We start from the raw sequence: 52,889 nt of genomic DNA, 5'->3' as shown, positions 1-52,889 counted from the left end.
CTTCGGCGAAGGGGTGCGTGGCGTCGACGAGGGCGTCCACGTGCTGTTCGCGCAGCCAGTCGGCCAGGCCCTGCGGCCCGCCGAAGCCGCCGACGCGTACGTCCCCGGCCAGCGCGCCCGGCCGGGTCACGCGCCCCGCGAGCGAGGTGGTGACGCGCACACCGGGACGTGCCGTGAGCGCGGCGGCCAACTCGCGCGCCTCGGTGGTGCCGCCGAGGATCAGGACGTGGGGGGACATGGGGTGAGCGTACGAGGTCGGGAGCGGGACGGTGCGCGGGGGACGACTCCCGCATCGCTCAGATCACCATCCGCCCCCGAACACTATGAACAGAACGATCAGAGCGTGGTTCTGGGCCGCCCCCCTCCCTAGCATCGCCGCCGGAGGCGCGACGCGGCGCCGACGAGGACGAGGAGCAGCGTCTTGGAGACGACGAGAACGCGCGCACCGATCCGCAGAGCGAGCCGGCGCCGGCGTACGGGAGTGCTCGCCTCCCTGGCCGCGGCCGCGGCCGCGCTGGCCGGTGCGCCTCCCGCCCAGGCGGGCACGGCACCGCCGGCAGCCGTGGCGTGTCCGGCCGAACTCGGCACGAAGGCCACGTGCTACACCGGCCAGGACGCCGACGGCGCGGCCTACGCGATCGCCGTCCCGAAGGACTGGAACGGCTCCCTGGTGGTGCACGCCCACGGCGGCCCCGACCTCGGCGCCGGCTCGGACCCGCAGCGCAGCGTCGACGACCTGGCCCGCTGGTCGGTGATGGTCGACCAGGGGTACGCGTGGGCCGGTTCGTCGTACCGCCGGGGCGGCTACGGCACCCGGATGGCCGTGGAGGACACCGAGAACGTGCGCCGGCTGTTCGTCGAGCGGTTCGGCAAGCCGAGGCGGACGTATGTGCACGGCCAGTCCTGGGGCGGGGACGTGGCCGCCAAGGTCGTCGAGACGTACGGGCGCGAGAACGGCCCCTACGACGGCGCGCTGCTCACCAGCGGTGTGCTGGGCGGCGGCTCCCGGGGCTACGACTACCGGGTGGACCTGCGCGTCGTCTACCAGTACTACTGCCACAACCACCCCCGCCCGGCCGAGCCCCGGTACCCGCTCTGGCAGGGGCTGCGCGCCGACTCGACCATGACGACGACGGGGCTGCGCGCCCGGCTGCAGGAGTGCACGGGCTACGCCTCGCCTCCCGAGGAGCGCACCGCGCTGCAGCAGCGCAACCTCGACGACATCCTGGCCGTAACCCGTATCCCCGAGCGCACGCTGGAGTCGCATCTGCGGTTCGCGACCTTCACCTTCCGGGACATCGTGCGCGACCGGCTCGGCGGCCGTAATCCGTTCTCCGACAAGGGCGTGCGGTACTCCGGTTCGCACGACGACAAGGCCCTCAACGCCGGTGTCGAGCGGTTCTCCGCAGATCCCACCGCCGTACGCGATCTGTCCTACGACAGCGATCTCACCGGCAGGGTGTCGATCCCGGTGCTCACGCTGCACGCGATCGACGATCCGACGGCGTTCGTGGAGCACGAGGCGGCCTACCGGGCCACGCTCCAGGGCGCGCACCGGGACCGCTACCTGGTGCAGACGTTCACCGACGAGCACGAGCACAGCGAGCTGAGCAACTCGGAGTACGCCAACTCCATCACCGCGCTGGACAGTTGGGTACGCACCGGCCGGAAGCCGACGCCCCGGTCGCTCGCGGACTCGTGCGGCGCCTTCGACCGGACGTACGGGACGGGCTGTTTCTACGAACCCGGCTTCCACCCCTCCGCCTACGCCACGCGCGTGCGGCCGCGGCCGGGCGGGCTGCACTGGCCCGCGATGACGGCGGCGCAGGAGAAGGCGTGGAGCACGATCGACGGGGTCGGCATCGCGCCCTGACGGACCGGACATGCCGAAGGGCGGCCCCCTGCCGGGAGGCCGCCCTTCCGCGGCTCGTCAGCCCTGGCGGGCCTTGAAGCGCGGATCCTTCTTGTTGATGACGAAGACCACGCCGCGGCGGCGGACCACCTGGGCCCCGGGCTTGGACTTCAGCGAGCGCAGGGAATTGCGCACCTTCATGGTTCTGCTCTCCTAGTGACGCGTCGCGGTGCGGCCGTAGCGGCGCTCGAAGAGCTCCACACGGCCGGCGGTGTCCAGAACCCGCGACCTGCCGGTGTAGAAGGGGTGGCTCGCCGACGAGATCTCCACGTCGATGAGCGGGTAGGTGTTCCCGTCCTCCCACTCGATCGTCTTGGCCGAGTCGGCGGTGGAGCGGGTCAGGAACGCGGCGTCCGCGGCGCGGTCGCGGAAGACCACGAGCCGGGAGTCGGGATGGATGCGGGGCTTCATGGGGTTACCTCCTCGGTACCAGGTGTGTCGAGCTGCGCGGGTCGGTTCAGCGCTCTTCGCGGAACGCGACGTGCTCGCCGACCACCGGGTCGAACTTGCGCAGAACCAGTCGGTCGGGGTTGTTCCGGCGGTTCTTGCGGGTCACGTAGGTGACTCCGGTGCCGGCCGTCGACTTCAGCCTGATGACGGGACGCGCGGTGCTGCGTGCCATGAGGTCCTCCCTTCGCCCACGCCCTGGATCACTGATCCGAGCATGTCAATCACAGTGGCTGTAACGCAGCCATCCCCCGCCGCATTCCCGCCCCCTCGGCGCCTTGCCGCGGACCTCAGCGCAGCAGGAGCTGGAGGCCGCCGACGATGGTCGCCGCGATCACGAGCTGCTCGAAAAGCCGCTGGTTGATGCGGTTCACGGCCCACTTGCCGAGCAAGGCGCCGGGCACGACGAACACGGCGAGAGCGGCGTCCAGGAGCAGCGAGGAGCCGTCGATGAGTCCGAGGCCGGCGCTGAAGGGGACCTTGGACACGTTCACGATGAGGAAGAAGAACGCTGACGTGCCGAGGAAGCCGAGCTTCCGGAAGCCCGCCGACAGCAGGTACATCGACATCACGGGACCGCCCGCGTTGGCGACCATCGTGGTGAAGCCGCCGAGGACGCCGTAGGAGCGGGCCTTGGCGCGGCCGGAGCGCGTGGCCACCGAGTCCGGCTCCTCCTCGGCCTCCGCCTTGCGGCGGCGCCAGATCGTCACGCCCGCCATCAGCAGCAGGATCGCGCCGATCGACGTGCGCACGACCGCGTCGTCGGCCCACACCAGGAACAGCGTGCCGACGACCACGCCCGCCGCGACCGCCGGGAACAGCCGCCACAGGGTGGGCCAGTGGGCGTGCCGGCGATAGGTGAGGACGGCGAGGACGTCGCCGACGATCAGGATCGGCAGGAGCACGCCTGTGGAGGCGCGCGCGGGCAGCACTGCCGCGAAGATGGCGAGGCTGACCGTGTTGGCCCCGCTCACGGCGGTCTTGGAGAAGCCGACGAGGAGTGCGGCGAAGGCGAGGGCGGCGAACTCCCAGCCGGATATGTGCCAGAGCGTCATCGTGTCCATGCGGTGACCGATGGTATGTGCAGACATACGGTCCTGTAAGTACCGTCTCGCCAGTTGGCCCCTTCCGCCGTCGGAGGATCCGGATCATGCTGAGGGCCTTGCACCACAGCGGCATCACCGTTCACCGACGCAGCCGGAGGAGAGACATGGCCGACGTCCGCGAGCACGTCCTGACCGGAACCCGGGGCACGATCACCGTCCGCGAATGGCCCCAGGAGCGGCCGCGGTACCTCGCCCTCGTGGTCCACGGCTACGGCGAGCACGTCGGCCGGTACGGGGAGCTGGCCGGGGTCCTGCGCGAGCACGGCGCGGCCGTCTTCGGGCCCGACCACATGGGTCACGGCAGGTCGGCGGGCGAGCGGGTGATGATCGACGACTTCGAGGACGTGGTCACCGACGTCCACACCGTGGCCGAGCTGGCCCGCTCGGCACACCCGGACGTGCCGCTCGTCGTGATCGGGCACTCCATGGGCGGCCTGATCGCCGCCCGTTACGCCCAGCGCCACGGCGACGAGCTCGCCGCGCTCGTGCTGTCCGGGCCGGTGATCGGGGCGTGGGAGCTGCTGGGGCGGCTGCTGGCGTTCGACGAGATCCCCGAGACGCCCATCAGCCCGGCCGCGCTCTCCCGGGACCCGGCGGTCGGGTCGGCGTACGCCGACGATCCGCTGGTCTGGCACGGGCCGATGAAGCGGCCGACGCTCGAGGCGTTCGACCGGACGCTGGAGACCGTCGCCAAGGGCGGCGGCATCGGCCGGCTCCCGCTGCTGTGGGTGCACGGCGACGACGACCGGCTGGTCCCCCTCGCCGGCAGCCGCGTCGGCGTGGAACAGCTCCGCGGTGACCTTCTCACCGAGCGGGTCTATCCCGGCGCCCGGCACGAGGTCTTCAACGAGACGAACAAGACGGAGGTCTTCGCGGACGTCATCCACTTCCTGGACGACGTGCTCACCCGCTGAGACGGCGCCAGGCCTCACCGAGACACTCCGGCGCCGTGTTTGCACCACTTCGGACCCGGGCACTCGCGGCCACATGGACGCACTGGTCCACAACGGCAGGCACTACGCCAGGAGGAGAAGCACCCAATGACCGTGGTGAAGAGCACGCTTCCGGAGCCGGCCCGCAAGATCGCCGGCGAGGCTCTGCAGGACACCCTCGTGGATCTTCTCGGGCTCTCACTGATCGGGAAGCAGGCGCACTGGAACATCGTGGGCCCGCGGTTCCGCTCGATCCATCTCCAGCTCGACGAGGTGGTGGACACGGCACGCACGTACGCCGACACGGTGGCGGAGCGCGCCGCCGCGCTGGGCGTGGCGCCCGACGGGCGGCCCGAGACGATCGCGACGGGCTACACGCTGCCCGGCCCGAAGGAGGGCTGGCTGCGCGACACGGAGGTCGTCCAGGTGATCGTGGACGCCCTGGAGGCGGCGATCGGGCGGCTGCGCGAGCGCATCGCCGCGACCGACGAGCCGGATCCGGTCACCCAGGACCTGCTGATCTCGATCACCGCCGAGCTGGAGAAGCAGCGGTGGATGTTCGACGCCGAGAACTGGCCGCGCGAGAACTGACCCGCGACCGGCCGGAGTGCACGGCGAAGGACCGGAGTACGTACCGATGGAAAGGGGGGCCGATGACCGACGCCCTCGAACTCGACGCGCTGTGGGAGGACTTCCACCGCGCGGTGAACATGACCTCGCAGGAGCTGGCCGCCTGGCTGCGGGTCAGCGACGCCGACGAGACCACCGAGCCGCTGCCCGACCAGGCGGGACCGCCGACCGGGCAGCACGTCCTCGCGATCCTGCAGAAGCGGCGCACCGACCTCACCGACGCCGACGTCCGGGTGATGTACGAGGTGGTGGACACGGTGGCGGAGCAGACGGATCCGGAGAACGAGCCCGCGGCCGAGGACTCCGACCGCAGGCACCGGCTGATGACGATCGGCCACGACCCGCTCAAGCCGTGACCAGCCAGAAGAACGTGGTGCGGGAGCTCGTCGGGGCGCACGGGCGGACCTACGCCGAAGAGGCCGGCATCAAGCTCAAGGACACGCCCCAGCCGCTGTACCGGCTGCTCGTCCTCGCGCTGCTGCTCAGCGCCCGCATCCGCGGGTCCATCGCCGTCGACTCGGCCCGCGAGCTGTACGACTCGGGACTGCGCGACCCGCGCCGGATGGCCGGGGCCGACTGGCAGCAGCGCGTGGACGCGCTGGGCCGCGGCGGCTACCGGCGCTACGACGAGCGCACCGCCACCCAACTCGGCGACGGTGCCGAGCTGTTGAGCAAGCGGTGGGGCGGGGACCTGCGCCGGATGCGCAAGGAGGCGGACGGCGACGTCGGCGAACTGCGCGCCCTGCTCCAGGAGGTCCCGGGCCTGGGCCCGGCCGGCGCCGACATCTTCCTGCGCGAGGCCCAGCGGGTCTGGCCGGAGGTCGCGCCCTACCTGGACGCCAAGGCGCTCGACGGAGCGGAGCGGCTGGGCCTGCCGAAGGACCCCGACCGGATCGTGGAGCTCGCGGGCAGGACCGAACCGGCCGTGCTCGCGGCCGCGTTGGTGCGTGCGGCGCTCGACAAGGACGTGGCGGACGACATCCGGCGGCGCGCCTCGTGACCGTGCGCGGGCTCAGGTGAGCCCGCCCCGGAGGAACTCGGCGAGCGCGCTCAAGTCCCGCTCGCCGAAGCCCTTCTCGACGGCCTCCCCGACCGACTGCCGGTTGGCGGAGGCCTGTCGCACGGGCGCGCCCACCCGCTCCGCGAGCGCCAGCGCCAGATCCAGGTCCTTGGCGACGAGTTCGAGCGTGAAGGCGACCGGGACCCGGTCCGGGTGCAGATACGCATCCTTCTTGTACCGCACGAACGGCGCCGCCGCGGCTCCCGAGGCGAACACCTCGTACGCGGACTCCCGAGGCACCCCGGCCCGCTCGGCGAGCACGAGGGCTTCCGCGAGGGCCTGGTTGAGGCCCATCAGAAGGGAGTTGACCGCGAGCTTCATCGCGGCGCCCGTGCCGAGGGGGCCGAGCGGCACGACGTGGGCCGCGAGGACGTCCAGCACGGGCCGGACCCGATCCAGGGCGGCGGCGTCTCCGCCCGCCATGACCGTGAGCGCGCCCTGTTCCACCACGCTGACGCTGCCGGAGACAGGGGCGTCCAGCAGGACCGCGCCCGCCTTCTCGACGCCCCGGCTCAGCGCGATCACCGTCTCGGGGCCGACGGTGCTTGTCTCCAGGACCACCGTGCCGCCGCTCAGCCCGGCGACGATGCCGTCCTGCCCGCCGTAGACCCGCCGCACGGCCGCGTCGTCGGCGAGGGAGACCAGGACGACGTCCGCCGCCGTGGCGGCCTCGCGGGGTGTGCCGGCGACGGTCGCCCCGGTCGCTTCGGCCTTCGCCGGCGTGCGGTTGTACGCCGTCACCGGGAAGCCCGCCGCGCGCAGCCGTACCGTCATGGCCGCGCCCATCCGGCCCGTGCCGATCACCGCCACGCGCGGTTTCGTGTCGCCGGCCCCGGTGGCGCTCACCCCAGCAGCCACCCCCCGTCCACGCTCAACTCCACCGCGTTGACGGACCTGTTGCTCAGCAGGAAGTCCACGGCGTCCACGACGTCGGCCATGGTGGCGAGGCGTCCGGTCGGGGTCCGCGCCCGCAGTCCGGCCAGCACCTCCTCCGGCTTGTCCCGCCAGTAGGGGCTGTCGCCGACGACGCCCGGGTGGACGGCGTTGACGCGCACCGGGGCGAGTTCGACCGCGAGGGTGTTCACCAGGCCCCGTACACCCGCGTTGACGGTCGCGACCGTGGTGGCGCCGGGGTAGGGGCGTTCCTTGGCCTGGCCGCCGAACAGGACGATCGCGCTGTCGTCGTGCATCTGGGGCCGCAGGCGGTGGACGACCTCGGTGTAACCGACGAGTTTGAGGGTCACCAGACGCAGGGCGGCGGTGATGTCGTACTCCGTGGCCCGGTTCTCGTCGCGGGAGATGCCCGCGAGGACGAGGTGGTCGACGCGTCCGACGTCCGTGAGCGCCCCGGCGAGTTCGCGCGGCCGGGACAGGTCCAGCGCGAGGCCGCTGGCGCCGATCTCCTTGGCGACGGCGTCGGCGCGGTCTGCGTCGCGGCCGGTGAGGACGACCTCGTCGCCCCGTTCCGCGCGCACGCGCGCCAACTCGCGGCCGATGCCCGACGTGCCGCCGACGACCACCAGGCTGCTCATGACTCCAGCGCCTCCCTCAGATACTCCCAGTCCCGTGTGAACCGGTACGAGTGGCGCGGTGGCGGCTGCGGCGCCTGTGTCTCCAGCCAGCGCAGCGGTCCCTGACCGGCGTTGGCGAAGCCGTGCACGCAACCGGCCCCCGCCCAGGCGCAGTCGCCGGGCCCGAGCCGGTGGTGCTCGCCGTCGAAGACCGCGTCCGCCTCGCCTTCGAGGAAGTAGTACGTCTCCTCGAAGGGGTGGTCGTGCGTGCCCGCGACTCCGTCGGGCGTGTACTGGACCATGAACATCGTCGAGGCGACCGCGCCGAGGTCGCCGTCGACCATCATCTTGACCGTGATGCCGCTGTAGACGAGCAGCGCGGTGCGCATGCTCGCGGAGACGGCCAGCAGGTCCTGGGACTGTTTGCCCGGGTCCATCTGGGCGGGCTCGAAGTGGCCGAAGGAGCGGGTGCGCGGGTCGCGGACGTCGATGCGCACGGGGTGCCGCGCGGGCAGGTCGCGGACCGCCTGCGTGTCGTGCCCGTAGCGGGCCCGTGGCACGGGGGCGAGCATGTCCGCCCAGCGCGCGACGGTCTCGCCTGCGCCGCGCCAGGCGTGCGGGACGCCGGTCGGGAGGATGCCGTAGTCGCCCTCTTCCAGGAGGTAGGAGCCCTCCGGCACGTCGAGGACGACCGTGCCGTCGAGGATGTGGGAGCTCTCCTCGTAGGAGTGCACATGCGCCGGCACCCGGCCGTCCGGGCGCAGTTCGCACAGGCCGAAGCCGGTGTGCACGCTGCCGTCGTCCTCGCCGACCAACTCACGCCGCAGATAACCGAGTTGGTCGTAGGGCGGCGCGGGCACGTCCGCGGCCCGTCGCACCAGATGCCGGGTCATGCCGTCTGCTTCGCCTCCTTCGCCGCCAGCAGACGGTCGCGGGACTCGTCGACGAGCCGGCGGGCCCGCGCGACGTCGGCCAGCAGCTTCCCGTCGCGCTTGCAGATCTCGCCGTCGACGATGACCGTCTCGACGTTGGAGACGTCCGCGCACAGCGTGACCGCGGCGGCCGCGTCGTGCACCGGTGCCATGTTCAGTGCGGTGGCGTCGAGGGCGACGACGTCGGCGCGCTTGCCGGGGGTCAGGGAACCGGTGCGGTGCTCCAGTCCCGCGACATGCGCGCCGTTGGCCGTCGCCGCCTCCAGCATCCGACGTGCCGTCAGCATCGTTTCGGGGACGGGCACATCGGCCTGCCAGCACTCGGCGTTGACCCGGGCGCGCTCGGCGCCGAAGGCCGCGCGGATCTGGGTGAACATGTCGCCGGGCACGGTGGTGACGACGTCGATGCTCAGGCTGGGCCGAAGACCGTACTCGACGGCCTTCATCACGGGCGGCCAGCCGTGTCCCATCTGGGTCTCCACCTGGGGCGCGATCGAGACCGTGCCGCCGCTGTCGGCGACCATCCGCCATTCGTCCTCACTGAGGTAGCAGCAGTGGATATAGGTGGTGTCGGGGCCGAGGAGGCCCATCTCGTGCAGCTGCTTGACCATGCCGAAGCGGCCGGCGAGCCGTCCCATGGCCACGTGCACGGTGATGGGGATGTCCAGATCGCGGGCGAGGGCCCATTCGGAGGTGACGACGTCGGCCAGGCAGAAGCCGGGGCCACGGGTGGCCAGGGCCATGGTCAGCAGGCCGTCGTCGGAGGCGAAGTACTTGGTGCGGATACGGTGGACGTCGTCCCCGGGTATCGCGATCTTGCTCTCGAACCAGTAGTCGGCCAGGGAGGTGTTGGCGCTGCCGTAGGCGTACTGGGCGCGGATGCCGCTGGCGCCGAGCGCCTGGATCGCGGCGTCCGGGTGGTCGGGGGTGTTGTTGATGTGGGACCAGTCGACGAGCGTGGTGATGCCGGCGTTGATGCACTCCAGGGCGCCCGCGAGGTTGGCCGCGTAGACGTCCTCGGGGGTGTAGAGCGGCGCGAAGGTGTCGAGGATGTCGACGAAGTAGTCGTCGAGGGTGGCGTCGGGGGCGACGCCGCGGATCGAGGCCTCCCAGGTGTGGCGGTGGGTGTCGACGAAGCCGGGGATCACGATGCGCCCGGCCATGTCGAGGACCTCGGCGTCCGCGCTGATCTCCGGCTGCACGGCCACGATCCGGCCGTCCTCGATGAGGACGTCACCCTTCGGCAGGTCACCGACGGAGGCGTCCATGGAGATCACGTGTCCGGCGCGAAGGAGTTTCCGATCGGTCATCGCGCTTCCTCCTCAAGGGTGTTCAGTACGCGGCGAGGCTCCGGACGGCCGCCACGACCTTGTCTACGGTGGGGATGACCCGCTCCTCGAGCGCGTCGGCGAACGGCAGCGGGACGCACTCCCCCGCCACCCGGCGCACGGGCGCGTCCAGCAGGGAGAACCCCTCGTCGGCGACGACCGACACGAGGGTGGCGCCCCAGCCACCCTGGTAGGGGTTCTCCTCGACGGTCACGAGCCGCGACGTCCCGGCGAGGGAGGCGAGGACGGTGGCGGTGTCCAGGGGGACGAGGCTGCGCAGATCGACGACCTCCACCTCGATGCCCTCCTCGGCGAGCTGCGCGGCGGCCCTGAGCCCCACCGGCACCATCGAGGCGAGCGCCACCAGTGTCACGTCGGCGCCTTCCCGGACGACGGCCGCGCGGCCCAGCTCGACCACGTGACCGGGCGGCGGCGGGGCGCCCTTGCTCGCCAGTAGCCCCTTGTGCTCGAAGAAGACGACGGGGTCGTCGCTGCGGATCGCCGCCGCCATCATGCCGATGACGTCGGCGGGCGTGGCAGGGGCGGCGATCTTCAGCCCCGGTACGGTCAGCGCCCAGTTCTCCGTGGCCTGCGAGTGCTGGGCGCCGAAGCCGAGACCGCCGCCGTTGGCGGTGCGCACGACGAGGGGCACGGTGACCTGACCACCCGTCATGTACCGCACCTTGGGGATCTCGTTGGCGAGGTAGTCCCAGCAACAGGCCAGGAAGTCCGAGAACATGATCTCGGCGACCGGTCGCATCCCGGTCATCGCGGCGCCCATCGCCGCGCCCACGATGGCCTGTTCGGAGATCGGCGTGTCCCACACCCGCTCGGGGCCGAACTCCTTCAGCAGCCCGGCGGTCGTCTTGAACACCCCGCCCGCCTCGCCGATGTCCTCCCCCAGGCATACGACGGCCGCATCGCGCCGCATCTCCCGCGCGATGCCCTCGGCGACCGCCTCCCGGTAGGTGATGACGCCACGGTCCGTCTTCACGTCCGCCATGCCGCACCTCCGTCCGCCCACACGTCGGTCATGGCCTGGTCCGGGTCGGGCGGCGGCGCGCTCTTGGCCGCCTCGACGGCCTTGTGCACGAGGTCACGGGCGCGCTCGTCGGCCGCCGTGAGCGTCTCCTCGGGGACGCCCAGCTCGGCGAGCCGTCCGCGGGCGACGTCCAACGGGTCGTGCTTGAGCCAAGGTTCGACCTCCTCGGCCGGGCGGTAGGTGGCCGGGTCGGCACGGCTGTGCCCGAAGTGGCGGTAGGTCTCGGCCTCCAGCAGGGCGGGCCCGTCTCCTGCCCGGGCCCGCCGGGCGAGGCCGGCCACCGCGTCCTGGACCGCGACGACGTCGTTGCCGTCGACGACCTCGCCCGGGATGCCGTAGGAGGGGGCCCGGTCGGCGGCGGGCCGGGCCACGGCCGTGACGTCGGCGATGGGCGTGTACTCCATGTACAGGTTGTTCTCGCAGACGAACAGCACGGGCAGCTTCCATACGGCGGCCAGGTTGAGCGCCTCGTGGAAGGCGCCGATGTTGGTCGCGCCGTCGCCGAAGAAGGCGACCGCGATCTGCCCCGTGCCGCGCAGCCGGGCCGACCAGGCGGCGCCGACCGCCATCGGGAGGTGGGCGCCGACGATGGCGTAGGAGCCGAGCATGTTCGCGGAGGCCTTGGTCAAGTGCATGGAGCCGCCCTTGGCCCGGCACAACCCCGTGGCACGGCTCATGAGTTCGGCGAGGCACTCCTCGGGTGTGGCGCCGCGGGCCATGGCGTGGTGGTGGCCGCGGTAGGTGGCGAAGACGTAGTCGTCGGGGCGCAGCGCGGCACTCGCGCCGACCGCGATCGCCTCATGGCCCGCGGCGAGATGGGTGGTGCCCTTGACCAGGCCGGACAGGAACAGGTCGTGCGCGGCCTTCTCCGTACGGCGGATGACGGCCATCTGCTCGTACAGGGCGAGGAGTTCGTCCCGGCCGGCCATCAAGCGCCCCCGTTGCGGCGGGTGTTGAGGTGGGACTGGGACTCACGGCGGGTGTTGAGCTCGCCGCCGACGGTCCAGTACTTGCGGCCCGCGACCAGCAGCTCCTCGGCCGGGAACTTGGTGATGACCTCGCAGCCGTCTGCGGTGACGACCAGCTCCTCCTCGATACGGGCCGCCGACCAGCCGTCGGCGGCCGGCCAGTAGGTCTCCAGGGCGAACACCATGCCCTCTTCGAGGACTTCGGGGTGGTCGAGGGAGACCAGCCGGCTGAAGATGGGCTTCTCCCAGATGGACAGTCCGACGCCGTGGCCGTACTGGAGGGCGAAGGCGGCGGTCTCGTCGGCGAAGCCGAACTCCTCGGCGCGCGGCCACACTTGCACGATGTCGGCGGTGGTGGCGCCGGGGCGGACGAGGGCGATGGCCTCGTCCATGTACTCGCGGCAGCGGACGTAGGCGTCGCGCTGGGCGCGGGAGGCGCTGCCCACGGCGAAGGTGCGGTAGTAGCAGGTGCGGTAGCCGAGGTGGCTGTGCAGGATGTCGAAGAAGGCGGGGTCGCCGGGGCGGATCAGACGGTCGCTGTAGACGTGCGGATGGGGTGAACAGCGTTCGCCGGAGATGGCGTTGACGCCTTCGACGTATTCGCTGCCGAGGTCGTAGAGGACCTTGCTGACGAGGCCGACGCACTCGTTCTCGCGCACCCCGGGGCGCAGGTGTCCGTACAGCTCCTCGTACGCGGCGTCGACCATGGCGCAGGCCTGGGTGAGCAGGGAGATCTCGTCGCGGGTCTTGGTGCGGCGGGCCTCCAGGAAGACCTGCTGGCCGTCGACGACGTCGATGCCCTCCGCGCGCAGGGCGGTCAGGACGGGCATCTCGGCGACGTCGACGCCGAGGGGTTCGCCGGCGAGGCCGTGTTCGCGCAGTTCGGCGGCGATCTTGCGGGCCACGTCCTCGGCGATGCCGGCGTCCGGGTGGAAGGCGCCGCGCAGGGTGGAGATCCCGGCCCGGGCACCGGTGGGCTCGCCGCCCTTGCCGTCGCTGTAGTCCAGCCACGGGTTGTAGAGCTGGTGGTGGCGGGCGGCGGAGCCGAAGTCCCAGACGACGGGTTCGCCGCCGCGCACCAGCAGGGCGAAGCGGATCAGCTTGTCGATCGCCCAGGTGCCGATGTGCGTGGCGCTCATGTAGCGGATGTTGGCGAAGTCGAAGCTCAGCACGGCGCCGAGCGAGGAGCTGTTCAGCTTCTCGTCGAGCCGGGACAGGCGCTCCTTGCGCAGCCGGTCCAGGTCGACGCGCTCTTCCCAGTCGACGGCATTGGGGCCGTATGTACGGATCGCCATGGCGACCACCCCCACTTCGGAGTGAACGACCATGTGGCACAGGTGTCAAGTGTCACTGAACACGAACCAGACACCGACGGCCGGCTCCGCGCCGTCGTTGCGGTAGCGGTGCGGGGTCGTCGACTCGAAGCAGACCGCGTCGCCCGGGCGCAGCGTGTACTCCTCGAAACCGAGGGTGAGGACCAGCTCACCCGAGGTCAGGCAGCCGTACTCGGTGCCCGCGTGCCGCATCAGGCCGCCGGAGCCGGAGGAGGCGCCACCCGGCCGGTAGGTCACCTGGAGGAAGTCGACGTCCGTGCCGGGAACGTGTCCGAGCCGCTCCCACACCACCCCCGAGTCCAGCTCCAGCACGTCCCGCTCCCCCGGCGTGACCACCGGTCCGATACGGCGGCCGGGGTCGGCGGCGAAGGCGGCGAGCGCGCGCAGGACGGGCGCCTGCGCGGCCGCCGGGGACACGGCGGCGACCGGGGAGACCGCAGCCGCCTCGCCGGCGTCGAAGAGCGACTCGACGGAGATCCCGAGCACCGTCGTGATGGCGTAGAGCGTGCTCACCGACGGCTGGCTCTTGCCGGTCTCGATCTGGGAGACCAGGCTCGCGGAGACACCGACGTCCCGCGCGAGCGCGCGCAGGCTCACGCCTTTCGCCAGGCGCGCCTGGCGGATGCGCGCCCCGACGGGCGGCACGGCGGCGGGAGACACGGCGGCTCCTCTCCGGTGCGGGGTGTGCAGCCCCATTGAACAGCCGGGGCGGACCGGGGCGCCAGAGCCGCAGGTGAGGCCCGTCGTGCGTCAGGCCTCCAGGCCGAGCACACGCGCGATGGTGCGCAGCACGCCGTTGTCGTTGTTGGAGGGGGCCAGGTGGCGGGCCCGGGCGACGACGTCCGGGTGGGCGTTGGCCATGGCGAAGGACCAGTCGGCGGCGTCCAGCATCTCCAGGTCGTTGAGGTAGTCGCCGAAGACCATGGTCTGCGCGGGCGTGATGCCCAGCTCGTCCTGGAGCCGGCGCAGGGCGGCGCCTTTGTTGGCGGTGCGGTTCATGACGTCGACCCAGTGCTCGCCGGAGACGACGACCTGGTGGGTGGCGGCGAAGGGTGCCAGCGCGGGCGCGGTGGTGTGCTCGGCGGAGCCGAAGTCGAAGAGGGCGATCTTGATGACGTCGTCGTCGACCGCGGTGGCGTCCTCGACGACGCGGTGCTCGACGTAGTACTTGCGCACCTCGGCCAGGAACGCCTGGTCGCCGCGCTCGACGTAGGCGGAGCGCTTGCCGCAGACGACGGCGCCCACGTCCACGCCGTCGGCCGCGAGGCGCCGCACCGCCTGCACGACACCGGCCGCGACGCCGGTCTCCAGCGGATCCGAGCTCAGCTCCTCGCCGTCGCGCACCACATAGGTGCCGTTCTCCGCGATGAACACCATGTCCTCGGCCACCGCGGCGAACTCCCGCGCCAGCGTGGCGTACTGGCGTCCGCTCGCCGGGCTGAACAGCACGCCGCGCCGGCGCAGCTCGGCCAGGGTCTCCCACAGCCCCGGCGGGATCCGCTTGGCGTCGTCCAGGAGCGTGCCGTCCATGTCGGTGACGATCAGCCGGATGTCGGCGGCACCGGTGGACGGGGCGGTGGCGGTGCGGAGGGGCGAGGGAGCCGAGGACATGACCTGCTTCCGGATACGGGCGTGACGGGGCGCCGGAGGACCTACGGCGGTCCCGTCACCCTACGCGAACTGCGTGAACGGTCAGTTTCCGGACCGGATCAGTCCCGTCAGGTACCGCCACAGCGAGGAGCGCCGCCCGGCGGAGGGCCCCGGCACGGCAGTCGCGTCGGACGCGGCCTGTTGCGGCGCGGCCTCCGCCACGTCCTCCACCGCCGTCCGCGGCGCGGACCGCAGCTGCGGTCCGGTCAGCTCGTAGCGCACGGGCAGCGAGCGCAGCCCCCGCATGAAGGGCGAGGAGCGCCAGGGCAGCTGGTCGACGGGGAGGGCGAGCTCGATGTGCCCGAACCGTTCGAAGAGGCGGCTCACGCCGACCGCCGCGATGGACGAGGCCAGCTCGCGGGCCGGGCACTGGCGGGGCCCCGCGCCCCAGGACAGGTGGGCCCGGCTGCTGATGCTGGAGTCCGGTGCCATCCGGTCGGCGAAGAGGGGGTCGGCGTGCGCGGCGGCGGCGGAGACCCACACCGGGTCGCCGGCGCGGACGGTGTACTTGCCCAGCCGGGTGTCCTCGGTGGCGAACCGCGGCACGAAGTTGACCAGCGGCGGCTTGCGCATGACCACGCGGTTCATGGACTCGCGCACCATGCCGGCGGACAGGGCGGTGCGTACGCCGCCCTCGCTCTCCCCGGAGATCACCTCGACGACCGTGTTGGAGATGAGGATGCCGACGTGGTCGGAGACCATGCCGAGCAGCATGAACAGCTCCCGGGCCAGGGCGTCGACCGGCAGGTCCGGGTGGGCGGCCACGAGGTGGGAGGGGAAGTCGTCGCCGGGCTCCCCGATCTTGGTGGCGGCCAGTTCGGAGAGCGTGACCAGCAGGCGTTGCAGGGCGGGCTCGGCGTCGGGCCCCGCGTCCAGCACGCGCCACATGTCCATCAGGGCGTCGTCGCCCTGCGAGGAGGGGAAGCCGAGCAGGTGGCTGGCGGCCATCAGCGGGAGCGGACGGGAGAACTGCGCCGACAGGTCGGCCGTGCCGGTGCGGCCGCCCTGTCCGAGCAGGGTGATCAGTTCGTCGGCGTAGCCGGTGACGGCGGCCTTGAGGCGCTTGGCCTGCGGCTTGCGCGGGTCCTGGAACGGCCGCAGCGCCATGTCCCAGGCGCCGCGCAGGGTGCGGTAGGCCGGGCCGCCCTGGATCAGCACGTGGTTGACCTCGAGAGAGGGGGCGAGCGGCCAGTCGGCGGGCACCCGGCCCTCCGAGCGGGCCCGCCAGTTCTCCAGCCCCTTGGGCCAGGCGGCGTCGTTCTGGAGCACCTCGAAGGACTCGCGGTAGCCCAGCACGAGCCAGGCCGGGACGCCCAGCAGGTCGACCGGCGCGACCGGCCCGTGGTGCCTCCGCAGCCGCTCGTAGACGAGCTCGGGGCGGGTCTCGTAGTCCCGGGTCAGCAGGGGCTGCGGGGCGAGGTCCTCCAGGCGGGTGCCGTCCGGCTCCAGAGACCCTTCGCCGTCGTCGACCAGGTGGAACTCCATGGCTGCGGCGCCCCCTTCGACCCTGCGCGTGGCGGTCCGCGGGCGGCGGATGCGTGCGGACCCGGGAGGGACCGTACCTCAGGAGTCACACGTGTCACACGGCGGGGTACTGGCGGGTAGCAAGCGGCATCCACGGCGTCGCTCGCGGCCGCCCGCGATGCCGCCCGGCGTCATTCCCGCTCGCCGCCGCCGGCCATCATCCGCTCCAGCCGGTCGAAGCGCTCGTGCAGGGCGTGGACGGTCTCCTCGCTCAACTCCCGGGCGTGGCGCCCTGGATGGTGGCGGCGCCGCTGTTCCCGCCCGACGAACCAGGTCGCGAGGGCGGCCGTGACCAGGCCGTACGTGGTGATCCCGACGACCATCACGACCACCGCGACGACGCGGCCGCCGAAGGTGACCGGGAAGAAGTCGCCGTAGCCGACGGTCGTCGCCGTCTCGACGGCCCACCACAGCGCCTGCGGGTAGGTCCTCAAGTTGGCGCGCCGGGCGTCCTGTTCGGCCACGACGACGGCCCAGGCGCCGAGCAGCATCACCACGCCCAGGACGGCCGTCGCCGCGCCCGCCGCCTTCACGTGCAGCGAGCGGCCCTCCCGGCCGAGCAGCAATTCGACCGCTCTGGCGAGGAATCCGGGCAGCATGGTCACTCCTTGGGTCACTCCGGCATGGCGCCAGTGTCACCGCGGACGGACGGGCGGGCATGCCGGAGGAGGCGTTCGGGTTGCGGCGGGGCGGACTCCCCCGAACGGACCGGTGCACTGGTGAGGCGCTGCCGCCGATGGTGCGCTGAGGGAAGCCCCTGCTGTCGCGGTATCTCTGGAGGCATCCGCCATGTCCCGACGTCCGTCCCTCCCCCACGGCCCGAAGGGCATGGCAGGTGCCCCCACCGTCCGCGTGCTCCCCTACGCGTTGGCGACGACCGCGCTGCTGGCCACCGCGGCCTGTTCCGGCAACGGCGGCGGCTCCGGGCCCACCGCCTCGGCGCTGCCACGTCTGACCACGGCCGGTGCGCAGGCCGCGCTGATCAACGAGGGCGACATCGAGGACGGCTGGAACCAGGTCAAGGACGCCGCCAAGTGGAGCGACACGCTCCTGATCGGCAAGGTCGACGTCGCCGGCTTCCTCACCGCCAAGGCCAACGCCGCCGACTGCCAGAAACTCCTCGACGCCCTCTACGACGACGACCTGCTGGGCAAGCCGTCGGGCGCGTCCGCGCTGCGCGGCTTCCAGCAGGGCGACTCGCGCCTGCTCTACCAGGTCGCCTCCTACGACTCCGCCGAACTGAGCTCCGCGCAGGCGTGGCTGAAGACGCTGCCGGTCAAGTGCGACCAGTTCACCGCGACCGACGCCAAGGGCGGCAAGCGCACGGTCCAGGTCACCGAGGGCACGGTGCCCGCCGTGGGCGACTCCCGGCAGGACCTGCGCGTGGTGGTGCAGGGCACCACGAACGGCGAGGCGACCACGCTCACCCTGGACGTGGCCGTCGTCCGGGTCGGCGACGACGCGATCACCATCACCGCGGGCGGCCTCGGCGGCGCCGAGCAGCAGTCCACCGGACAGGCGGCGACCAAGGGCACGCAGCGCCTGAAGGACGTCCTGTCCGGCAAGACGCCGGCGGCCGGTCCGGCCAACTTCCGCTGACCCCCCACGATTCGGCCACGTCAGCCGATTCCGCACCCCGATCAGCCGATTCCCCGGCGTTCACCGGACACCGTGATCACCGGGCGGCACAATGGCCACGACGGCCGCAGGCGTGCGAGAAGGAGCTGAGTCGTGACGGAGAGCCACACCCCTTCGGGCGGGTCGGCGGTGCTCAACACCGGCGTGGCGCACAACGCGCGCGTGTGGAACTACTGGATCGGCGGCAAGGACAACTACGAGGTCGACCAGCAGGTCGGCGAGCACGTCGCCGGAATGTTCCCGGTCATCCGCGACATCGCCCGCGCCGACCGCCGGTTCCTGGGCCGGGCGGTGCGCTTCCTCGCCGAGGAGCGCGGGGTGCGGCAGTTCCTGGACATCGGCACCGGCCTGCCCACCGGGGAGAACACGCACCAGATCGCCCAGCGCGTCGCCCCCGGGGCACGGATCGTCTACGTCGACAACGACCCCCTCGTCCTCACCCACGCCCGCGCCCTGCTCAACGGCACCTCCGAGGGCGCCACCGACTACGTCGACGCGGACGTGCGCGACCCGGCCGCGATACTGCAACGGGCCGCCGGGACGCTCGACTTCGGCGAGCCGGTCGCGGTGATGATGCTGGGCATCCTCAACTTCGTGCTGGACACCGAGGAGGCCCGCGACATCGTCCGCCGCGTCATGGCCGAGATGTCCTCCGGCAGCTTCCTGGTCCTCACCCACCCGACCTTCGACGACGACCTCGGCGGGGCGGGCCAGATCCCGGCGATGAAGTTCTGGAACGAGAACGCCACCCCGCCGATCACCGCTCGCGGCGGCGCGGACATCGCCGCCTTCTTCGAGGGCCTGGAGCTGCTCGACCCAGGTCTGGTGTCGTGCTCCCGCTGGCGCGCCGAATCCGAAACGCCTGCCCTGGTACCGCAGTTCGGCGCCGTGGCCGTGAAACCCTGACGTACGTGCCATTCGCCGAGGACGTACCCGTGGAGGACGTATGACCACCCTTGCCGATCCCGTCCCCGGCGGGCGCCCCGGTGACGTCGAGCGGGCCACCGCGCTCGGCGGCGAACTGTCGGGCCGGGGCGTGCACGGCATCGTGCTGTCCTACGTCGACACCGCCGGCGTGTGCCGGATCAAGACGGTCCCGACGGCCAAGCTCGCCTCCGCGGCGGCCTGGGGCGTCGGCATGTCACCGGTCTTCGACACCTTCTTGTCGAACGACTCCATCGTCGCCACCGACGTCCTCGGCTCCCCGGACGGCGACCTGCGCCTCTACCCCGACCTCGACCACCTGACCGTCCTGGCCGGGCAGCCCGGCTGGGCCTGGGCGCCCGTCGACCGCATCACCCAGGAGGGCGAGCCGCATCCCGGCTGCGGCCGTACGGCGCTGCGCCGGATCGTCTCCGCGGCCGCCGAGCGGCACGGCCTGACCTTCCGGGCCGCCGTCGAGGTGGAGTGGGCCGTCGGCCAAGGCCCCGCGGAGGGCGGGGAGTTCGTGCCCGCGACGACGGGGCCCGCGTACAGCGCCACCCGGCAGATCGAGCTCAGCGACTACACCGCCGACCTGCTGGCCGCCTTCGCCGCTCAGGGCGTGGACGTCGAGCAGGTCCATCCCGAGTACGCGGCCGGTCAGTTCGAGATCTCGGTGGGCGCCCTCGACCCGGTGGCGGCGGCCGACCGCAGCGTGCTGGTGCGGCAGACGATCCGGGCCGTGGCCCGGCGCCACGGGCTGGTGGTCTCCTTCTCCCCCGCAGTCTTCGCCGAGGGCGTCGGCAACGGCGGCCACGTCCATCTCTCCGCCTGGCGCGACGGCGTCAACCTGCACTCCGGCGGCGGAGGCCGCTACGGCATGACGCCCGACGCCGAGTCCTTCGCGGCCGGCGTGCTCACCCACCTCCCGGCCCTCACAGCCGTCACCGCGCCCAGCCCGGCAAGCCACCTGCGGCTCAAACCCTCCCAGTGGGCAGGGGTGTTCACCTGCTGGGGCCGCGAGACCCGCGAGGCCGCGGTGCGTGTCGTCACGGGCACGGCGGGCCTGCGCGACCAGGCCGCGAACCTGGAGGTCAAACCGGTCGACCTGGCCGCCAACCCCTACCTCGCCCTCACCAGCCTGATCGCGGCGGGACTGGACGGCCTGACCTCCTCCACTCTCCTGCCCGAGGAGATCACCGGCGATCCGGCCCGCCTCGACGCGGCGGACGCGGCGGCCCGCGGTGTCCGGCGCCTGCCGACCTCCCTCGCCGACTCCGTCGCGGAGTTCCGCAAGGACGAGCAGCTGCGGACCGCGCTCGGCCCGGTCCTCGCGGACGCCGTGATCGCCGTACGGCAGGGGGAGATCGCGGCGGTCGACGGCCTGGACGACGAGCGGGTGGCGGCGGCGTACCGCTGGAAGTACTGACGTGGGCGCGGTCCGGGAGGCGCTCGACGCGCTGGAGCTCGTGGACCACCACTGCCACGGCCTCGTCACCGCCGACCTGCCCCGGGACGCCTTCGAGGAGCTGATCACCGAGGGCGGTACCTGGCCCGGGATCTCCTCCTTCGACAGCCCGGTCGGCCTGGCCGTCCGCCGCCACTGCGCCCCGCTGCTCGACCTGCCCCGGCACGCGCCGCCCGACGAATACCTCGCGCGCCGCGCCGAGTTGGGTGCGCAAGAGGTGAACCGCCGCTTCCTGGCCGCTTCGGGGACGGGCGTGTTCTGCGTGGACACCGGCTACGCGCCGGACCGGCTGACCACTCCGGCGGAGCTGGCCGGAGCGGCCGGCGGGACCGCGTACGAGGTCGTACGCCTGGAGAACCTCGCCGAGTCGGTGGCCGCTCGCGGGGTCGAGGCCGGCGACTACGGCGACGCCTTCCAGCAGGCCGCGCACGAGGCCGTGCGGGGGCCGGGCGTGGTCGGGGTGAAGTCCGTGGCCGCCTACCGCACCGGCTTCGACCTCGACCCGGCCCGCCCGTCCCGGACCGAGGTGACGCAGGCGGCCCGGCGCTGGCTGACGCGCGGCGGCCGGCTGGACGATCCCGTCCTCGTACGGCATCTGCTGTGGACGGCGGTCGACCTCGGCCTGCCGCTCCAACTGCACACCGGCTTCGGCGACAACGACATCCGCATGCACCGGTCCGACCCCACCCACCTCACCGACTGGCTGCATCTGAGCGGCGGCGCGATCCCCGTCCTGCTGCTGCACTGCTGGCCCTACCAGCGCCAAGCCGCCTATCTGGCCGCGGTGTTCGAGCACGTGTATCTGGACGTGGGCCTCACCCTGCACTACGTGGGCCCGGCGCGTGCCCGGGCCGTCCTGGCGGAGGCATTGGAGATCACGCCGTTCCGCAAGCTGTTGTACAGCTCCGACGCCTATGGTGTGGCGGAGTTCTACCGTCTCGGTGCGCTCGCCTTCCGCCACGGTCTGGCCGCTCTGCTGCAGGACCGGGTCGACGCCGACGAGCTGAGCCTGCCCGACGCACTGCGTATCGCGGAGTGGGCAGGCGCACACAATGCCTCTCGGGTCTACCGCCTTTCCGGCCCCTCCTGAAAGTATGATCAAGCAATGTCTGACATGACCGAAACCACGCCGGGCTGGCTGAGCGCCGACGACCTCGAATCGGCGCGTGCCCGTATGCCGATCCTGTACGTCGAGGCCGTGCCCGTGCGCGTGGACGACAGCGGCGAAGTCACCAGTGTCGGCGTACTGCTGCGCATCGGCCCGGAGGGCACGGTCAGCCGGACCCTGGTCTCCGGCCGGGTCCTGCACCACGAGCGGGTCCGTGACGCGCTGCTGCGCCACCTGGAGAAGGACCTCGGCCCGGTCGCGCTGCCCCGGGTCCCGGCGTCCCTGCAGCCCTTCACGGTCGCGGAGTACTTCCCGACGCAGGGCATCACGCCGTTCCACGACCCGCGCCAGCACGCGGTGTCCCTGGCCTATGTCGTCCCGGTCTCCGGTGACTGCCGGCCCCGGCAGGACGCCCTGGACCTGGTCTGGTTCAGCCCCCAGGAGGCCGCGTCGGAGGCGGTGCAGGGCGAGATGCCCGGCGGGCACGGGGTGCTGCTCAAGCAGGCTCTGGCCCACGTGGGCTGCTCGGTCTGAGCGTCGCGCTGAACGGCGTGACCGGGCGCTCCTGGCGCTCGCCGTCCACGATGATGTCGACGGCCTCGTTGAAGAAGGCGAGGAGTCCGCGGATCGGGCCCACCGCGGGCAGCGGCTCCGCGTAGCTCCAGACCAGGTTGGGCGGCACGTCGGCCTCGCCGCGCCAGGACCAGTACTCGGCGGTGCCCTTGTAGGGGCAGCCGGTGTGGTGGTCGGTGGGTTCGAGCAGATCCAGGCGGACGTCCTGGCGCGGGATGTAGTAGCGCGTGGGCAGGGCGGTCTCGAACAGCAGCACCGGCCGTCGGGTGTCGGCGACGAGCGTGCCGTCGATCTCCACCTGCACATGCCGGCTGCTGGGCATGGAGTCGACGCGTTTGTGCGGGTCGCGGGGGTGGATGAAGATCTCTTCCTCCTCCTCGTACCAGTGGTCCAGACCCCTGCCCGGACGCCGGAACCACTCGAAGGCGATGTGGTCGGCCAGGTCGGCGGACGGGAAGGTCCAGGCGGCGTTCGCCGTCCGCTGCTCGCCGACTTCGAGGTCGTAGAAGATCTGCGAGCCGGTGTGGGTGCCGGTGTGCGGGTTCTTGGCGGGGCGCAGGAGGTCTTCGCGTACGTCGGCGCGGGGGAAGGCGTACTGCGGCACGGGCAGCTCGGGTTCCCAGACAAGGACGGGTCGGCGGCTGTCGACGACGGTGACATCGCCCTTGACGCCGCGCACCCAGCGCTCGCTGGGCTCCCAGTGGAGGCCTTCTGGGGTGGTGCGCAGGGATCGCTCGGTCGGGAGTGGGCTCATGCCTCCAGTCACGCACAGCGGGAGGGGACCTGCCAGGGGTGGTGTGCGCCATGATGTGCCCATGGACCTTGAGCGGTACCGGGGCGAGCTGGTGGCGTACTGCTATCGGATGCTGGGCTCGTTCCACGAGGCCGAGGATCTGGTGCAGGAGACGATGCTGCGGGCGTGGAAGGCCCGTGATCGCTACGACGCCTCGCGCGCGTCGGTGCGGACCTGGCTGTACCGGATCGCGACGAACGTGTGCCTGACCGCGCTTCAGGGGCGGGCGCGACGGCCGCTGCCGTCCGGGCTGGGCGCGCCGAGCGAGGACCCGGGGGCCCCGCTGACGCCGGCCTTCGACATCCCGTGGCTCCAGCCGTTCCCCGACTCCCGCTACGACGTCGAGGTGCGGGCCGATCTGCGGCTGGCGCTGGTGGCCGCGCTGCAGGTGCTGCCGGCGCGGCAGCGTGCGGTGCTGGTGCTGCGGGAGGTGCTGGAGTTCAGTGCCGCGGAGGTCGCCGAGCAGCTCGGGACGACGGTCGCGGCCGTCAACAGTTCGTTGCAGCGGGCCCGGGCGGCGGTCGCCGGCGTGGGCGATCCCGGCGAGGTGCCCGAGCCTGACGACGCCGAGGCACGGGGCGTGGTGCAGCGGTACGCGCGGGCCTTCGAAGCCGCCGACGTCCCCGCGCTGGTGCGGCTGCTGACCGACGCGGCCGTGCTGGAGATGCCGCCGGTGCCGCTGTGGTACCGCGGGCGCCGCGACTACGGCCTGTTCATGGACCGCGTGTTCGCGTTGCGCGGCACGGACTGGCGCACCCGGCCGCTCACCGCCGGCGGGCAGCCGGCGCTGGCCGCGTACGCGCCCGCGCCGGACGGCGGGCACCGGCTGCACACGCTGCAGGTCTTCGCCGTCACCGGCGGGCGGATCGCGAGCAACGTGGTGTTCGCCGATCCGCGGGTGTTCGCGGCCTTCGACCTGCCCGAGGAGATTTCTTCGGAGAAATTCGAGAGCGGGCGATGAGTCCGGTCGGTGGCACCGGTACATACCGGTGAGCGCCGATCGAGACATCCGAGAGGACATCGCCATGAGCGTCATCGTCATCGCCTTCACCACCCTGGACGGAATCACCTCCGACCCCGACGGCCGCGGCGGCACACCCGGCGGCGGCTGGATGTTCCGGCACGGCCCCGAGGCGGCCGCGGGGGACAAGTTCCGGCTCGGGGCCACCCTGGACGAGGGAGTCATGCTGCTGGGCCGCACCACCTGGGAGCAGTTCTCCCAGCTGTGGCCGGGCCGCGACGACGAGTTCTCCGGGCGCATGAACGCCGCGGCGAAACTCGTCGCCACCCGCACCCTCACCGACGTCTCCGCCTGGTCCAACTCCCGGCTCCTGGAGGGCGACCTGGTGGACGCGGTCAAGCGGGAGCGGCGCGACGTGATCGTCGCGGGCAGCCTGAGCGTGGTCCACACCCTGATGGCGGAGGACCTGGTCGACGAGTACCGCCTGATCACCTTCCCCACCGTCGTGGGCAGCGGCGACCGCCTGTTCCCCGCGGGCGACTCACCCGTAGACCTGGAGTGCGTGTCGGCCGAGCAGATCGGCCAGGCCGTCTTCGCGCGCTACCGCAGGGCCGGGCGATGACCGCCCGGTTCCTCGTCCTGTACGAGGCCCCGGCCGACCCCGCGGCGTTCGACCGGCACTACCGCGAGGTCCATCTCCCGCTGGCCCACCGGCTGCCCGGCCTGCGCCGGTACACGCTGGGCGACCGCCCCGCGGACGTGCGCGGGAGCCAACCCTGCTATCTGGTCGCGGAGTTGGAGTGGGACACGATGGAGGAGTTGCGCGCCGCGTTCGCCTCCCCGGAGGGCCGCGCCTGCGCGGAGGACGCGGTGCGTCTGCAGGATCTCGCACCGGTGCGCAGCATGGTCTTCGACGTGGCCGAGCCCTGAACCTCCCGGTCATGAGGCGGTGGATCAGCGGGCCGCGTCCAGGCGCGCCCGCTGGTCCGCGGTCAGTTCCAGGTCCGCCGCCGCCAGGTTCTCCTCCAGTTGGGCCACCGACGAGGCGCCGACCAGCGGAATGATCGGGAGTTCGCCTCCCAACTGCCAGGCCAGGACGACCTGGTTGGGCGTCGCCCCCGTTTCGCGCGCCACGTCGTGCAGGGCCGCGAGGCGGGGCGCGGTGCCCGGGTGGTCGTAGTCGGAGGGGAGCCGGTCCGGATGGGTGTAGGCGCCCTTGAGGAGGGGTGAGTAGGCGACCAGGGTGAGGGCCTTCTCGGCGCGCAGATAGGTGAGGAGGTCGGGGCCGACGTGACCGAGGCTGCCGTCGGGGAACATGTCGTCGGGCACGTCGGTGCGCGGGCGCAGGTAGCTGTGTGCGTACTGGAGGACCTCGTAGCCGGGCAGGCCGCCCGCTGCGGCGAGGGCGCGGGCTCGCTCCACCCGCCAGGCTGACTGGTTGCTCACGCCGAGCAGGCCGACGGTGCCCTCGCCGACGAGTTCCCCGAAGGCCTCGACGGTCTCGCGCTGCGGGACCGTGGGGTCGTCGATGTGGGCGTAGAGGAGGTCCAGCCTGTCCACGCCGAGCCGTTGCCGGCTGCGCTCGGCGGACTCGCGGACGACCTTCGCGGACAGGCCCTCCGGGTTGTCGACGTAGCTGGTGCCGGGGGCCAGCGGACGGGCGCCGAGCTTGGTCGCGATGACGATCTCGTCGCCGATGCCGCGGCTGCGCCGCCACCGGCCGAGGAGCTCCTCGCTCTGCCCGCCCTGGCCGCCGTCCTCCCAGAACGCGTAGTTGTCTGAGGTGTCGACGAAGGTGCCGCCGGCCTCGACGTAACGGTCGAGGACGGCGAAGGACGTCACCTCGTCCGTGCGTGAGCCCATGAGCATCGCTCCGAGGGCGATGACGCTCACCTCACGGCAATTTGCCGGGTCGCTTCCGATCGTTCGGTACTTCATGGGTCTCCCTCCCGTTCGTGCCCGGGGTTCCGGACACGAACGGGAGTCTTCAGCTTGGAGCGCTCTTCAAGTCAAGAGGTCCGGCTCAAGAGCGCCGGTCCCCCTTGGCGAACGGGCCCTCCAGCGCCGCCCACTGCAGCAGCATGATGGTCTTGGCGTCGTTGATCTCGCCGGTGCGGATCATCTCCAGGGCGCGGCGGAAGGGCAGTTCGACGATCTCGATGTCCTCGCCCTCCTCGTCGAGTCCGCCGCCCTCGTGGGTGCGGGTCGAGGGCCCGTACGCGGCGGCGTAGAAGCTGACGCGTTCGGTGACCGAGCCGGGGCTCATGTAGACGTCGAAGACGTGCTCCACGGCGCCGATGGTGTGCCCGGTCTCCTCCACCACCTCGCGCCGCACGGCGAGTTCGGGATGCTCGTCCTCGTCGTCGAGGAGCCCGCCGGGGGTCTCGATCAGCATGCCGTCGGGGTGCCCGTTGACGTACACGGGGAAGCGGAACTGCCGTGTGAGCAGGACCGTTTCGCGTGCGGCGTCGTACAGCAGCATGGTGGCGCCGTTGCCGCGGTCGTGCGTCTCGCGCTGCTGGCTGCTCCAGGTGCCGTCGGCGCTCCGGAAGTCGAAGGTGGTGGCGCGCTCGACGTACCAGTGGCTGGAGAGCAGCTTCACCTCCCGTATCCTCACACGCGGGTTGCCGGTCAGGTCCAGGCCGGTCCGGTCCAGGCCGGTGCGGCCGCGGCGGTCCGGGGTGTCGATGCCGGCTGTCATCGGGCGCCGCCGTTCCGGCTCGGTGCTGTGCAGGAGTTGTTCATGGTCCGCTTCTACCACGTGCGTCTTTCAGGTCAGCGCCAGCACGTGGGAGTGCCAGGCCGGCAGGTCGACGTACAGGCCACGCGCGAGCAGTCCACCGCCGTCGCGGTCGTACGCCTGCCCCGTGAGCAGGTCGGCCAGCCGGCAGGTCCGGCCGGCCAGGTCGTCCCAGGGCAGCGGGACGAGGCCCTGGGCCGGGTGGCCGGAGTAGTTGACGATCACGACGTGGCGGGCGTCGGCGCCGGTCCAGCTCCAGGCGAGCAGGTTCAGGTGACTGTCGTTGTCCGGCCATCCGGCGGTGTCCAGCAGCCGCCACTCGCCGTCGCGTACGGCGGCCGCGGCCGGCAGCAAGTCGGCGTAGAACGCCCGCAGTTGGTCGTCGGGCTGTTCCTGCGGCCCGCGCGAGAGGAACACCGGCAGGCGTATCTCCCGCCCCTCGAACTGGCCCTCGTGCCAGAGCGTCGCGCCGGGCAGCGTGGCGACGGTGACGGCGGCGGCGAGCTCCCGTCCGCCGGGCAGGGTGGCGGCGGCCCGCGGTTCGTCGTGGTTCTCCAGGAAACGGACCAGGCCGCGCTGGTAGCCGAGGTCGGCCTGGAGGTGGGCGCGGACCGATCCGGCGTCCTCGTGCACCAGGCGGTCGTAGAGCCGCTTGTCGTAGCAGTGGTCGAAGCCCTCGTGCTGCAGGGCCCATTCGAGGTCCCAGTACGCCTCCGCGACGAAGAGGAGGTCGGGGTGACGGGCCCGAACACGCTCGATGACGTACGGCCAGAAGTCCTCGGCCGGGTGGGCTCCGGCGCGGTCGCCCCACGTCTTGGCGAAGACGTCGTTCATCATCAGCATCGCCATGTCGCAGCGCACGCCGTCCGCCTGGTCGCCGATGGAGACGAGCGTGTCCACGGCGGCGGCACGCAGGTCGTCGCTGAAGGCGTTCAGCTGCACGACGTCGGGCCAGGGGGCGAAGTACGGGTCGCGGCCGCGGGCGTAGATCTGCCCGGAGACCTCGATGAAGGCGCCGGGCGCGGCGGCCAGGTCCTCCGGTGTGCCCTGGATCAGGCAGCCGGGGCGTTCGGTGAGCCAGGGGTGGTCGGGGGCGACGTGGTTGGGGACGTAGTCCAGGATCAACCGCAGTCCGCGCGCGGCGAGTTGGGAGCGGGCCTGGGCCAGGGCGGCGGGGCCGCCGAGGGTGTCGTCGACGACGTAGTCGCGTACGCAGTACGGCGATCCGGCGATGTCCGCCTCGGTGAGGCCGGGCAGGGCGCCGCGGAAGGAGGCGCGCAGGGACTCGTCGCGCAGGGCGATCGCGAGACCGGCCGGGCTGCGCCGCCAGACTCCCATCAGCCAGACGGTGTCGACGCCGGCCCGCGCCACCTCGTCCCAGACCTCCGCGGGTACGTCGCCCAGGGTGACGCCGCGCCCGTACCGGCGGCTCAACTCGCCCAGCCACACCAGGGTGTTGATCTCATGGATCACGGTCATGACAGGGGCTCCTCGTCGCTCGCGCCCGTGAACCGTTCGTCCGAGAGCCGCAGGGACTCCCTGCCGCCGCGCTCCACGTCCTCGGCGCCGATGCTGTGGAACAGGGTCGCGGTGGCCGCCACCAGTCCGGTCCAGCCGGTCTGGTGCGAGGCGCCGAGACCCGCGCCGTTGTCGCCGTGGAAGTACTCGTAGAAGAGGATCAGGTCCTTCCAGTACGGGTCCTTGGCGAACTTGGGCTGGGCCCCGTGCACCGGGCGGTGGCCGTCCTCACCCACCAGGAAGGTCGAGGTGAGCCGGTCGGAGATCTCACGGGCGACCTCGTAGAGGTTCAGCTGCCGGCCGGAGCCGGTCGGGCACTCCACGGTGAAGCCGGGACCGTGGTAGCCGTGCAGGTTCAGCAGCGCACGGATGAGGAGGAGGTTCATCGGGAACCACACCGGGCCGCGCCAGTTGGAGTTGCCGCCGAACATGCCGGAGTCGGACTCGGCGGGCAGATAGCCGACGCCGTACTCCTGCCCGTGCACGTCGAAGCGGTACGGATGCTCCGCGTGGTGGCGGGACAGGGATCGGATGCCGTGCGGACCGAGGAACTCCTGCTCGTCGAGCATCCGGGCCAGCACGCGGCGCAGCCGGTCCTCGCCGAACAGGGCGAACAGGAAACGGCCCTTGTGCTCGGGGTCCGCGGGGACCCGCTGCGCGACGACGGCCTCGACGGCCGGGTGCCGCTTGATGAACTCCTGTGCTCCCGCGACCAGTTGGGGGAAGTTCGTGGCCGCTCCGCTGCCGATGACGCTGGTCGCGGCCAGCGGCAGCAGGCCCACCAGGGAGCGCACCTTCAGCCGGGTGGCGCTGCCGTCGGGCCGGCGCAGGACGTCGTAGAAGAAGCCGTCCTCCTCGTCCCACAGGGTGGCGTTGTCCTTGCCGATGCGGTTCATGGCGACCGCGATCCAGGCGAAGTGCTCGAAGAGCATCTGGGCCTGCTCGACGTAGACCGGATTGTCCACGGCGAGTTCGAGGGCGATGTCGAAGAGGTTCTGGCAGTACAGCGCCATCCACGCGGTGCCGTCGGCCTGGTCGAGGTGGCCGCCGGTGGGCAGGGGCGCGCTGCGGTCGAAGACACCGATGTTGTCCAGGCCGAGGAAGCCGCCCTGGAAGACGTTGTTGCCGTCGACGTCCTTGCGGTTGAGCCACCAGGTGAAGTTCTTCGTCAGCTTCTGGAAGGCGTTCTCCAGGAAGACGCGGTCCGCGTGGCCGGTGCGGTGCTTCTCCAGCTCGTAGACGAAGAGGACCGCCCAGGCGTGCACGGGCGGGTTGACGTCGCCGAAGTTCCATTCGTAGGCCGGGATCTGCCCGTTGGGATGGAGATACAGACGGCGCAGCAGCAACTCGAGCTGCGACTTGGCGAAGCCGATGTCGATCATCGACAGGGCGAGGGCGTGGAAGGCGAGGTCCCAGGCGGCGAACCACGGGTACTCCCAGGTGTCCGGCATCGACATGATCTCGTCGTTGATCATGTGGTACCAGGCGCTGTTGCGGATGCCGGGGTCGGCGGCGAGCGGGTCGACGCCGTGCTCGGCCAGCCAGCGCTCGACGTCGAGGTAGTAGTACTGCTTGCTCCACAGCATCCCGGCCAGGGCCTGCCGCACGAGCCGCCGCTCGTCCTCGCCCATGCCGTCGGGGACGACGTCCTCGTAGAAGGCGTCGGCCTCGGTGCGGCGGGCGTCGAAGGTGGCGGCGAACTCGCCCCAGGGGTCGGCGAGTTCGGTGTCGGACAGCCGGAGCCGTACGGTGGCGCTCCGGCCGGCGGGGATGACGAGGGTGTGGTGGACGGCGGCCTTGGTGCCGGTCTGCGCCGGGTCGACGGCCGCCGTCTCGCCGTGCACGACGTACCGGTCGATGCCGTCCTTGACGTACGGCGTGGTGTTCGCGCTGCCGAAGACGCGCTCGTCGTTCGTCTCGTTCCCGGTGAACAGGACGGGGGCGTCGGTGTCGAAGTACATCCAGCGGGGGCCGAGTTCGTCGTGGTCGGCGCGGATGCCGTCCGGCGTCCTGTGCATGGCCGGGACGGCGGTTCCGCCGGCCCAGGACCAGGTGTGCCGGAACCAGAGCGTCGGCAGCAGGTGGAGGGTGGCCTCGTCGGGCCCGCGGTTGTGCGCGGTGATCTCGATCAGCAGATCCTCGGGACCTGCCTTGGCGTACTCGACGAAGACGTCGAAGTAGCGGTCCTCGTCGAAGACGCCGGTGTCGAGCAGCTCGTACTCGAAGTCGCCGCGGCCGCGTGCGCCGTTGGTGGCGACCAGGTCGGCGTAGGGGAACTCGCCCTGGGGGTACTTGTACAGGTACTTCATGAAGGAGTGGGTGGGCGTGTTGTCGAGGTGGAAGTAGTACTCCTTGACGTCCTCGCCGTGGTTGCCCTCCTGGTTGGTCAGACCGAACATCCGCTCCTTGAGGATGGGGTCGCGGCCGTTCCACAGGGCGAGCGCGAAGCACAGCCGCTGCTTGTCGTCACTGACACCCGCGATGCCGTCCTCGCCCCAGCGGTAGGCGCGGGAGCGGGCCTGGTCGTGGGTGAAGTACGCCCAGGCGTCGCCGTCGGCGCTGTAGTCCTCCCGTACGGTCCCCCACTGCCGCTCGCTGAGGTAGGGCCCCCAGCGGCGCCAGGCCACCCGTCCCGCGTCGGCCTCCGCGAGCCGCTGCCGCTCGGCCCCCAACGCGCTGCCCATCACCATGGCCCGCCTCCCTCACCAAACCGGCATTGCCCCCCAGCCTCGGACGTGCCGGACATGGTCGCAATGGGTGGGGGGCGGAGGGGGGAGTTCCGCACGGGGCGGCCCAGGCCGTCAGGCCGGTGAGCGCAGCCGATCCAGTTCGCCGCCGATGGCGGCCCGCAGCGCGTCGTGCTGCGGGCCGAGTCCGAATCGCCGGTCGCTCCACCGGTCACGCGGATACAGCCACACCGGCTTGCCCACCAGCTCGGCCGGCTCCCATTCGTACCGTGGCCAGACATGGGCGTGCAGGAACGGATCCGTGTTGCCGAGGATCTCCAGATTGACCCGGCGGAAGCCGGGGTCCAGCCGGCGGCAGGCCCGCTCGACCGCTTCACCGAGCTGGTCCATGCCGGACAGAAACGACAGCCGCCTGGCCTTCGGCAGGTCGGACAGCCGTTGGACTCCTGGGTCGTCCCCGAGGAGGACCGAGTACCCGGGCAGGAACTGGACATCGCCGATCACCGCGAAGCCGGACTCGAGCCGCCGCAGCACCGTCGGGTTCTCGCCCCGCAGAGCGGCCCCGATGCGGTCCTTCCGCCAGTCGTCCGTCATGGCCCGAGCGTACCGGCGGATGATCAAGACCCCGTACGACGGGCGGGGTACGACGGGCGGGCGCCCCAGCCACGGCTCCAGAGGGATTCCCCCAACAGCCACGGCAGCCCGCCCGAGCTCAACGCACCGCCGCCGAAGCCTCGTTGGCGGCCAGACCGGGTGAGCCGCTCGGCGCCCGACGGACCCACAACGGCCGCAGCCGGTACGTCAGCAGATACAGCACCGCGCCCGCCCCGGCCGCGACGAACATGCTCAGGTCGCCCGCCCCGGGGTACGCCGAAGCGAAGGGCCCGGTGTAGAAGCTCGACTGCCAGAACGGCACCGACGCGGCCACGCCGCCCGCCCAGGCCACGAAGCCCCAGTCCAACACCCGGCGGCGGTCGTAGAGTTCGGCGATCCGGGAGGGGTCGGAGCGGCCGCCGAGGTAGAAGTCGAGGAGCAGGACGGCGGCGAAGGGGGCGATGAAGTAGGCGGTGAGGTTGAGGAAGATCTTGAACTTGGCCTCCGTACCCGCCGCGCCCCACAGGCTGATGACGTAGGCGAGCAGGCAGATGGCCGTGACCGCCTGGGAGCGGGTGACCGGGATCTTCAGGGTCTGGACGGAGATCGCGCCGCCGTAGACGTTGAGGAAGTTCTGCGCGAGGGCGGACAGGCCGACGGCGATCAGGGCGGGGAGGGCGAAGGGGCCGGCCAGTTCGTGCAGGGCGGTGATCGAGTCCGAGCTGGTCGCGCTGCCGCCGACGACCACCCCGAGGATGCCCAGCCAGCAGATGGTGACGAAGTTGCCGAGCCCGGTGTACCAGGCGGTGCGGCGCACGACGTCGGGGGTGTCCGGCAGATAGCGGGAGTAGTCCGAGGCGAACGGCGCCCAGGCCACCAGGAAGGACAGGAACCAGCCCCCGAAGGTGACCCAGCCGCCCGTAAAGCCGATGTATCCGGACGCGTGCGGGTCGGCGTGGAAGAGGCTGCCGCCGCGCACCACCGCGACCACGGTGATCAGCAGGAACAGCGGGGTCAGGACGTACGTCAGCACCCGCTGAAGGTAGTTGATCATGTTGTAGCCGTAGATCGCCACGACCAGCTGGATCGCCGTGAGCACGCCCGCGCACAGCCAGAACGGCAGATGCGTCAGCTCGGCGAACGCCTTGCCGCCCAGGATGACGGTGACCGCCGCCCAGCCGACGCCGGCGAAGACGTTGATGTATGCCACGGGCAGGAAGTTGCCGAAGAAGCCGAGCGGGCCGCGGGCCTGGATCTGCTGCGGCACGCCCAGCCGTACGCCCATCCGGGACATCACCGCCATCAGCAGCGAGCCGACCGCGGCTCCCACGACGATGGCGGCGACCGCGGCGGAGAAGCTCAGCCCGAACCATGCCGCGCTGAACCCGAGCAGGATGATCGGGAAGTTGAGGCCGGCGGCGAACCACACGAAGAACTGCGAACTCGGCCTGCCGTGCCGCTCGTTGTCGGGGATGTGGTCGACGCCGAAGGGCTCGACCTTGGTGACCGCGCTGCCGTAGACCGGCGCCGGTGTTCCTTCTGTCATGGCGTGCTCCTGGTCGCTGCGGTTGCGCGGGTCACCACGGCAAGGGGGCCGTGTGCGAGATGTCGAAGAAGCCGCCGCCGCTGTAGACCAGCGGCGCGAGGTCGTCGTGGCGGGCGGAGACCACCCGGCCGGTGAACACGGTGTGGCTGCCGGCCTCGAGGCGTTCGCCGATCTCGACCTCCAGCTGGGCGCAGGAGCCGTCGATCAGCGGGACACCGAAGCCTCCCGGCGTCCAGCCGACCTGCGCGAACTTGTCGTCGCCCTTGGAGGCGAAGACCTTGGCGACGTCGAGCTGGTCCGCGGCCAGGATGTTGATGCCCAGGTGGCTCGCCCGGTGCAGCACGGGATGGGTGGAGGAGCTGCGCTGCACGCAGACCAGCACCATCGGCGGGTCCAGCGAGATGCTGGCGAACGCGTTGACCGCGAGGCCGCGCGGTGTGCCGCCGTCGTCGGTGGTCACCACGGTGACGCCGGTGATGAACTTTCGGTGCACCCCGCGCACCAGGTCGGGATCGACGGCCGCCTGCTTGACGGTGGTGATGATCCCCAGCGCCTCCAGGAGCTGGCGGGAGTCGAAGGTCACCCACTCCTCGGCGACGGACGACCCGTCGAAGCGGGCGAAGGTCGCACCGGAGACCTCGACGGGCCTCCCGGTGGGCGGAACGCCGAGGAAGGCGCCGGTATGGCTGCCGGTGCTGCGCCAGCGGATCGCCAGCCGGTCACCGTCCTCGACGATGTCCTCGATCTCGGTGCGCAGGTCGGGGAAGGCCTCGCGCACGGCCCGGATGGAGTTCTTCAGCTGGTCGCGGTCCTGCGCGACGGACGCGGGCCCCCGGCGGCGGACGTAGGTGGGACTGAGCACGTCGTCCAGGGCCTCTACGTGCCCTTCGTCCCAGGCTGACCGCCACGCGGAACGGATCCGTGAGGTGCGGTCTGCGGTGTCGGCGGCTCGGTCAAGAGTGTGGGTCATGGTCACGCCCCTCGGTCAGCTCTTGTATGGCAGAGGACGGTATGAACGCGCAGGTTCGGTGTCAACACCTCAGCCAGAAAAGCCTGGTGATTCCTGGTAGGACGATCAAACACACAGGTCAGAGATGTTTGTCGACGGTTACCCCTTGACGCCTCCGACTCGGACTCCTAGCCTCACTGCCATGGCACAGCGAGAGACGGAAGGTAACGGGATGCGGTTCTCGATATTCCACAACCTCGGAGCGCCCGGCCGGCTGGGCGAGTACGCCCAAGTCATGGACGAGGCCCGGGAGTTCGCGATCGCAGCGGAGGAGGCCGGCTTCTGGTCCACCTGGTACACGGAGCACCACTTCGGCCACGAGGCGATCGAGATCACCCCGAACCCGGTGCTCATGGGCGCGGACATCGCCGCCCGCACCTCACGCATCCGCATCGGCCAGGCGGCCTCCATCGCCACCTTCTGGCACCCGCTGCGGCTGGCCGAGGACATCGCGATGCTCGACCAGCTCTCCGGCGGCCGCGTCGAGGTCGGCCTCGGCCGCGGTCTCTACGGCCGCGAGGCACTGAACCTCAACGCCCTCGCCGACCCGCGCGACCAGGAACAGAACCGCGCGCTGTACGAGGAGACGGTCGAGATCCTGCGCAAGGCGTGGAGCGGCGAGTTCTTCCACCACAAGGGACGCTTCTACGAGTTCCCGGCCCCCGGCGTGAAGTGGAACCACCCCCTGTCCCCCGCCACGGACGACTACACGACCGACGGCGTCATCACGAAGATGCAGGTCACGCCGTTCCCGCAGCAGCGCCCGCACCCGCCGCTGTGGCAGGTCATCGACAGCCCCCGCTCGATCGCGGCGGCAGCGGCGGACGGTGTGCAAGGCTTGTTCTGGCTGCCGCCGGTCTCCACCCTGAAGGACCGCTTCGAGCTGTACCGCTCCACGGCGAGCGAGGCCTCCGGCCGTCCGTACGCGCTCGGCGAAGGCATCGGCCTGGTCCGGGACGTGTATGTCGCGGACACCATGGAGCAGGCCCGCGCCGACTTCGAGGAGGCGCTGATGACGACGTACCGCTGGATCATGCACTGGCGGGGCCTGGGCAACCTCATGGAGGCGGGCGAGGAGCTCACCGACGCGCACGAGCTGTCCTTCGACTTCCTGAAGGACAGGAACCGGCTGGTCGGCACGCCCGAGTACGTCGCCGAGAAGGTGGCCGAGCTGCGCGACGAGATCGGTCTGGAGCACCTGCTGCTGTGGACCACGCACCCGGGCCTGGAGCACCGCAAGGCGATGCGCAGCCTGGAGCTGTTCGCCGAGAAGGTCATGCCGGAGTTCACCGCATGAGCCGCGCGTCCTGCGGCATCCGGAAGGTCGTCACGGTGGTCGACGAGGTGCTGCTGGAGCTCGGCCGCCCGGTGGCCACTCCGGTACGGCGGGTCGCGGCGGCCGCGGTCGTCCGCAACCCGTGGGCGGGGCGCGGCTTCGTGGCCGATCTGCAGGCGGAAGTCGAGGAGCTGGCACCGGAGTTGGCGCAGATCCTGACCGGCCGCCTGATCGACACGCTGGGTGGCGTCGACCGCGTCGAGGCCTTCGGCAAGGCGGCCGTGGTGGGCCTGAACGGGGAGATCGAGCACGGTGGTGCGCTGATCCACACGCCGTACTTCGGCAACGTCCTGCGGGAGCTGACCGAGGGCACCTCGATCATCGTCTTCAGCGACGACCGCCTCCCGGCCGGCGAACCGCTCACGGTGCCGCTGTGGCACAAGACGGCGGCGGCGACCCGCTCGCACTACCAGACCGTCCAGATCAGGATCCCGGACGCGCCCCGCCCCGACGAGCTCGTGGTGATCGCAGCCGCCGCGTCCGGGCCCCGCCCCAACGCCCGTATCGGGGACCGCCGTACGGACCCCTCCGTCCGCCTCGCCGATCTGCAGAACCTGGAGAACGCCCGATGAACGTCCGCAAGATCATCACCTTCACCGAGGACATCCACAGCGAGGGCGGCCGCCCGGTCGACCCGCCCGCCCGTACGGCCGTGGTGCTCGCGGTGATCGAAAACCCGTGGGCGGGCCGGGACTTCGTCGACGACCTGCTGCCCGGCATCGACGAAGTGGCGCCGAAGCTGGGCGAGTTGCTGGCACCGCGGGTGGTGGAGGCGCTCGGGGCGCCGGTGGAGGCGTACGGCAAGGCGGCGATCGTCGGCCTGGACGGCGAGATCGAGCACGGCTCGGCGCTGATCCACACGCTCAAGTTCGGCGACCACTTCCGCAAGGCGGCCGAGGCCACCACCCTGCTCCCCGCGGTCGAGAAGCGCGCGGCGGCCGGAACGGTCTTCGACATCCCGCTCAAGCACATCACGGACGCGACGATCCGCTCCCACCACCAGACGATCGAGGCCCGCGTCCCGGACGGCCCGCGCGCCGACGAGATCGTCGTCGGCCTCGCGGCGGCGGCCCAGGGCCGCCCCCAGGCCCGGCTGGCACCGCTGTCCACGGAACGATGACGCTGCCGCCGGCCCTGGGCCACGAAGTCCACGGCACAGGCCCCGACCTCGTACTCCTGCACGGGGTGGGCCTGGACCGGGCGATGTGGGAACGCTGCCTGCCCGCACTGACCCACCGGCACCGCGTGACGCTCGTCGACCTGCGCGGCCACGGCACCTCGCCGGCGGCGGAGCCCGGGGTGGCCCTGCGCGAGCTGGCGGCCGACGTCGCGGCCCTGCTGACGGGCCCCGCGCACCTGGTGGGCTTCTCCCTGGGCGCACTGGTCGCGCAGCAAATCGCCGTCGAACACCCCGAGTTGACGTCCGCACTCACCCTGGTCAGCTCGGTCGCCGAACGCTCGCAGGAGGAGCGGGCCGCGGTCCTGAGGCGACGGGAGCGGGCCCGCCAGGACTTCGCGGGGTCGGCACACGCGGCCGTGGAGCGATGGTTCTCGGCGGAGTGGCGCAGGCGGGACCCCGAGCTCGCGAAGGCGGTCCTGGACCGTCTGATGACGACCGACCGCACCTCCTACCTCGCCTGCTACGACGTCTTCGCCACCGCCGACGCCGAGTTGTGGCCCCACCTGCCCGGGATCAAGGCCCCGGTCACAGCGGTCACGGGCGCGGACGACCCCGGCTCCACCCCGGCCATGTGCCGCGCCCTGGCCGACCGGATCCCCGGCGCCCGCGCGGTCATCGTCCCGAACACCCGCCATCTACTCCCCCTGGAACGCCCGAACGTTCTCAGCAAGGTGATCCTGGACGCTTCGAGGGGCGCGGGGAACTGCGCGAGCAACCACATACGACCCGCAGCCGAGGAGCGACCAGAATGACCCGACTCCCCCGCCACCAGCACTACATCGCCGGCGAGTGGACGGCCCCCGCCTCCGGCGAGTACTTCGAGAGCGTCAACCCCACCACCGGCAGGCCCTGGTACGAGGCGGCGAACGGAACCGCCGAGGACATCGACCGGGCGGTCGCCGCTGCGCGCTCCGTCTTCGAGGACTCCCGCTGGCGCGACCTGAGCCAGACCCACCGCGGCCGTCTCCTGCGCAACCTCGCAGACCTCATCGGCGAGAACGCGGCGGAGCTGGCCCGCACCGAATCCCTCGACAACGGCAAGCTGCTGCGCGAGATGCGTGCCCAACTCGCGGGCCTGCCCGAGTACTTCCACTACTACGCGGGGCTGGCCGACAAGATCCACGGTGAGGTCATCCCCGGCGCGAGCCGCGACCTGCTCAACTACACCCTGCGCGAACCCGTGGGCGTGGTGGGCGCGATCACCCCCTGGAACTCCCCCCTTCTCCTCACCGCCACGAAGCTCGCCCCCGCGCTCGCCGCGGGCAACACGGTCGTCGTCAAACCGTCCGAGCACACCTCGGCCTCGCTTCTCGCGCTCGCCCCGCTCTTCGAGGAGGCCGGCTTCCCGCCGGGTGTCGTCAACGTCGTCACCGGCTTCGGCGCGACCGCCGGTGGCCCGCTCACCGAACACCCCGACATCGCCAAGGTGACCTTCACCGGCTCCACCGAGACCGGCCGCCGTATCGCCCGTACCTGCGCGGACCGCTTCGTGCGCTGCACCCTCGAACTCGGCGGCAAGTCACCGAACATCGTCTTCCCGGACGCCGATCTGCCGTCCGCGGCGATGGGCGTGATCGCCGGCATCTTCGCGGCCGCGGGCCAGACGTGCGTGGCCGGCAGCCGCGTACTGGTCCACCGGGACGTGTACGAGGAGATCCTGGAGCGTGTGACGGCGCGCGCCGCGACCATCCGCATCGGCGACCCGCTCCTGGACACGACCGAGCTGGGGCCGCTTGCGCTGAAGGACCAGCTCGCCAAGGTCGAGTCGTACGTCGATCTCGGCCGGTCCGAGGGCGGCAAGGTGGTGGTCGGCGGCGAGCGTCCCGACACCGGCCTCGGCGGCTGGTTCTACTCCCCGACCGTCTTCACCGGCACGGACAACGCCATGCGCATCTGCCAGGAGGAGATCTTCGGGCCGGTGGCCACGGTGATGCCTTTCGCGTCGGAGGAGGAGGCCCTGGCGATCGCCAACGACTCGGCGTACGGGCTGGCCGCGGGCGTGTGGACGCGGGACGTCAACCGCGTGCACCGTATGGCGTCGCGACTGGAGGCCGGCACGGTGTGGGCGAACACGTACCGGTCGATGTCCCCGATGTCGCCGCGCTCGGGCTTCCGCAGCAGCGGCACCGGCACCGAGCACGGCACCGAGGTCATCCGGGAGTACACCCGCCTGAAGAGCGTGTGGATCAACACCAGCGAGGAGCCGGCGGGCGACCCGTTCGTGCTGCGGTCATGAGCGGCTCGGACGCGAGCCGCGTTGCATGGCAGTTGTCAGGTCCCGGGACGGTTGACGCCGCCCGGGCAGGCACATTACGTTCATGTGCCATGCAAGAACCCACCGGGCGGGCCCGTAAGCCGTTGCAGCAGACCAGCATGCAGGCCAGAGTCGCCGAAGAGCTGCGCCAGATGATCATCAGCGGTGAGCTGCCGCCGCGCTCCAGCCTGTCCGAGATGGCGCTGTCGGAGACGTTCGGCGTCAGCCGCACACCGATCCGCGAGGCGCTGAAGCAGCTGCAGATCGAGGGGCTGGTGGAGGTCCGGCCCCGGGTCGGCACCTTCGTCGCGGTGCCGTCGCGGCGCGAGATCACCGAGCTGTTCCAGATGAAGGAGCTGCTGGAGGGAGCGGCGGCCCGGCTGCTGGCGTTCCGGGGCAACGTCCCGGAGGTGGAGCGGCTGGCGGAGAACATGCGCGAGGCGGACGAGGCGGTGCGCAAGGGCGACGCCGAGCGGTACGCGCAGCTGGTGCACGAGTTCCACGACCTGATCATGGCCGGCGCGGACAACACCAAGCTGGAGGCGCACTACCGCACCCTCATGAACCAGCTCGCCTACGCCCGCCTGGTGCGCACCTCCCTGTCCCGGCCGGGCCGGCTCAGCGAGTCCGACCACGAGCACCACCGCGTCCTCGAACTGATCCTCGCCAAGGACGGCGACGGCGCGGAGCGTGTGATGCGCGAGCACGTCCGCCGCAGCCACCAGGCGCTGATGGCGGGCATGGACGAGCGGCAGCAACAGAACTGACCCGGCCGGCAGTTGACCGTCAGGCGCCCGGCACCGGGAAGAGCATGCAGGTGCTGGTGGCGTGCGCGAGGAGGCGGTCGGCCGGATCGAGGAGCTGCGCCTCGGCGAGTGCGGTGCGCCGGCCGCTGCTGAGGACCCGGCCGACGGCGCGCACCTTGCCCGAGTCGGCGGTGATCGGGCGCAGGAACTTCACGGTCAGGTCGACCGAGGTGTAGCCGATCCCCTGCGCCAGGGTGGACTGCACCGCGCAGCCGGCCGCCGAGTCGAGCATCGTCGCGTAGATGCCGCCGTGGACGCTGCCGATGGGGTTGTAGTGCTCCTCGCCGGGTTCCAGCGAGAACACCGCGTGGCCGTGGTCGACCTCTTCGAGCGACATGCCCAGAGTGGCGGCGATCGGCGGCGAGGGCAGCCGCCCGGCGAGCATCTCGCGCAGGAAGTGCAGCCCGGAGTCCTGCCCGACGACGGCCGCGGAGATGGCGGGGTCGTCCCAGTCGTACGTACGAGAGCGTTCCATGCGGCGGCGCTTCCTCCTCGGTCCCGAGTTCCCTCGTGAACCCTCTGGCTATGTTTCTCGAAGCTAGCTCTCCCCGCAGCTGACTGTCAATGACGAAGCCAGGGCTCTACGATGGCCTCATGAAGTGGCTCGAGACGAGCACCGAGAACTGCACGGTCCAGCGCACCCTCGACCTGGTCGGCGAGAAGTGGACGCTGCTGCTGCTGCGCGACGCCTTCAACGGGGTGCGCCGCTTCGACGACTTCCGCCGCCATGTGGGACTCTCCGAGGCGGTCCTCGCCGAACGGCTGCGCAAGCTGGTCGCGGCCGGGATCCTGACCGCCGTCCCGTACCGGGAGCACGGGAGCCGGACCCGCAACGAGTACCGCCTGACCCCCAAGGGCCGCGACCTGTGGCCCGTCCTGGTGGCACTGCGGCAGTGGGGCGAGACGTACGTCGGCGACCCCGAGGGCCCGGTCCTGGACATCCGCCACCGCGACTGCGGCGCGGCGGTGCGGGTCGTGGTCGAGTGCCCCGACGAGCACACCGCCCTCTCCCCCGCCGAGGTCACGGTCCGGCCGGGACCGGCCGCGCGCCCGCTCGGCTGAGAGCCCCGGGCTCGCCGTCTCCCGCTCTGCGCCGTCTCCTGCTCTACGCCGCCTCCCGCTCTACGCCGGCTGCCGGGTCGGCCGGGTGCGGGCGGAGCGGCGTCCGCGCAGCAGCAGCCGTCGTGCGGGGCCTTCCACCGTCTCGTACAGGAGCCAGGACAGGCCGAGAGAGACGGTGAAGGCGACGGCGGTGACCGCGAGCCCCTCCGTCAGGCCGAAGCGGGGCTTGACGCCGATCACGTTGGTCCCGGCGCGCAGCACCAGCAGGTGGACCATGTAGAAGGCGAAGGAGAGCTCGCCGAGTCTGACCAGCCGCCGGCCGCGCCACAGGGAGGGCAGGCCGCGCAGGTCCGCGACGGCCGCCGCCGGGATGAGCAGCGCGAAGCCGATGACGGTGCAGGTGGTGGCCCGGTAGTCGGTGGTGACCTGCGGGACCAGGAAGTAGCCGATGACCGCCAGCGCGAGGGAGGCTTCCAGGCCGGGGCCGCGCCACCGGTCGAGCAGCACCAGGCGGGCGACGGCGACGCCGAGGACGAACTCGGGCAGCCGCGCGAGCGGCAGGGAGTCGATCGGCTGGCTCAGCCAGTGCTGTGCGTTCACCCAGGCCACGGCCAGGACCGCGAGCACCGACAGGCCGGCCACGGCGGTGGCTCCCCGTGGGCCGAGGCGGCGCAGCCCGACCGCGAGCAGCGGGAAGAGGGCGTAGAAGAAGGCCTCGCAGGCCAGCGACCAGCTGACCGGGTCCAGCGTCTGCCACCACGGGCGCCACCAGGAGTGCACCAGCAGGACGTTGGCCAGCCCCTGGCGCAGCGAGGGCATCGACTGGTGCTCCAGCGTGCAGGCCATGAGCAGCGCGACCGCGGCGGTCACCAGGTGCACCGGCAGGACGCGGGCGATGCGCCGCCGCCAGAAGGCCGGGGCGCGGTCGCCGGGCCGGGCGGACCAGGTCAGCACGAACCCGGAGAGCACGAAGAAGAACGACACGCCCGTGCCACCGGCCCCGAACGCCCAGGTGACGACGCGACCGCCGGTGCCGTCGAAATAGCGGAAGTTGTTCACGTGCAGCCCGAAGACCAGCAGCGCGGCGACCCAGCGCAGCCCGGTGAGCGAGGGCAGCGAGGCGGCCGGAGCGGGCTTGGAGCTCTTGGCGAGGGCGGCGGTCGAGGTGGCGGGGGGCGTCCTGGTCGCCCTGGTCGCCGTCGTCATCGAATCACCGGCCGGGGGCTGTGCCTGCGGGGCATGAAAAGGGGCATGAAGGGGAACGTTGCCCGTTCAGCCCCTTTCATTCAGTCCCGTACCCGACGTCACACCAATGCCAGGAACATCAGGCGTGACGCCGCTCAGTACCGGCCGTGCCCCTTGCCCAGGCGTTCGAGGACAGCACGCGCCATCGCTTGTTCGCCCTTGGCGTTCGGATGCGCGGGGGCGGCGGGCGAGGCCGGCTGGAGCGGCTCGATCCAGCGGACGTCCGGCGCCTTGCACATGTCATGGCCGCGCGTGGGCCCGTAGGTGTCGACGTACTCCGCGTGGTTCGATGCGGCCACCAGCCGGAGCATCAGGTTCAGCCGCTTCCCGGTGTCACGCAGATAGGGGAAGTCCCCGGCCGCGAACGGCACCGAGGGGTAGCAGCCGCTGCCGTCGTCGGGCAGCAGGTCCGGGTAGCCGACGACGAGCACCCGGGCGTGCGGCGCCCTCGCGTGGACGGCCCGCAGCACCGCGTCCACCTTCGGCGCAGTTTTCAGGATGCTGACCGCGAGCTGGTCGTAGCCGGACGAGGCGTAGTACTGGCGGCACGGGGCACCGGCCGGATTCGTGGGCGCGAGCTTGGCGCAGGTGCCGATGATGGAGCTGAAGCCGATGTCGTTGCCGCCGATCTGCACCGTCACCAGGTCGGTGTGCCGGTTCACGGCGTCCAGCTGCGGGCCGTTGGTGCCCTGCGGCTTCCACATGTTCTCGGTCGTCGCACCCCCGCAGCTCACGTCCTTGAACGCGCCGACCTTGCGTGCCGCCGCGACGAGCGAGGGGTAATTGTGGTCCGAGCGCGCGCAGTTCGCGTCCACCTGCGTCGGAATGACGGGGCCCGAGGTGTACGAGTCCCCTAGCGCCGCGTAGCTGGTGCCGCGACCGTGTCCGCCGCCGTGCGCGGCGGCCGGCGACGTCGACATCGCCACGAGGGCGCAGCTGCCGAGCGCCACCCCCACCGCGATTCCCTGCCGCCGTCGCGCCGCTCTTCCCGAACGCGTTTCGTCAGTCATGCGATCCTCCCCCAGACCCGCCCCCGGATACATGGACGTCGCGCGGAACCGGCACACGGGGTGCGGGCGTCACACGCGACGGAGTCTGTATACCGCTCGGTATGTGTCCGCGGATAGAGGCGGGAGGCAGTCGGTACGGCACGGTCGGAGTCGGCCCTGCGGCGTGCGCGGAGCCGGCACGTCACAGCCGCGCAACCTTGGACGCCATGCCCGTTGGGTCCCCGACCCAGGTGGGTCTATCGTCTGAACCATGGGTCAGGAAAGAGGAGAGCGGGCGTGATGCCGCAGGACGAAGCCGTGATCGGCTGTACCGGGCAGGTGCTCATCGGAACACGCGGATCCGCGGGCCCCGGCGAAGTCCTGGTGCGCGTCCGAGGCGGCTCCGAGACCTTCCTCGCCTGGTCCGAAGAACCACTGCCTACGGGGGCGACGGTACTCGTGATCGAGTCGCGTGGATGTCGAGAGGTCGGCGTCATCGAGTGGGCGGATCCATTGGACGCGCTCGGCGGTGACACCGCCGGCGCCGACTGAGGAGTAGACAAGAAATGTTCGGATACCGCGTTCCCGCTCCCGACGAGGCGATGCTGATCTCGGGGGGCCGGCGGGGACTGGGGGGCGCGCCGTTCCGAGTGGTGACGGGGCACGGCAAGTTCGTGCTGCCGTTCTTCCGCAAGACCCGCTTCCTAACCCTCTCGATGAACGAGGCCGAGGTCACCGAGACGTGCGTGACGCGGCAGGGCATCGCCCTGAGCGTGCGCGCCGTCATCGCGTTCAAGGTCGGCAACGACAACGAGAGCATCATCAACGCGGGCCAGCGCTTCCTCTCCGACCAGGAACAGATGTCGGTGCTGACCGGGCGCATCTTCGCGGGCCACCTGCGCGCCATCATCGGCTCGATGACGGTCGAGGAGATCGTCACCGAGCGGCAGAAGCTGGCCGCTGAGGTGCTGGACACCTCCAAGACGGAGATGGCGAAGATCGGCCTGATCGTCGACTCGCTGCAGATCCAGTCCATCGACGACGGCGACGCCGGGTACATCGACGCGATGTCCGCGCCGCACCGGGCCGCCATCCAGCGGCAGGCCCAGATCGCGCAGGCGCAGGCCACCCAGGCCGCGGCGGAGGCGCAGCAGGAGGCGGACCGTCAGCAGGCCGAGTACGCCCGCAAGACCGCCGTCGTCAAGGCGGAGTACTCGGCCCAGGTGGACCGCGCCCAGGCGGAGGCCGGCCAGGCCGGGCCGTTGGCTCAGGCCCACGCTCAGCAGGAGGTGCTCGCCGCGCAGACCGAACTGGCCGAGCGACAGGCGAAGTTGCGCCAGCAGCAGCTGGTCGCCGAGGTCGTGAAGCCGGCCGAGGCGGAGGCCGAGCGCGTCCGCGTCCTCGCCGCCGCCGACGCGCAGCGCATGAAGATCCAGGCCGAGGCCGCCGCCTCCTACGACCGCGTCGCGCTCGACCGCATGCTGATCGACCAGCTCCCGCAGATCGTGAAGGAGGCCGCGGGCGGCCTGGCCGGCGCCAACGTCAACGTCCTCAACGGCGCGGACGGCCTGGGCGAGATCGCCGCCGGCCTGGTCTCCCAGGGCCTGACGATCCTCGACTCGGTCCGCCAGAACCTCAACGGCCAGGAGGCCACGGACAACCCCCGTCCCGGAGACGGCGGAAAGGACGGCAACAGCGGGCTGCTGCAGCTTCGCTCGGGCCGGGAGAAGAAGTCGGACGACGGTCCGGTGGACGTGGACTAGCAACTGGCCGTATTCGGCGAGCAGTCGGAGCCGTCGAGGCCCTGGACGCAGGTGGGCGTCCGGGGCCTCGCCGATGTGTGGATGCGGTATTGGCGCGAGTGTCGGCGCACAACGAGCGGGGCCCGTCCACGCTGTACGCGTGAACGGGCCCCGTGTCCGAGCGCCGGGCAGGCCTTGCACCTGCATTTCCCCGCAGGAAGCGGGGCGTCTTTCCTTGGACCACCAACGCAGTGCCGGACACCCGCAGTTGCGGCGACCGGCTCTTGATCAATCATACCGTACACATGGCCGTCACGAGGACACATGACTGCCATGAAGCTGTCACACGGGGACCGGAATGCGCCTCCGGCCGGTGTCCGTTCCGACTGGCATGACAGCGAAGGAGAACGCATGACCACCGAGGCGACCACGACCGATCTCCACGCCTTCACGGAGAACTGGCTGGAGTGGTACCGCGCCCAGGAGGCCCGGCTCGCCGCCCCGCACGGATTCCTGGCGATCACCGGCCTGCACTGGCTCGACGAGACACCGCGGCGCTTCCCGGACGCGCCCGGCGCGTGGCACACCGGCCGGGACGGGGTGGTCGTCACGCTCGACGACGGTGCGGAACTGGTCGTGGACGGAACACCGGTGCGCGGGGAACACCGCTTCGGCGTGCTGCCCGAGCGCGGTGGCGTCGACGCGGTCTGGGAAGACGCCGTCATCGAGGTCGCCAAGCGCGGCGGCAACGACATTCTGCGCCCCCGGCACCCTGACGCTCCGCTGCGCACGGCCTTCACCGGGACCCCCGCCTACGCCCCCGACCCGCGCTGGGCCGTGACCGGCCGCTACGTCCCCTTCGACGAGCCCCGGCCGACCACGGTCGGGGCCGCGGTCGAGGGCCTCGAGCATGTCTACGACGCCCCGGGCAGGATCGAGTTCGAACTGGACGGGCGCCGGCTGTCGCTGACCGCGTTCCCCGGACCTGGGCCGGGCCGCCTGATGGTGCTCTTCACCGACGCGACCTCCGGGGTCACCACCTACGCCGCCAACCGGTCCCTGTCCCTCGAACCGCCCGCCGCCGACGGCACGGTCGTCCTGGACTTCAACCGCGCCGCGAACCTCCCGTGCGCCTACACGGACCTGGCCACCTGCCCGCTGCCCCCGGCCGAGAACCGGCTTGAGGTGGCGATCGAGGCGGGTCTGAGGATCCCGCGGGAGCGAGGTCAGTCGTCCTCTCCGCCCAGCACGTAAAGGTGCGGAAGGTTGACCACGATCGCCTCCTGGGTACTGCGGGCGATGACGACGACCGCCTCCTCGGCGGGGTCGGGGTTCTCCTCGCGGTGCGGCACGAACGGGGGGACGAAGACGTAGTCGCCGGGGCCGGTGCGCAGCCGTACCTCCTCCGGTCGCGAGCCGGAGTCGTCGAGGAAGACGAACTCGGGGTGGCCGCTGACGACGTAGATCGCGGTCTCGGACTCGCCGTGGTGGTGGTCGGAGGAGGCCGTGGAGGGGGCGACATGGGTCTGGCCCATCCACAGCTTCTCCGACCCGACCGTCCTCCCGCTGATCGCGGCGAACCGGCGCATGCCCCCGGTCTGGGCGGTGTCACCGTCGAGCGCTCCGGCACGGACGTGGTGAAGTCGCGTGCTCAGGGGCGCTGCCGGCTCTCCGTCCGCAGCTCCGAGACGGGGGTGGAAACCTTCACCGGGGTGGGTCGACGGCTCGCTCATGGCTCGGACGCTAGAACCGCCCCGAAAAGGATGTCAAGGGGACTCCATCGCGGTTCACCTGCGGAAATGCCGGTCGCAGAGGCCGCCGGGTGCCCTGACCGGCGGCCTCAGTGGAATGCGGCGTACGGGTCCGGTCAGTTGCCTTGTCAACTCACCGTCCAACAGGCCAAGTTGGAGCAAGGCGGTCGTCACCGGACCAGTCGGCGGGTCCCGGCGGCGGCCGCCTGCGCAGCGTCAGGCCGGGTGATCAGGACGGGTGATCAGGCCGGTTCGGTGCGTTCGGCGCGGACCCGCTGGGCGACGTCGCGCAGCTTGACGTTGTGGTGCTGGGAGATGCTGCGCAGCACACCGAAGGCGTCGTCCTCGCTCAGGCCGTGGCGTTCCATGAGGATGCCCATGGCTTCGCCGATGGCGTGCCGGGTCTCCATACCGTGCTGGAGCTGGTCGATGGTGCGGGCGTCGGCCAGGGCGACGGCGGCGTGGGACGCCAGCAGCCAGCCGGCGGTCTCTATGTCCTCGCCGAAGGCGCCGGGGCGGCTCGAGTAGAGGTTCAGCGCCCCGAAGTCGTCGTCGTCGGTGTAGAGCAGCACCCCGGTCATGCTGCCGACGCCCAGCTCGCGGGCCGCCGCCGCGAAGCGCTCCCAGGCGGGCTCGGGCCGGTCCATGTCCGCGATGCGGTAGACGCGCGCGCCGTTCTCGCGGCGGGCCAGATCGAAGCAGGGCCCCTCCCTCAGCTCACCCTGCAGCCGGTCGGATTCGGTGACCATGTTTCCGCAGGCGGCGAGGGTGACGGCCCGGCCCTTGCGCACCGCGAGGATCCCGGCCGCGTCGCAGCCCTCCACGAGTTCGACGGCCGCCGCGGCGATCTCGTCGAGCGTCGCCTGGACCGACTCCTGCTCCAGCAGCTTCCGTGCGAGCACCGCCATCTGCTCGGCGTATTCGCGCCACTCCACCGTCATCACCTGCCTCGATCGCCGGATGCCGCCACCGTAGCCGACACGGCCCCGAGCGGACGGATCCGATACCCGGGCGATACGGGCGAGCACGACTGAGGTCGCTATTCGGCCGTACGGCGCCTGCCCGCCCGCACCGCTCCCGCGCTCGCCGCGACCACCATCGCGACGGCGGCGCACTGGGGCAGCGACAGTCCCTGGTCCTCCGTGGACACCGCCCTGGACCCGCGCGGCGACCGCAGCCGGCCGCTGCGGCTGGGCCACCTGTGGGCGGCGCTCGGCGACCACACCATCCCGCTGCTGCGCCGCTGGGACGAGACGTACCCGGACGTCCCCCTGCAGCTGCCGCGCATCGACGACCGCACGGCGGGCTTCACCCAGGGCAAGGTGGACGCCGCCGTGCTGCGCGGCGCGGTCACCGCGTCCGGGCTGCGCACGCACCTGCTGACGTCGGAGGTGCGGGTGGTGGTCATCCCGGACAGCCCCCTGGCCGCACTCCCCCGGATCACGCCGGCCGACCTGGCCGCCCGTCCGATCGCCCTCAACACGGTCTCCGGTACGACGACGATGGACCTGTGGCCGCCGACGGCACGCCCGCCGCGACCATCCAGGTGACCAACACCGACGAGTGGCTCTTCGCCATCGCCGCGGGCCGCGCCGTGGGCGTCTCCGCGACGGCCACCCCCTGCCGGCCCTCGCCCGCGAGGTCGTCACCGGCGCACAAGCCTCAGAGGCCGGTCGAGCATCGCGACACTCACACAGCCGAAGGCGAGCACCAGGGCGACGGTCCGTACGGCATGGGCGATCTGCCAGCGGTCACGGACGCGCGCCCAGTCTCCGGGCGGAGCCCGCACGCTCCAGTCCGTCTGCTCCATGTTGATGGGCCCGTTGACCGCGAGCGATACCGCGAGGGCCACCAGGAGCAGGCCGAGCGCCCAGGCCAGCCACCGCAGTTCGGGGCCGCGCTCGGTGCGCGCCCGCAGGGCGAGGATCACGACGGCGACGAGCGTCGGCACCAGGAGGATGCCGATGAACCAGGTGAACGGGGCGTACTCGGCCTGCCGGACGCGGACGTACTCCGGGCCGGTCAGGCCGCGCAGCGCCAGCTCCAGGAAGAGCACGGTGAGCGCGACCCCGGCGAGCATGCCGCAGCCCAGCAGACCCGTGTACCGAGCGATCCTGACCAGGACGGGATGCGCCATCGTGCACACTCCTTCGCGGGACTACCCCAGGGTGAGCAGCTCCTCGTGAAAACCGCCGAACTCGCGCTCCTGATCGACGAGATGGATCTCCAGGATCCAGTGGCAGCGGCGCCCGGCCTTGTCCCTGCGGCGCAGCGGCGTGCCGTTGGCCGGAGTGATGTACGACTCCGTGTCCGCGCCGTCGATCTTCTCGTGCGGGAACTCGCCGACCAGGTGACCGGCGTGCCAGCCGCCCAGCTCCCAGCCCCGGTCGGCCGCCAGCCGCTCCACCGCGCCGTAGAGCTCCTTCCCGGTGATGCCCGGGTGCTCCTCGAAGAACCCCTTCCCGGCGGCGAAGACCTCCGGCAGGTCGTCGCGCAACCGCCGCTTGACCGGGTCGCCGCCGAGGACGAAGGTCCGCCCGAAGTCGGCCTCGTACTCCTCGAAGATCGGCCCGAAGTCGGCGAACACGATGTCGTCCGCGCCGATGACCCGGTCCGGTGGGTTCTCCCGGTACGGCTTGAGCGTGTTGGGGCCTGAGCGCACGATCCGCTTGTGCCAGTGCCGGGTCGTGCCGAACAGCTCGTTCGCCAGGTCCCGCACCCGGTCGCTGACCGCCCGCTCCCCCTGCCCCGGCGCGACCAGCCCACGCTCCTCGATCTCCGCGAACAGCCGCACGGCCTTGGCCTGGGCATCCAGCAGTCGTGCCGCGCGCGTGAGCTCGTCGTCCGCCATGCGACCGACGGTAGAGGGGCCGATCACGCCACGGCAACCAGCCCGTCCTCGTATCGGCCGAGCTCCGCGTTGCGGCCCCCGGACCCTCGTACTTGACTTGGCCGAGAACGAGAGCCAAGGAGGCATCATGGCGCGCTACCCCATGCGGTGGACGGCGTGTGCGCTGCTGGCCGTGGTCGTGGGCGCCGGGCTGACCGGCTGCTCCGACGACGGCAACGGCGCCACCTCCTCCGCGAGCAAGGCGGCGTCGGCCGCGTCCTCCCTCGCCTCGCGCGGCGCGGACGCGCTCGCCTCGGCGACCGCGTCGGCCGGCAAGAAGCTGGACGAGGTGAAGGGCGGCATCGACGCCAAGGACGCGGTGCAGGTCGGCAGGCCGACGACGGACAACGGGCGCGCCAGTGTGAAGGTGACCGCCAGGAACTCGGCATCCTCCACCAAGTCCTTCGGCGTGCAGGTCAACTTCACGGACGGCAGCGGGAATCTCCTCGACACCGTCGTCGTCACGCTGTCGGACGTCCCGGCGGGCAGGTCCGGCGACGCGACGGCCCGCAGCAACCGTTCGCTGTCCGGCCAGGTGAAGGCCGAGGTGGCACGGGCGGTGCGGTACTGACGCGGACCTTCGCCGGAACGGCCGCCCCCACGAGATGGCCGCCGTCGCCTGACCGACACCCCGAACCGGTGGCCGTCCGCACCCGGCGGCCGGCGCGGAGCCCTAGGAGTCCCCATGACCGAGACCGTGCCCGACTTCGAGGACGCCGACCGCGGCCTGGTGGCGCAGCCCGCCACCGGCACCGTCACCGCGGACGACGGCAGGGTGGTGTGGAGCTTCGACGACACCGCATTCCTGGACGGCGACCGCCCCGACACCGTCCACCCCGGCCTGTGGCGCCAGTCCCAGCTGTGCGCCCGGGCGACCCGACGGCGCTGAAGGCGCTCCTCTCGGTCCTCGACACCCCGGACCCGGACTTCGCGATCGTCACGCCGTGACGCCGGACGGCCGCTCGGCCGGGGTGAACCGGTAGCCGGTGAAGTCGGCGACCGGGACGTAACCGATGCGCTGGTAAAGGGCGTTGCTGGTGACATTCTCGGGGTTGGTGAACAGGACGGCGTCGGTGGCGCCGGCGTCCAGTGCAGCCCGGCTCACCTCGACGGTGACGGCGCCCGCGTAGCCGCGGCCACGGAGGTGCGCCGGGGTGTATACGGGGTCCACCCGGATCATCCCGCCGACCATCGACGTCGAGCCGGCCATGGACACGGGGGTGCCGTCCGGGGTCTGCCAGAAGGTGAAGTGCTTGTCGGCGAAGCGTGAGACGGCCCAGGCGTCGGCGTCCATGGAGGGGGCCTCACCGACGTCGGCGACGAACTCACTGCAGAACCGGACGAGTTGTGCATGGTCCTGCCTGCCCACGGCGCGCCCGCTGCCTTCCGGGCGCGGCTCGGGCGGGGTCAGCGTGCCGAGCCGGTGCAGACGCCCCCGCCAGTGGGCCACGGCCGTGACGCCGGCCGCGTGCCGCTGCCATGCCTCGGCGAACGCGGCGGCGGTGTCGTGGTCCGCGATGACACCCGAGAGGGTGTGGCCGAGGCCTGCGAGATGGGCCGCGAGGGTGTCGGCGTGTTCGGGGAGCAGGGGGGTGAGGGTCAGGCTCCGGGTCGGCAGGCGGTAGCAGACCGCACGGACCTCGCCGGCCGTCTCCAGGTGGCCGAAGAGGGAAGCTCCGGGGCCGAACGCGTGCGCCCCGCGCGTGCGCAGTCTCTCGATGGTGGTGAGCGGCGTGTTGTGCAGGGTGGGGCGCGAACGCAGGAAGTCTCCGGCGCGGGCGAGGAAGTCGTGGACGTCGTCGGTGAGGTGCCAGTCATCCGGGCGCATGGTTCATGATCCCTGACGCACTTGTTCGGGTGCATAGGATCGCCGACATGGCATTGCGACCGGTAATGGTGAACATCAAGGCTGTCGACGCCTCGGCGGTCGGCCGGTTCTGGGCGGAGGCGCTCGGCTGGAGTGCCTACAGCCCCGGCGTGACCACCTACGTCGGACCCGCCGGCGGCCTCGTCTGGCCGGACCCGGTCGCCCTCGGCATCGACGTCGTCCCCGTCCCGGAATCCAAGACGGCGACGAAGAACCGCCTGCACCTGGACCTCGCCACCACCACTGCGACCCATCAGACGGAGCTGATCACGCGTCTCAAGGCGCTCGGTGCGACACCCGCCGAGGTGGGCCAGGGCGACGTGCCGTGGACGGTCCTCGCCGATCCGGAGGGCAACGAGTTCTGCGTGCTGGAGCCCCGGGAGGTCTACCGGGACACCGGGCCGATCGCCGCGGTGGTGGTCGACTGCGTGGATCCGCGGGCCATGGCCCGGTTCTGGGGCGAGACGCTGGACTGGACCCTGCACGGAGTGACCGGCGATCAGGCGGTGTTGCGCTCCGCCAAGGGCGTCGGCCCGTATCTCGAATTCCTCCGCACGCCCGGCGTGAAGACCGTGCCGGACCGCGTCCACCTCGACCTGCTGCCCTACCCCGGGGACGACAGGACGGCGGAGGTGACGCGACTGCGAACCCTCGGCGCCACCCACCTCGACCTCGGCCAGGGCGACGTCCCATGGACGTGCCTGACCGACCCGGAGGGGCACGAGTTCTGCGTCCTCGCACAGCCCTGACACGTGCATCATCATGCGGGGCTACGGTCCCGCCATGATCGTGGCTCGGGCAGCGCGGGGTACCGAACCGGTCTCCCTATGGCTGCTCTCGCCGTTCTTCGCACGTCGCTCAGCGTGTCGAGCTGATCACCGGTCGACGAGGCGTCGCAACACGTACGCGGGCTTCAACGGCAGGCTGCGAAGGCCGGCTGTCGAAACCCGCGCACGTCCGAGAGCTAGGCCGCCCTGGGGCGCCCGGCACGCCGGCCCGAGGTGAGCTCCGGTGCGTCCTCGTGAAGGAAGCCCTCGTCCTCCCCGAAGTCGGGGGCCTGGAAGGGGTTCGTCGCGGGAGGCGGCGATGCCGCGGCGGCACCGCGGGGTTGCCCTTCCGGGGCGGAGAACAGTGACGTCGGTTCGATGAGAGGTCTCCCTTTGGTTACAGATCCCTGAAGGGACCTGGCATGCCGTGACCAGCGCTTCTAGAGCTTGGTCATCTTGGCGTACGGGCTCAGGATCCGCATCCGCGTCGAGCCGAAATCCACGAGCGCCGCGATTCCGTCCTCGATGCCGATGACCCGGCCGAGGCCGTAGACATCGTGCGTGACCTGGTCACCCACGGCGAAATGCTTGGGAGCCGGGGCGACCGGAGCCTTGAACGGGCTGGTGGGCAGATGGCGCTTGGAGGCAGCAGGCTTTGTCATTGACCACAGTATGCGCCTACGAAGTGGGACAGTGGTAGCCGATCCTTGGACTCCTCTCCCGTCGGAGCCGAGTCCGGGGCCGCCCGGCAGACAGGCGGCCCAGGGCGGTTCGGCGTCAAACAGGTCCGAACCGGCCGTACCCTTCTTGGTGTCTACAGCGTCACATAGCGGGCGCCAAACACTGGAGGCTTTACCTCGTGCTGATCGCTCAGCGTCCGTCCTTGACCGAAGAGGTCGTCGACGAGTTCCGCTCCCGGTTCGTGATCGAGCCGCTGGAGCCGGGCTTCGGCTACACCCTCGGCAACTCGCTCCGCCGCACGCTCCTCTCCTCGATTCCGGGTGCGGCGGTCACGTCCATCCGTGTCGACGGTGTCCTGCACGAGTTCACCACCGTGCCGGGCGTCAA

The 52,889-nt window shown here is 71.5% G+C and carries 60 protein-coding genes and 1 pseudogene (1 of these 61 running past the window's edge); 28 read left to right on the top strand and 33 right to left on the bottom strand.

Annotation, left to right across the window (positions count from 1 at the left end):
• A protein-coding gene (locus tag ACGFYN_RS41420) for a cobalt-precorrin-6A reductase (protein ID WP_393871178.1) crosses the window boundary here: on the bottom strand, positions 1-238 show its 5' portion. Its footprint begins 524 nt before the window's first position; 238 of the gene's 762 nt are visible here — the first part of the coding sequence; its start codon is at positions 236-238; the stop codon falls past the left edge of the window.
• 243 nt (positions 239-481) lie between these two features.
• Here ACGFYN_RS41420 and ACGFYN_RS41415 point away from each other — a divergent pair, with 243 nt between their 5' ends.
• Positions 482-1,873, top strand: coding sequence for a hypothetical protein (locus tag ACGFYN_RS41415; RefSeq protein ID WP_393871195.1), 1,392 nt, complete (start codon positions 482-484; stop codon positions 1,871-1,873).
• A 57-nt stretch (positions 1,874-1,930) separates the two neighbouring features.
• Here ACGFYN_RS41415 and ykgO read toward each other — a convergent pair whose 3' ends face one another.
• From ykgO to ACGFYN_RS41395, 4 genes are all read right to left on the bottom strand, one after another.
• On the bottom strand, positions 1,931-2,053 hold the full coding sequence (ykgO, locus tag ACGFYN_RS41410) for a type B 50S ribosomal protein L36 (protein WP_248775818.1): 123 nt from the start codon (positions 2,051-2,053) through the stop codon (positions 1,931-1,933).
• 12 nt (positions 2,054-2,065) lie between these two features.
• Complete coding sequence (locus ACGFYN_RS41405) at positions 2,066-2,323, bottom strand: type B 50S ribosomal protein L31 (RefSeq protein ID WP_393871177.1); 258 nt, start codon at positions 2,321-2,323, stop codon at positions 2,066-2,068.
• 46 nt (positions 2,324-2,369) lie between these two features.
• On the bottom strand, positions 2,370-2,534 hold the full coding sequence (gene rpmG / locus ACGFYN_RS41400) for a 50S ribosomal protein L33 (protein ID WP_393871176.1): 165 nt from the start codon (positions 2,532-2,534) through the stop codon (positions 2,370-2,372).
• Between the two features lie 115 nt (positions 2,535-2,649).
• A complete protein-coding gene (locus tag ACGFYN_RS41395; protein WP_393871175.1) occupies positions 2,650-3,423 on the bottom strand; it encodes a sulfite exporter TauE/SafE family protein in 774 nt (257 codons plus the stop codon).
• Between the two features lie 146 nt (positions 3,424-3,569).
• Here ACGFYN_RS41395 and ACGFYN_RS41390 point away from each other — a divergent pair, with 146 nt between their 5' ends.
• The 4 genes from ACGFYN_RS41390 (at position 3,570) to ACGFYN_RS41375 (ending at position 6,027) form a co-directional block, all read left to right on the top strand.
• Complete coding sequence (locus tag ACGFYN_RS41390; protein WP_393871174.1) at positions 3,570-4,379, top strand: alpha/beta hydrolase; 810 nt, start codon at positions 3,570-3,572, stop codon at positions 4,377-4,379.
• Between the two features lie 126 nt (positions 4,380-4,505).
• Positions 4,506-4,988, top strand: coding sequence for a Dps family protein (locus tag ACGFYN_RS41385; RefSeq protein ID WP_393871173.1), 483 nt, complete (start codon positions 4,506-4,508; stop codon positions 4,986-4,988).
• A 62-nt stretch (positions 4,989-5,050) separates the two neighbouring features.
• Positions 5,051-5,383, top strand: a complete 333-nt coding sequence (locus ACGFYN_RS41380; RefSeq protein WP_393871172.1) for a DUF3140 domain-containing protein — start codon at positions 5,051-5,053, stop codon at positions 5,381-5,383.
• Complete coding sequence (locus ACGFYN_RS41375) at positions 5,380-6,027, top strand: endonuclease (protein ID WP_393871171.1); 648 nt, start codon at positions 5,380-5,382, stop codon at positions 6,025-6,027. Before ACGFYN_RS41380 ends, ACGFYN_RS41375 begins: the two co-directional genes overlap by 4 nt.
• 12 nt (positions 6,028-6,039) lie before the next feature.
• Here ACGFYN_RS41375 and ACGFYN_RS41370 read toward each other — a convergent pair whose 3' ends face one another.
• From ACGFYN_RS41370 to ACGFYN_RS41320, 11 genes are all read right to left on the bottom strand, one after another.
• The gene (locus tag ACGFYN_RS41370; RefSeq protein WP_393871170.1) at positions 6,040-6,933 is read right to left on the bottom strand and encodes an NAD(P)-dependent oxidoreductase; all 894 of its coding nucleotides are present in this window, start codon (positions 6,931-6,933) and stop codon (positions 6,040-6,042) included.
• On the bottom strand, positions 6,930-7,619 hold the full coding sequence (locus ACGFYN_RS41365) for an SDR family NAD(P)-dependent oxidoreductase (protein ID WP_393871169.1): 690 nt from the start codon (positions 7,617-7,619) through the stop codon (positions 6,930-6,932). Before ACGFYN_RS41365 ends, ACGFYN_RS41370 begins: the two co-directional genes overlap by 4 nt.
• Positions 7,616-8,491, bottom strand: a complete 876-nt coding sequence (locus ACGFYN_RS41360; protein WP_393871168.1) for a cupin domain-containing protein — start codon at positions 8,489-8,491, stop codon at positions 7,616-7,618. Before ACGFYN_RS41360 ends, ACGFYN_RS41365 begins: the two co-directional genes overlap by 4 nt.
• Complete coding sequence (locus ACGFYN_RS41355) at positions 8,488-9,840, bottom strand: amidohydrolase family protein (protein ID WP_393871167.1); 1,353 nt, start codon at positions 9,838-9,840, stop codon at positions 8,488-8,490. The genes ACGFYN_RS41360 and ACGFYN_RS41355 overlap by 4 nt, the downstream gene beginning before the upstream one ends.
• 22 nt (positions 9,841-9,862) lie before the next feature.
• Positions 9,863-10,861, bottom strand: a complete 999-nt coding sequence (locus ACGFYN_RS41350) for an alpha-ketoacid dehydrogenase subunit beta (protein WP_393871166.1) — start codon at positions 10,859-10,861, stop codon at positions 9,863-9,865.
• On the bottom strand, positions 10,849-11,829 hold the full coding sequence (locus ACGFYN_RS41345) for a thiamine pyrophosphate-dependent dehydrogenase E1 component subunit alpha (RefSeq protein WP_393871165.1): 981 nt from the start codon (positions 11,827-11,829) through the stop codon (positions 10,849-10,851). Before ACGFYN_RS41345 ends, ACGFYN_RS41350 begins: the two co-directional genes overlap by 13 nt.
• Positions 11,829-13,163, bottom strand: a complete 1,335-nt coding sequence (locus tag ACGFYN_RS41340) for a M24 family metallopeptidase (protein ID WP_393871164.1) — start codon at positions 13,161-13,163, stop codon at positions 11,829-11,831. The genes ACGFYN_RS41345 and ACGFYN_RS41340 overlap by 1 nt, the downstream gene beginning before the upstream one ends.
• 45 nt (positions 13,164-13,208) lie before the next feature.
• Entirely contained in the window at positions 13,209-13,862 is a 654-nt protein-coding gene (locus ACGFYN_RS41335) for a helix-turn-helix domain-containing protein (RefSeq protein WP_393871163.1), read from the bottom strand.
• A 90-nt stretch (positions 13,863-13,952) separates the two neighbouring features.
• Positions 13,953-14,813, bottom strand: a complete 861-nt coding sequence (locus ACGFYN_RS41330) for a Cof-type HAD-IIB family hydrolase (RefSeq protein ID WP_393871162.1) — start codon at positions 14,811-14,813, stop codon at positions 13,953-13,955.
• An 81-nt stretch (positions 14,814-14,894) separates the two neighbouring features.
• Positions 14,895-16,337, bottom strand: a complete 1,443-nt coding sequence (locus ACGFYN_RS41325; protein ID WP_393871161.1) for a cytochrome P450 — start codon at positions 16,335-16,337, stop codon at positions 14,895-14,897.
• 170 nt (positions 16,338-16,507) lie between these two features.
• Entirely contained in the window at positions 16,508-16,975 is a 468-nt protein-coding gene (locus tag ACGFYN_RS41320) for a potassium channel family protein (RefSeq protein WP_393871160.1), read from the bottom strand.
• A gap of 190 nt (positions 16,976-17,165) precedes the next feature.
• Here ACGFYN_RS41320 and ACGFYN_RS41315 point away from each other — a divergent pair, with 190 nt between their 5' ends.
• From ACGFYN_RS41315 to ACGFYN_RS41295, 5 genes are all read left to right on the top strand, one after another.
• The gene (locus ACGFYN_RS41315; protein ID WP_393871159.1) at positions 17,166-17,975 is read left to right on the top strand and encodes a hypothetical protein; all 810 of its coding nucleotides are present in this window, start codon (positions 17,166-17,168) and stop codon (positions 17,973-17,975) included.
• Positions 17,976-18,107: 132 nt separating this feature from the next.
• Complete coding sequence (locus ACGFYN_RS41310) at positions 18,108-18,920, top strand: SAM-dependent methyltransferase (RefSeq protein ID WP_393871158.1); 813 nt, start codon at positions 18,108-18,110, stop codon at positions 18,918-18,920.
• 40 nt (positions 18,921-18,960) lie between these two features.
• Positions 18,961-20,364, top strand: coding sequence for a glutamine synthetase family protein (locus ACGFYN_RS41305; protein ID WP_393871157.1), 1,404 nt, complete (start codon positions 18,961-18,963; stop codon positions 20,362-20,364).
• Between the two features lies 1 nt (position 20,365).
• Positions 20,366-21,493, top strand: a complete 1,128-nt coding sequence (locus tag ACGFYN_RS41300; protein WP_393871156.1) for an amidohydrolase family protein — start codon at positions 20,366-20,368, stop codon at positions 21,491-21,493.
• 15 nt (positions 21,494-21,508) lie between these two features.
• Positions 21,509-22,045, top strand: coding sequence for an NUDIX hydrolase family protein (locus tag ACGFYN_RS41295; RefSeq protein ID WP_393871155.1), 537 nt, complete (start codon positions 21,509-21,511; stop codon positions 22,043-22,045).
• On the opposite strand, the gene ACGFYN_RS41290 is transcribed toward ACGFYN_RS41295, so the two are convergent.
• The gene (locus ACGFYN_RS41290; RefSeq protein WP_393871154.1) at positions 22,008-22,838 is read right to left on the bottom strand and encodes a DUF427 domain-containing protein; all 831 of its coding nucleotides are present in this window, start codon (positions 22,836-22,838) and stop codon (positions 22,008-22,010) included. The two genes, ACGFYN_RS41295 and ACGFYN_RS41290, sit on opposite strands and share 38 nt — an antisense overlap.
• On the opposite strand from ACGFYN_RS41290, the gene ACGFYN_RS41285 reads away from it, so the two are divergent.
• The 3 genes from ACGFYN_RS41285 (at position 22,837) to ACGFYN_RS41275 (ending at position 24,768) form a co-directional block, all read left to right on the top strand.
• A complete protein-coding gene (locus ACGFYN_RS41285; protein ID WP_393871153.1) occupies positions 22,837-23,838 on the top strand; it encodes a sigma-70 family RNA polymerase sigma factor in 1,002 nt (333 codons plus the stop codon). The genes ACGFYN_RS41290 and ACGFYN_RS41285 overlap by 2 nt on opposite strands.
• A 64-nt stretch (positions 23,839-23,902) precedes the next feature.
• Positions 23,903-24,460 carry a dihydrofolate reductase family protein gene (locus ACGFYN_RS41280; RefSeq protein ID WP_393871152.1) on the top strand — a complete coding sequence of 186 codons (558 nt, stop codon included), beginning with the start codon at positions 23,903-23,905 and terminating at the stop codon, positions 24,458-24,460.
• Positions 24,457-24,768 (top strand): EthD family reductase, encoded by a 312-nt coding sequence (locus ACGFYN_RS41275; protein ID WP_393871151.1) that lies wholly within the window; start codon positions 24,457-24,459, stop codon positions 24,766-24,768. Before ACGFYN_RS41280 ends, ACGFYN_RS41275 begins: the two co-directional genes overlap by 4 nt.
• 24 nt (positions 24,769-24,792) lie before the next feature.
• On the opposite strand, the gene ACGFYN_RS41270 is transcribed toward ACGFYN_RS41275, so the two are convergent.
• From ACGFYN_RS41270 to ACGFYN_RS41240, 7 genes are all read right to left on the bottom strand, one after another.
• Positions 24,793-25,776, bottom strand: coding sequence for an aldo/keto reductase (locus ACGFYN_RS41270; RefSeq protein WP_393871150.1), 984 nt, complete (start codon positions 25,774-25,776; stop codon positions 24,793-24,795).
• An 85-nt stretch (positions 25,777-25,861) separates the two neighbouring features.
• Positions 25,862-26,539 carry an NUDIX domain-containing protein gene (locus tag ACGFYN_RS41265; protein WP_393871149.1) on the bottom strand — a complete coding sequence of 226 codons (678 nt, stop codon included), beginning with the start codon at positions 26,537-26,539 and terminating at the stop codon, positions 25,862-25,864.
• A gap of 69 nt (positions 26,540-26,608) precedes the next feature.
• Entirely contained in the window at positions 26,609-28,057 is a 1,449-nt protein-coding gene (locus tag ACGFYN_RS41260) for an alpha-amylase family glycosyl hydrolase (RefSeq protein WP_393871148.1), read from the bottom strand.
• Entirely contained in the window at positions 28,054-30,786 is a 2,733-nt protein-coding gene (locus ACGFYN_RS41255; protein WP_393871147.1) for a glucosidase, read from the bottom strand. Before ACGFYN_RS41255 ends, ACGFYN_RS41260 begins: the two co-directional genes overlap by 4 nt.
• Before the next feature lie 111 nt (positions 30,787-30,897).
• Positions 30,898-31,377: a diadenosine tetraphosphate hydrolase gene (locus ACGFYN_RS41250; protein ID WP_393871146.1), complete on the bottom strand. Its 480-nt coding sequence runs from the start codon at positions 31,375-31,377 to the stop codon at positions 30,898-30,900.
• A gap of 118 nt (positions 31,378-31,495) precedes the next feature.
• A complete protein-coding gene (locus ACGFYN_RS41245) occupies positions 31,496-32,923 on the bottom strand; it encodes a purine-cytosine permease family protein (protein WP_393871145.1) in 1,428 nt (475 codons plus the stop codon).
• Positions 32,924-32,954: 31 nt separating this feature from the next.
• Positions 32,955-33,893 carry a flavin reductase gene (locus ACGFYN_RS41240; protein WP_393871144.1) on the bottom strand — a complete coding sequence of 313 codons (939 nt, stop codon included), beginning with the start codon at positions 33,891-33,893 and terminating at the stop codon, positions 32,955-32,957.
• Between the two features lie 211 nt (positions 33,894-34,104).
• On the opposite strand from ACGFYN_RS41240, the gene ACGFYN_RS41235 reads away from it, so the two are divergent.
• From ACGFYN_RS41235 to ACGFYN_RS41210, 6 genes are all read left to right on the top strand, one after another.
• Positions 34,105-35,229 (top strand): LLM class flavin-dependent oxidoreductase, encoded by a 1,125-nt coding sequence (locus ACGFYN_RS41235; protein WP_393871143.1) that lies wholly within the window; start codon positions 34,105-34,107, stop codon positions 35,227-35,229.
• Positions 35,226-35,840 carry an amino acid synthesis family protein gene (locus ACGFYN_RS41230; protein WP_393871142.1) on the top strand — a complete coding sequence of 205 codons (615 nt, stop codon included), beginning with the start codon at positions 35,226-35,228 and terminating at the stop codon, positions 35,838-35,840. The genes ACGFYN_RS41235 and ACGFYN_RS41230 overlap by 4 nt, the downstream gene beginning before the upstream one ends.
• Positions 35,837-36,388: an amino acid synthesis family protein gene (locus ACGFYN_RS41225; RefSeq protein WP_393871141.1), complete on the top strand. Its 552-nt coding sequence runs from the start codon at positions 35,837-35,839 to the stop codon at positions 36,386-36,388. The genes ACGFYN_RS41230 and ACGFYN_RS41225 overlap by 4 nt, the downstream gene beginning before the upstream one ends.
• Complete coding sequence (locus ACGFYN_RS41220; protein WP_393871140.1) at positions 36,385-37,200, top strand: alpha/beta fold hydrolase; 816 nt, start codon at positions 36,385-36,387, stop codon at positions 37,198-37,200. The genes ACGFYN_RS41225 and ACGFYN_RS41220 overlap by 4 nt, the downstream gene beginning before the upstream one ends.
• Positions 37,197-38,684, top strand: a complete 1,488-nt coding sequence (locus tag ACGFYN_RS41215; protein ID WP_393871139.1) for an aldehyde dehydrogenase — start codon at positions 37,197-37,199, stop codon at positions 38,682-38,684. Before ACGFYN_RS41220 ends, ACGFYN_RS41215 begins: the two co-directional genes overlap by 4 nt.
• 89 nt (positions 38,685-38,773) lie before the next feature.
• A complete protein-coding gene (locus ACGFYN_RS41210; RefSeq protein WP_393871138.1) occupies positions 38,774-39,469 on the top strand; it encodes a GntR family transcriptional regulator in 696 nt (231 codons plus the stop codon).
• Between the two features lie 19 nt (positions 39,470-39,488).
• On the opposite strand, the gene ACGFYN_RS41205 is transcribed toward ACGFYN_RS41210, so the two are convergent.
• On the bottom strand, positions 39,489-39,983 hold the full coding sequence (locus tag ACGFYN_RS41205; protein ID WP_393871137.1) for a PaaI family thioesterase: 495 nt from the start codon (positions 39,981-39,983) through the stop codon (positions 39,489-39,491).
• Between the two features lie 119 nt (positions 39,984-40,102).
• Between ACGFYN_RS41205 and ACGFYN_RS41200 the strand changes: the two genes are divergently transcribed.
• A complete protein-coding gene (locus ACGFYN_RS41200) occupies positions 40,103-40,570 on the top strand; it encodes a winged helix-turn-helix transcriptional regulator (RefSeq protein ID WP_393871136.1) in 468 nt (155 codons plus the stop codon).
• A 60-nt stretch (positions 40,571-40,630) separates the two neighbouring features.
• On the opposite strand, the gene ACGFYN_RS41195 is transcribed toward ACGFYN_RS41200, so the two are convergent.
• Complete coding sequence (locus tag ACGFYN_RS41195) at positions 40,631-41,776, bottom strand: acyltransferase family protein (RefSeq protein ID WP_393871135.1); 1,146 nt, start codon at positions 41,774-41,776, stop codon at positions 40,631-40,633.
• 134 nt (positions 41,777-41,910) lie between these two features.
• Positions 41,911-42,825, bottom strand: coding sequence for an SGNH/GDSL hydrolase family protein (locus ACGFYN_RS41190; protein WP_393871134.1), 915 nt, complete (start codon positions 42,823-42,825; stop codon positions 41,911-41,913).
• A gap of 279 nt (positions 42,826-43,104) precedes the next feature.
• On the opposite strand from ACGFYN_RS41190, the gene ACGFYN_RS41185 reads away from it, so the two are divergent.
• The 3 genes from ACGFYN_RS41185 (at position 43,105) to ACGFYN_RS41175 (ending at position 45,800) form a co-directional block, all read left to right on the top strand.
• Entirely contained in the window at positions 43,105-43,356 is a 252-nt protein-coding gene (locus tag ACGFYN_RS41185; protein ID WP_384254850.1) for a hypothetical protein, read from the top strand.
• A 14-nt stretch (positions 43,357-43,370) separates the two neighbouring features.
• The gene (locus ACGFYN_RS41180) at positions 43,371-44,567 is read left to right on the top strand and encodes a flotillin family protein (RefSeq protein WP_393871133.1); all 1,197 of its coding nucleotides are present in this window, start codon (positions 43,371-43,373) and stop codon (positions 44,565-44,567) included.
• 390 nt (positions 44,568-44,957) lie between these two features.
• The gene (locus ACGFYN_RS41175) at positions 44,958-45,800 is read left to right on the top strand and encodes a DUF1684 domain-containing protein (RefSeq protein WP_393871132.1); all 843 of its coding nucleotides are present in this window, start codon (positions 44,958-44,960) and stop codon (positions 45,798-45,800) included.
• Here the strand turns inward: ACGFYN_RS41175 and ACGFYN_RS41170 are convergent.
• Both ACGFYN_RS41170 and ACGFYN_RS41165 read right to left on the bottom strand, forming a co-directional pair.
• Positions 45,773-46,279, bottom strand: a complete 507-nt coding sequence (locus ACGFYN_RS41170) for a cupin domain-containing protein (RefSeq protein WP_393871131.1) — start codon at positions 46,277-46,279, stop codon at positions 45,773-45,775. The two genes, ACGFYN_RS41175 and ACGFYN_RS41170, sit on opposite strands and share 28 nt — an antisense overlap.
• Positions 46,280-46,539: 260 nt before the next feature.
• Positions 46,540-47,238: a GAF and ANTAR domain-containing protein gene (locus ACGFYN_RS41165; RefSeq protein ID WP_393871130.1), complete on the bottom strand. Its 699-nt coding sequence runs from the start codon at positions 47,236-47,238 to the stop codon at positions 46,540-46,542.
• 201 nt (positions 47,239-47,439) lie between these two features.
• On the opposite strand from ACGFYN_RS41165, the gene ACGFYN_RS41160 reads away from it, so the two are divergent.
• Positions 47,440-47,847, top strand: coding sequence for a LysR substrate-binding domain-containing protein (locus ACGFYN_RS41160; RefSeq protein ID WP_393871129.1), 408 nt, complete (start codon positions 47,440-47,442; stop codon positions 47,845-47,847).
• Between the two features lie 95 nt (positions 47,848-47,942).
• On the opposite strand, the gene ACGFYN_RS41155 is transcribed toward ACGFYN_RS41160, so the two are convergent.
• Together ACGFYN_RS41155 and ACGFYN_RS41150 are read right to left on the bottom strand one after the other, a co-directional pair.
• Positions 47,943-48,434, bottom strand: coding sequence for an anthrone oxygenase family protein (locus ACGFYN_RS41155; RefSeq protein WP_393871128.1), 492 nt, complete (start codon positions 48,432-48,434; stop codon positions 47,943-47,945).
• Between the two features lie 21 nt (positions 48,435-48,455).
• On the bottom strand, positions 48,456-49,148 hold the full coding sequence (locus ACGFYN_RS41150; protein ID WP_393871127.1) for a M24 family metallopeptidase: 693 nt from the start codon (positions 49,146-49,148) through the stop codon (positions 48,456-48,458).
• Between the two features lie 127 nt (positions 49,149-49,275).
• Here ACGFYN_RS41150 and ACGFYN_RS41145 point away from each other — a divergent pair, with 127 nt between their 5' ends.
• Together ACGFYN_RS41145 and ACGFYN_RS41140 are read left to right on the top strand one after the other, a co-directional pair.
• Entirely contained in the window at positions 49,276-49,758 is a 483-nt protein-coding gene (locus tag ACGFYN_RS41145; protein WP_393871126.1) for a hypothetical protein, read from the top strand.
• Positions 49,759-49,872: 114 nt separating this feature from the next.
• Positions 49,873-50,076, top strand: coding sequence for a hypothetical protein (locus ACGFYN_RS41140; protein ID WP_393871125.1), 204 nt, complete (start codon positions 49,873-49,875; stop codon positions 50,074-50,076).
• Positions 50,077-50,124: 48 nt separating this feature from the next.
• Here the strand turns inward: ACGFYN_RS41140 and ACGFYN_RS41135 are convergent, their stop codons facing one another.
• Positions 50,125-51,015: a GNAT family N-acetyltransferase gene (locus ACGFYN_RS41135; protein WP_393871124.1), complete on the bottom strand. Its 891-nt coding sequence runs from the start codon at positions 51,013-51,015 to the stop codon at positions 50,125-50,127.
• Positions 51,016-51,062: 47 nt separating this feature from the next.
• Here ACGFYN_RS41135 and ACGFYN_RS41130 point away from each other — a divergent pair, with 47 nt between their 5' ends.
• The gene (locus ACGFYN_RS41130; protein ID WP_393871123.1) at positions 51,063-51,803 is read left to right on the top strand and encodes a VOC family protein; all 741 of its coding nucleotides are present in this window, start codon (positions 51,063-51,065) and stop codon (positions 51,801-51,803) included.
• Positions 51,804-52,261: 458 nt separating this feature from the next.
• On the opposite strand, the gene ACGFYN_RS41125 is transcribed toward ACGFYN_RS41130, so the two are convergent.
• The gene (locus tag ACGFYN_RS41125; protein WP_393871122.1) at positions 52,262-52,483 is read right to left on the bottom strand and encodes a hypothetical protein; all 222 of its coding nucleotides are present in this window, start codon (positions 52,481-52,483) and stop codon (positions 52,262-52,264) included.
• Positions 52,484-52,680: 197 nt separating this feature from the next.
• Here ACGFYN_RS41125 and ACGFYN_RS41120 point away from each other — a divergent pair.
• Positions 52,681-52,889, top strand: a pseudogene (locus tag ACGFYN_RS41120) (DNA-directed RNA polymerase subunit alpha); the annotation flags it as partial.

The sequence above is a fragment of the Streptomyces sp. NPDC048419 genome (genome assembly GCF_043200415.1).
GTDB lineage: Bacteria > Actinomycetota > Actinomycetes > Streptomycetales > Streptomycetaceae > Streptomyces.
Note: the sequence above shows the minus strand (reverse complement) of the source record. Positions and strands in the feature narration are given on the sequence as shown.

Excerpts from the sequence above, each read along its gene's own strand:
- ykgO (WP_248775818.1), bottom strand. The coding sequence starts at position 2,053 with ATGAAGGTGCGCAATTCCCTGCGCTCGCTGAAGTCCAAGCCCGGGGCC.
- ACGFYN_RS41405 (WP_393871177.1), bottom strand. The coding sequence starts at position 2,323 with ATGAAGCCCCGCATCCATCCCGACTCCCGGCTCGTGGTCTTCCGCGAC.
- rpmG (WP_393871176.1), bottom strand. The coding sequence starts at position 2,534 with ATGGCACGCAGCACCGCGCGTCCCGTCATCAGGCTGAAGTCGACGGCC.
- ACGFYN_RS41395 (WP_393871175.1), bottom strand. The coding sequence starts at position 3,423 with ATGGACACGATGACGCTCTGGCACATATCCGGCTGGGAGTTCGCCGCC.
- ACGFYN_RS41390 (WP_393871174.1), top strand. The coding sequence starts at position 3,570 with ATGGCCGACGTCCGCGAGCACGTCCTGACCGGAACCCGGGGCACGATC.
- ACGFYN_RS41385 (WP_393871173.1), top strand. The coding sequence starts at position 4,506 with ATGACCGTGGTGAAGAGCACGCTTCCGGAGCCGGCCCGCAAGATCGCC.
- ACGFYN_RS41380 (WP_393871172.1), top strand. The coding sequence starts at position 5,051 with ATGACCGACGCCCTCGAACTCGACGCGCTGTGGGAGGACTTCCACCGC.
- ACGFYN_RS41365 (WP_393871169.1), bottom strand. The coding sequence starts at position 7,619 with ATGAGCAGCCTGGTGGTCGTCGGCGGCACGTCGGGCATCGGCCGCGAG.
- ACGFYN_RS41360 (WP_393871168.1), bottom strand. The coding sequence starts at position 8,491 with ATGACCCGGCATCTGGTGCGACGGGCCGCGGACGTGCCCGCGCCGCCC.
- ACGFYN_RS41355 (WP_393871167.1), bottom strand. The coding sequence starts at position 9,840 with ATGACCGATCGGAAACTCCTTCGCGCCGGACACGTGATCTCCATGGAC.
- ACGFYN_RS41350 (WP_393871166.1), bottom strand. The coding sequence starts at position 10,861 with ATGGCGGACGTGAAGACGGACCGTGGCGTCATCACCTACCGGGAGGCG.
- ACGFYN_RS41345 (WP_393871165.1), bottom strand. The coding sequence starts at position 11,829 with ATGGCCGGCCGGGACGAACTCCTCGCCCTGTACGAGCAGATGGCCGTC.
- ACGFYN_RS41340 (WP_393871164.1), bottom strand. The coding sequence starts at position 13,163 with ATGGCGATCCGTACATACGGCCCCAATGCCGTCGACTGGGAAGAGCGC.
- ACGFYN_RS41330 (WP_393871162.1), bottom strand. The coding sequence starts at position 14,813 with ATGTCCTCGGCTCCCTCGCCCCTCCGCACCGCCACCGCCCCGTCCACC.
- ACGFYN_RS41325 (WP_393871161.1), bottom strand. The coding sequence starts at position 16,337 with ATGGAGTTCCACCTGGTCGACGACGGCGAAGGGTCTCTGGAGCCGGAC.
- ACGFYN_RS41320 (WP_393871160.1), bottom strand. The coding sequence starts at position 16,975 with ATGCTGCCCGGATTCCTCGCCAGAGCGGTCGAATTGCTGCTCGGCCGG.
- ACGFYN_RS41315 (WP_393871159.1), top strand. The coding sequence starts at position 17,166 with ATGTCCCGACGTCCGTCCCTCCCCCACGGCCCGAAGGGCATGGCAGGT.
- ACGFYN_RS41305 (WP_393871157.1), top strand. The coding sequence starts at position 18,961 with ATGACCACCCTTGCCGATCCCGTCCCCGGCGGGCGCCCCGGTGACGTC.
- ACGFYN_RS41295 (WP_393871155.1), top strand. The coding sequence starts at position 21,509 with ATGTCTGACATGACCGAAACCACGCCGGGCTGGCTGAGCGCCGACGAC.
- ACGFYN_RS41285 (WP_393871153.1), top strand. The coding sequence starts at position 22,837 with ATGCCTCCAGTCACGCACAGCGGGAGGGGACCTGCCAGGGGTGGTGTG.
- ACGFYN_RS41290 (WP_393871154.1), bottom strand. The coding sequence starts at position 22,838 with ATGAGCCCACTCCCGACCGAGCGATCCCTGCGCACCACCCCAGAAGGC.
- ACGFYN_RS41280 (WP_393871152.1), top strand. The coding sequence starts at position 23,903 with ATGAGCGTCATCGTCATCGCCTTCACCACCCTGGACGGAATCACCTCC.
- ACGFYN_RS41275 (WP_393871151.1), top strand. The coding sequence starts at position 24,457 with ATGACCGCCCGGTTCCTCGTCCTGTACGAGGCCCCGGCCGACCCCGCG.
- ACGFYN_RS41270 (WP_393871150.1), bottom strand. The coding sequence starts at position 25,776 with ATGAAGTACCGAACGATCGGAAGCGACCCGGCAAATTGCCGTGAGGTG.
- ACGFYN_RS41265 (WP_393871149.1), bottom strand. The coding sequence starts at position 26,539 with ATGACAGCCGGCATCGACACCCCGGACCGCCGCGGCCGCACCGGCCTG.
- ACGFYN_RS41260 (WP_393871148.1), bottom strand. The coding sequence starts at position 28,057 with ATGACCGTGATCCATGAGATCAACACCCTGGTGTGGCTGGGCGAGTTG.
- ACGFYN_RS41255 (WP_393871147.1), bottom strand. The coding sequence starts at position 30,786 with ATGGTGATGGGCAGCGCGTTGGGGGCCGAGCGGCAGCGGCTCGCGGAG.
- ACGFYN_RS41250 (WP_393871146.1), bottom strand. The coding sequence starts at position 31,377 with ATGACGGACGACTGGCGGAAGGACCGCATCGGGGCCGCTCTGCGGGGC.
- ACGFYN_RS41245 (WP_393871145.1), bottom strand. The coding sequence starts at position 32,923 with ATGACAGAAGGAACACCGGCGCCGGTCTACGGCAGCGCGGTCACCAAG.
- ACGFYN_RS41240 (WP_393871144.1), bottom strand. The coding sequence starts at position 33,893 with ATGACCCACACTCTTGACCGAGCCGCCGACACCGCAGACCGCACCTCA.
- ACGFYN_RS41235 (WP_393871143.1), top strand. The coding sequence starts at position 34,105 with ATGCGGTTCTCGATATTCCACAACCTCGGAGCGCCCGGCCGGCTGGGC.
- ACGFYN_RS41230 (WP_393871142.1), top strand. The coding sequence starts at position 35,226 with ATGAGCCGCGCGTCCTGCGGCATCCGGAAGGTCGTCACGGTGGTCGAC.
- ACGFYN_RS41225 (WP_393871141.1), top strand. The coding sequence starts at position 35,837 with ATGAACGTCCGCAAGATCATCACCTTCACCGAGGACATCCACAGCGAG.
- ACGFYN_RS41220 (WP_393871140.1), top strand. The coding sequence starts at position 36,385 with ATGACGCTGCCGCCGGCCCTGGGCCACGAAGTCCACGGCACAGGCCCC.
- ACGFYN_RS41215 (WP_393871139.1), top strand. The coding sequence starts at position 37,197 with ATGACCCGACTCCCCCGCCACCAGCACTACATCGCCGGCGAGTGGACG.
- ACGFYN_RS41210 (WP_393871138.1), top strand. The coding sequence starts at position 38,774 with ATGCAAGAACCCACCGGGCGGGCCCGTAAGCCGTTGCAGCAGACCAGC.
- ACGFYN_RS41205 (WP_393871137.1), bottom strand. The coding sequence starts at position 39,983 with ATGGAACGCTCTCGTACGTACGACTGGGACGACCCCGCCATCTCCGCG.
- ACGFYN_RS41200 (WP_393871136.1), top strand. The coding sequence starts at position 40,103 with ATGAAGTGGCTCGAGACGAGCACCGAGAACTGCACGGTCCAGCGCACC.
- ACGFYN_RS41195 (WP_393871135.1), bottom strand. The coding sequence starts at position 41,776 with ATGACGACGGCGACCAGGGCGACCAGGACGCCCCCCGCCACCTCGACC.
- ACGFYN_RS41190 (WP_393871134.1), bottom strand. The coding sequence starts at position 42,825 with ATGACTGACGAAACGCGTTCGGGAAGAGCGGCGCGACGGCGGCAGGGA.
- ACGFYN_RS41185 (WP_384254850.1), top strand. The coding sequence starts at position 43,105 with ATGCCGCAGGACGAAGCCGTGATCGGCTGTACCGGGCAGGTGCTCATC.
- ACGFYN_RS41180 (WP_393871133.1), top strand. The coding sequence starts at position 43,371 with ATGTTCGGATACCGCGTTCCCGCTCCCGACGAGGCGATGCTGATCTCG.
- ACGFYN_RS41175 (WP_393871132.1), top strand. The coding sequence starts at position 44,958 with ATGACCACCGAGGCGACCACGACCGATCTCCACGCCTTCACGGAGAAC.
- ACGFYN_RS41170 (WP_393871131.1), bottom strand. The coding sequence starts at position 46,279 with ATGAGCGAGCCGTCGACCCACCCCGGTGAAGGTTTCCACCCCCGTCTC.
- ACGFYN_RS41165 (WP_393871130.1), bottom strand. The coding sequence starts at position 47,238 with ATGACGGTGGAGTGGCGCGAATACGCCGAGCAGATGGCGGTGCTCGCA.
- ACGFYN_RS41155 (WP_393871128.1), bottom strand. The coding sequence starts at position 48,434 with ATGGCGCATCCCGTCCTGGTCAGGATCGCTCGGTACACGGGTCTGCTG.
- ACGFYN_RS41150 (WP_393871127.1), bottom strand. The coding sequence starts at position 49,148 with ATGGCGGACGACGAGCTCACGCGCGCGGCACGACTGCTGGATGCCCAG.
- ACGFYN_RS41145 (WP_393871126.1), top strand. The coding sequence starts at position 49,276 with ATGGCGCGCTACCCCATGCGGTGGACGGCGTGTGCGCTGCTGGCCGTG.
- ACGFYN_RS41140 (WP_393871125.1), top strand. The coding sequence starts at position 49,873 with ATGACCGAGACCGTGCCCGACTTCGAGGACGCCGACCGCGGCCTGGTG.
- ACGFYN_RS41135 (WP_393871124.1), bottom strand. The coding sequence starts at position 51,015 with ATGCGCCCGGATGACTGGCACCTCACCGACGACGTCCACGACTTCCTC.
- ACGFYN_RS41130 (WP_393871123.1), top strand. The coding sequence starts at position 51,063 with ATGGCATTGCGACCGGTAATGGTGAACATCAAGGCTGTCGACGCCTCG.
- ACGFYN_RS41125 (WP_393871122.1), bottom strand. The coding sequence starts at position 52,483 with ATGACAAAGCCTGCTGCCTCCAAGCGCCATCTGCCCACCAGCCCGTTC.